This window comes from Peribacillus saganii (genome assembly GCF_003429095.1).
Lineage (GTDB): Bacteria > Bacillota > Bacilli > Bacillales > DSM-1321 > Peribacillus > Peribacillus saganii.
In genome coordinates, this window is record NZ_QVTE01000014.1 from 1 (window position 1) to 50,247 (window position 50,247).

At 38.9% G+C, this 50,247-nt stretch carries 55 protein-coding genes and 1 pseudogene; 34 read left to right on the forward strand and 22 right to left on the reverse strand.

Annotated elements, in window-relative coordinates:
- Window positions 1-157 precede the first annotated feature (157 nt).
- Entirely contained in the window at window positions 158-1,207 is a 1,050-nt protein-coding gene (locus D0469_RS05595) for a DUF1835 domain-containing protein (RefSeq protein WP_117325660.1), read from the forward strand.
- A gap of 115 nt (window positions 1,208-1,322) precedes the next feature.
- Here the strand turns inward: D0469_RS05595 and D0469_RS05600 are convergent, their stop codons facing one another.
- From D0469_RS05600 to D0469_RS05625, 7 genes are all read right to left on the reverse strand, one after another.
- Entirely contained in the window at window positions 1,323-1,922 is a 600-nt protein-coding gene (locus D0469_RS05600; RefSeq protein ID WP_158553357.1) for a WD40/YVTN/BNR-like repeat-containing protein, read from the reverse strand.
- 13 nt (window positions 1,923-1,935) lie between these two features.
- Window positions 1,936-2,253, reverse strand: coding sequence for a hypothetical protein (locus D0469_RS20825; RefSeq protein ID WP_142919162.1), 318 nt, complete (start codon window positions 2,251-2,253; stop codon window positions 1,936-1,938).
- A 19-nt stretch (window positions 2,254-2,272) separates the two neighbouring features.
- Window positions 2,273-2,830, reverse strand: coding sequence for a TVP38/TMEM64 family protein (locus tag D0469_RS05605; RefSeq protein ID WP_117325662.1), 558 nt, complete (start codon window positions 2,828-2,830; stop codon window positions 2,273-2,275).
- Window positions 2,827-3,513, reverse strand: a complete 687-nt coding sequence (locus D0469_RS05610; protein ID WP_117325663.1) for a response regulator transcription factor — start codon at window positions 3,511-3,513, stop codon at window positions 2,827-2,829. The genes D0469_RS05605 and D0469_RS05610 overlap by 4 nt, the downstream gene beginning before the upstream one ends.
- A 159-nt stretch (window positions 3,514-3,672) precedes the next feature.
- A complete protein-coding gene (gene spoIIP, locus D0469_RS05615; RefSeq protein ID WP_158553358.1) occupies window positions 3,673-4,662 on the reverse strand; it encodes a stage II sporulation protein P in 990 nt (329 codons plus the stop codon).
- Window positions 4,663-4,787: 125 nt separating this feature from the next.
- Window positions 4,788-5,117 carry a four-helix bundle copper-binding protein gene (locus D0469_RS05620; RefSeq protein ID WP_117325665.1) on the reverse strand — a complete coding sequence of 110 codons (330 nt, stop codon included), beginning with the start codon at window positions 5,115-5,117 and terminating at the stop codon, window positions 4,788-4,790.
- Between the two features lie 109 nt (window positions 5,118-5,226).
- Window positions 5,227-5,742 (reverse strand): hypothetical protein, encoded by a 516-nt coding sequence (locus tag D0469_RS05625; protein WP_117325666.1) that lies wholly within the window; start codon window positions 5,740-5,742, stop codon window positions 5,227-5,229.
- A gap of 76 nt (window positions 5,743-5,818) precedes the next feature.
- Here D0469_RS05625 and D0469_RS05630 point away from each other — a divergent pair, with 76 nt between their 5' ends.
- From D0469_RS05630 to D0469_RS05695, 13 genes and pseudogenes are all read left to right on the forward strand, one after another.
- A complete protein-coding gene (locus D0469_RS05630) occupies window positions 5,819-6,091 on the forward strand; it encodes a hypothetical protein (RefSeq protein WP_117325667.1) in 273 nt (90 codons plus the stop codon).
- Between the two features lie 168 nt (window positions 6,092-6,259).
- On the forward strand, window positions 6,260-6,691 hold the full coding sequence (locus tag D0469_RS05635; protein WP_117325668.1) for a cupredoxin domain-containing protein: 432 nt from the start codon (window positions 6,260-6,262) through the stop codon (window positions 6,689-6,691).
- A 371-nt stretch (window positions 6,692-7,062) separates the two neighbouring features.
- Entirely contained in the window at window positions 7,063-7,788 is a 726-nt protein-coding gene (locus tag D0469_RS05640) for a hypothetical protein (RefSeq protein WP_117325669.1), read from the forward strand.
- Window positions 7,789-8,164: 376 nt separating this feature from the next.
- Window positions 8,165-8,542, forward strand: a complete 378-nt coding sequence (locus D0469_RS05645) for a hypothetical protein (RefSeq protein WP_117325670.1) — start codon at window positions 8,165-8,167, stop codon at window positions 8,540-8,542.
- Window positions 8,543-9,000: 458 nt separating this feature from the next.
- On the forward strand, window positions 9,001-10,128 hold the full coding sequence (locus tag D0469_RS05650) for a nucleotidyltransferase domain-containing protein (protein WP_117325671.1): 1,128 nt from the start codon (window positions 9,001-9,003) through the stop codon (window positions 10,126-10,128).
- Window positions 10,118-10,564 carry a hypothetical protein gene (locus tag D0469_RS05655; protein ID WP_117325672.1) on the forward strand — a complete coding sequence of 149 codons (447 nt, stop codon included), beginning with the start codon at window positions 10,118-10,120 and terminating at the stop codon, window positions 10,562-10,564. The genes D0469_RS05650 and D0469_RS05655 overlap by 11 nt, the downstream gene beginning before the upstream one ends.
- On the forward strand, window positions 10,557-11,519 hold the full coding sequence (locus D0469_RS05660; protein ID WP_117325673.1) for a CBASS cGAMP-activated phospholipase: 963 nt from the start codon (window positions 10,557-10,559) through the stop codon (window positions 11,517-11,519). The genes D0469_RS05655 and D0469_RS05660 overlap by 8 nt, the downstream gene beginning before the upstream one ends.
- Window positions 11,520-11,623: 104 nt before the next feature.
- Entirely contained in the window at window positions 11,624-12,400 is a 777-nt protein-coding gene (locus D0469_RS05665; RefSeq protein WP_117325674.1) for a type II toxin-antitoxin system PemK/MazF family toxin, read from the forward strand.
- Window positions 12,401-12,864: 464 nt separating this feature from the next.
- Window positions 12,865-13,500, forward strand: a pseudogene (locus tag D0469_RS05675) (SpoVR family protein); the annotation flags it as partial.
- Window positions 13,501-13,859: 359 nt separating this feature from the next.
- Window positions 13,860-14,186 (forward strand): ArsR/SmtB family transcription factor, encoded by a 327-nt coding sequence (locus D0469_RS05680; protein WP_117325677.1) that lies wholly within the window; start codon window positions 13,860-13,862, stop codon window positions 14,184-14,186.
- 21 nt (window positions 14,187-14,207) lie between these two features.
- A complete protein-coding gene (locus D0469_RS05685) occupies window positions 14,208-15,506 on the forward strand; it encodes an arsenic transporter (protein WP_117325678.1) in 1,299 nt (432 codons plus the stop codon).
- A gap of 28 nt (window positions 15,507-15,534) precedes the next feature.
- Window positions 15,535-15,957, forward strand: coding sequence for an arsenate reductase (thioredoxin) (gene arsC, locus D0469_RS05690; RefSeq protein ID WP_117325679.1), 423 nt, complete (start codon window positions 15,535-15,537; stop codon window positions 15,955-15,957).
- Between the two features lie 54 nt (window positions 15,958-16,011).
- Window positions 16,012-16,437 carry a protein-tyrosine phosphatase family protein gene (locus D0469_RS05695; protein ID WP_117325680.1) on the forward strand — a complete coding sequence of 142 codons (426 nt, stop codon included), beginning with the start codon at window positions 16,012-16,014 and terminating at the stop codon, window positions 16,435-16,437.
- Window positions 16,438-16,881: 444 nt separating this feature from the next.
- Here D0469_RS05695 and D0469_RS05700 read toward each other — a convergent pair whose 3' ends face one another.
- The 3 genes from D0469_RS05700 to D0469_RS05710 form a co-directional block, all read right to left on the reverse strand.
- Window positions 16,882-17,535, reverse strand: coding sequence for a phosphatase PAP2 family protein (locus D0469_RS05700; RefSeq protein WP_117325681.1), 654 nt, complete (start codon window positions 17,533-17,535; stop codon window positions 16,882-16,884).
- 17 nt (window positions 17,536-17,552) lie between these two features.
- Window positions 17,553-18,746 carry a chromate transporter gene (locus tag D0469_RS05705; RefSeq protein ID WP_117325682.1) on the reverse strand — a complete coding sequence of 398 codons (1,194 nt, stop codon included), beginning with the start codon at window positions 18,744-18,746 and terminating at the stop codon, window positions 17,553-17,555.
- Between the two features lie 235 nt (window positions 18,747-18,981).
- Window positions 18,982-20,199, reverse strand: coding sequence for an MFS transporter (locus tag D0469_RS05710; protein WP_117325683.1), 1,218 nt, complete (start codon window positions 20,197-20,199; stop codon window positions 18,982-18,984).
- A 121-nt stretch (window positions 20,200-20,320) separates the two neighbouring features.
- On the opposite strand from D0469_RS05710, the gene D0469_RS20975 reads away from it, so the two are divergent.
- The 3 genes from D0469_RS20975 (at window position 20,321) to D0469_RS05720 (ending at window position 23,225) form a co-directional block, all read left to right on the forward strand.
- Complete coding sequence (locus D0469_RS20975; protein ID WP_158553360.1) at window positions 20,321-20,494, forward strand: hypothetical protein; 174 nt, start codon at window positions 20,321-20,323, stop codon at window positions 20,492-20,494.
- Window positions 20,495-21,124: 630 nt separating this feature from the next.
- Window positions 21,125-21,811 carry a response regulator transcription factor gene (locus D0469_RS05715; protein WP_117325684.1) on the forward strand — a complete coding sequence of 229 codons (687 nt, stop codon included), beginning with the start codon at window positions 21,125-21,127 and terminating at the stop codon, window positions 21,809-21,811.
- Window positions 21,801-23,225 (forward strand): HAMP domain-containing sensor histidine kinase, encoded by a 1,425-nt coding sequence (locus D0469_RS05720; RefSeq protein WP_233522954.1) that lies wholly within the window; start codon window positions 21,801-21,803, stop codon window positions 23,223-23,225. The genes D0469_RS05715 and D0469_RS05720 overlap by 11 nt, the downstream gene beginning before the upstream one ends.
- 492 nt (window positions 23,226-23,717) lie before the next feature.
- Here D0469_RS05720 and spx read toward each other — a convergent pair whose 3' ends face one another.
- Complete coding sequence (spx, locus tag D0469_RS05730; RefSeq protein WP_117325687.1) at window positions 23,718-24,113, reverse strand: transcriptional regulator Spx; 396 nt, start codon at window positions 24,111-24,113, stop codon at window positions 23,718-23,720.
- A 396-nt stretch (window positions 24,114-24,509) separates the two neighbouring features.
- On the opposite strand from spx, the gene modB reads away from it, so the two are divergent.
- The 3 genes from modB to D0469_RS05745 all read left to right on the forward strand — a co-directional run bounded on the left by modB (window position 24,510) and on the right by D0469_RS05745 (window position 26,942).
- Window positions 24,510-25,172, forward strand: a complete 663-nt coding sequence (modB, locus tag D0469_RS05735; protein WP_117325688.1) for a molybdate ABC transporter permease subunit — start codon at window positions 24,510-24,512, stop codon at window positions 25,170-25,172.
- Window positions 25,173-25,513: 341 nt separating this feature from the next.
- Window positions 25,514-26,479: a cation diffusion facilitator family transporter gene (locus D0469_RS05740; RefSeq protein WP_117325689.1), complete on the forward strand. Its 966-nt coding sequence runs from the start codon at window positions 25,514-25,516 to the stop codon at window positions 26,477-26,479.
- Between the two features lie 265 nt (window positions 26,480-26,744).
- The gene (locus D0469_RS05745; protein WP_028393295.1) at window positions 26,745-26,942 is read left to right on the forward strand and encodes a cold-shock protein; all 198 of its coding nucleotides are present in this window, start codon (window positions 26,745-26,747) and stop codon (window positions 26,940-26,942) included.
- A 219-nt stretch (window positions 26,943-27,161) separates the two neighbouring features.
- Here the strand turns inward: D0469_RS05745 and D0469_RS05750 are convergent, their stop codons facing one another.
- Together D0469_RS05750 and D0469_RS05755 are read right to left on the reverse strand one after the other, a co-directional pair.
- Entirely contained in the window at window positions 27,162-28,055 is an 894-nt protein-coding gene (locus tag D0469_RS05750; RefSeq protein WP_117325690.1) for a cation diffusion facilitator family transporter, read from the reverse strand.
- A 343-nt stretch (window positions 28,056-28,398) separates the two neighbouring features.
- On the reverse strand, window positions 28,399-28,611 hold the full coding sequence (locus tag D0469_RS05755) for a hypothetical protein (RefSeq protein WP_117325691.1): 213 nt from the start codon (window positions 28,609-28,611) through the stop codon (window positions 28,399-28,401).
- Between the two features lie 242 nt (window positions 28,612-28,853).
- Here D0469_RS05755 and D0469_RS05760 point away from each other — a divergent pair, with 242 nt between their 5' ends.
- Both D0469_RS05760 and ytvI read left to right on the forward strand, forming a co-directional pair.
- A complete protein-coding gene (locus tag D0469_RS05760) occupies window positions 28,854-29,534 on the forward strand; it encodes a TrkA C-terminal domain-containing protein (RefSeq protein WP_117325692.1) in 681 nt (226 codons plus the stop codon).
- Window positions 29,535-29,725: 191 nt separating this feature from the next.
- Window positions 29,726-30,757: a sporulation integral membrane protein YtvI gene (gene ytvI / locus D0469_RS05765; RefSeq protein ID WP_117325693.1), complete on the forward strand. Its 1,032-nt coding sequence runs from the start codon at window positions 29,726-29,728 to the stop codon at window positions 30,755-30,757.
- 89 nt (window positions 30,758-30,846) lie between these two features.
- Here the strand turns inward: ytvI and D0469_RS20980 are convergent, their stop codons facing one another.
- The gene (locus D0469_RS20980) at window positions 30,847-30,996 is read right to left on the reverse strand and encodes a hypothetical protein (RefSeq protein ID WP_158553361.1); all 150 of its coding nucleotides are present in this window, start codon (window positions 30,994-30,996) and stop codon (window positions 30,847-30,849) included.
- 152 nt (window positions 30,997-31,148) lie between these two features.
- On the opposite strand from D0469_RS20980, the gene D0469_RS05770 reads away from it, so the two are divergent.
- Window positions 31,149-31,478 (forward strand): YnfA family protein, encoded by a 330-nt coding sequence (locus tag D0469_RS05770; RefSeq protein WP_117325710.1) that lies wholly within the window; start codon window positions 31,149-31,151, stop codon window positions 31,476-31,478.
- Between the two features lie 265 nt (window positions 31,479-31,743).
- Here D0469_RS05770 and D0469_RS05775 read toward each other — a convergent pair whose 3' ends face one another.
- Window positions 31,744-33,105: a hemolysin family protein gene (locus D0469_RS05775; RefSeq protein WP_117325694.1), complete on the reverse strand. Its 1,362-nt coding sequence runs from the start codon at window positions 33,103-33,105 to the stop codon at window positions 31,744-31,746.
- A 127-nt stretch (window positions 33,106-33,232) separates the two neighbouring features.
- The gene (locus D0469_RS05780) at window positions 33,233-33,412 is read right to left on the reverse strand and encodes a hypothetical protein (protein WP_117325695.1); all 180 of its coding nucleotides are present in this window, start codon (window positions 33,410-33,412) and stop codon (window positions 33,233-33,235) included.
- A gap of 350 nt (window positions 33,413-33,762) precedes the next feature.
- On the opposite strand from D0469_RS05780, the gene D0469_RS22080 reads away from it, so the two are divergent.
- The 4 genes from D0469_RS22080 (at window position 33,763) to D0469_RS05800 (ending at window position 37,002) form a co-directional block, all read left to right on the forward strand.
- Window positions 33,763-33,924, forward strand: a complete 162-nt coding sequence (locus D0469_RS22080) for a hypothetical protein (protein ID WP_407675728.1) — start codon at window positions 33,763-33,765, stop codon at window positions 33,922-33,924.
- Window positions 33,925-34,301: 377 nt separating this feature from the next.
- Window positions 34,302-34,916 carry a DedA family protein gene (locus tag D0469_RS05790; RefSeq protein WP_117325697.1) on the forward strand — a complete coding sequence of 205 codons (615 nt, stop codon included), beginning with the start codon at window positions 34,302-34,304 and terminating at the stop codon, window positions 34,914-34,916.
- A 251-nt stretch (window positions 34,917-35,167) separates the two neighbouring features.
- Window positions 35,168-36,406, forward strand: a complete 1,239-nt coding sequence (locus D0469_RS05795; RefSeq protein ID WP_117325698.1) for a dicarboxylate/amino acid:cation symporter — start codon at window positions 35,168-35,170, stop codon at window positions 36,404-36,406.
- Window positions 36,407-36,654: 248 nt separating this feature from the next.
- Window positions 36,655-37,002: a DUF3243 domain-containing protein gene (locus tag D0469_RS05800; protein WP_117325699.1), complete on the forward strand. Its 348-nt coding sequence runs from the start codon at window positions 36,655-36,657 to the stop codon at window positions 37,000-37,002.
- An 88-nt stretch (window positions 37,003-37,090) separates the two neighbouring features.
- Here D0469_RS05800 and D0469_RS05805 read toward each other — a convergent pair whose 3' ends face one another.
- Window positions 37,091-37,612, reverse strand: coding sequence for a universal stress protein (locus tag D0469_RS05805; RefSeq protein WP_117325700.1), 522 nt, complete (start codon window positions 37,610-37,612; stop codon window positions 37,091-37,093).
- A 478-nt stretch (window positions 37,613-38,090) separates the two neighbouring features.
- On the opposite strand from D0469_RS05805, the gene D0469_RS20985 reads away from it, so the two are divergent.
- The 3 genes from D0469_RS20985 to D0469_RS05815 all read left to right on the forward strand — a co-directional run bounded on the left by D0469_RS20985 (window position 38,091) and on the right by D0469_RS05815 (window position 42,694).
- Window positions 38,091-38,267 carry a hypothetical protein gene (locus D0469_RS20985; RefSeq protein ID WP_158553362.1) on the forward strand — a complete coding sequence of 59 codons (177 nt, stop codon included), beginning with the start codon at window positions 38,091-38,093 and terminating at the stop codon, window positions 38,265-38,267.
- Between the two features lie 535 nt (window positions 38,268-38,802).
- On the forward strand, window positions 38,803-41,187 hold the full coding sequence (locus tag D0469_RS05810) for a transglycosylase domain-containing protein (protein WP_117325701.1): 2,385 nt from the start codon (window positions 38,803-38,805) through the stop codon (window positions 41,185-41,187).
- A 145-nt stretch (window positions 41,188-41,332) separates the two neighbouring features.
- Complete coding sequence (locus D0469_RS05815; protein WP_117325702.1) at window positions 41,333-42,694, forward strand: protease complex subunit PrcB family protein; 1,362 nt, start codon at window positions 41,333-41,335, stop codon at window positions 42,692-42,694.
- Between the two features lie 93 nt (window positions 42,695-42,787).
- On the opposite strand, the gene D0469_RS05820 is transcribed toward D0469_RS05815, so the two are convergent.
- From D0469_RS05820 to D0469_RS05835, 4 genes are all read right to left on the reverse strand, one after another.
- Window positions 42,788-43,210, reverse strand: a complete 423-nt coding sequence (locus D0469_RS05820) for a GtrA family protein (protein ID WP_233522952.1) — start codon at window positions 43,208-43,210, stop codon at window positions 42,788-42,790.
- Complete coding sequence (locus D0469_RS05825) at window positions 43,179-44,216, reverse strand: glycosyltransferase family 2 protein (RefSeq protein ID WP_117325703.1); 1,038 nt, start codon at window positions 44,214-44,216, stop codon at window positions 43,179-43,181. Before D0469_RS05825 ends, D0469_RS05820 begins: the two co-directional genes overlap by 32 nt.
- A 39-nt stretch (window positions 44,217-44,255) precedes the next feature.
- Window positions 44,256-45,935, reverse strand: coding sequence for a DUF6044 family protein (locus D0469_RS05830; protein WP_117325704.1), 1,680 nt, complete (start codon window positions 45,933-45,935; stop codon window positions 44,256-44,258).
- A 307-nt stretch (window positions 45,936-46,242) separates the two neighbouring features.
- Window positions 46,243-46,566, reverse strand: a complete 324-nt coding sequence (locus D0469_RS05835; RefSeq protein ID WP_117325705.1) for an HPr family phosphocarrier protein — start codon at window positions 46,564-46,566, stop codon at window positions 46,243-46,245.
- Between the two features lie 600 nt (window positions 46,567-47,166).
- Here D0469_RS05835 and sigY point away from each other — a divergent pair.
- The 3 genes from sigY to D0469_RS05850 are packed head-to-tail and all read left to right on the forward strand — an operon-like array spanning window position 47,167 to window position 48,216.
- Window positions 47,167-47,721, forward strand: coding sequence for an RNA polymerase sigma factor SigY (gene sigY, locus D0469_RS05840; RefSeq protein WP_117325706.1), 555 nt, complete (start codon window positions 47,167-47,169; stop codon window positions 47,719-47,721).
- Window positions 47,684-48,028, forward strand: a complete 345-nt coding sequence (locus tag D0469_RS05845) for a YxlC family protein (RefSeq protein ID WP_117325707.1) — start codon at window positions 47,684-47,686, stop codon at window positions 48,026-48,028. Before sigY ends, D0469_RS05845 begins: the two co-directional genes overlap by 38 nt.
- On the forward strand, window positions 48,025-48,216 hold the full coding sequence (locus D0469_RS05850; RefSeq protein WP_117325708.1) for a sigma-Y antisigma factor component: 192 nt from the start codon (window positions 48,025-48,027) through the stop codon (window positions 48,214-48,216). Before D0469_RS05845 ends, D0469_RS05850 begins: the two co-directional genes overlap by 4 nt.
- A gap of 383 nt (window positions 48,217-48,599) precedes the next feature.
- Here the strand turns inward: D0469_RS05850 and D0469_RS05855 are convergent, their stop codons facing one another.
- A complete protein-coding gene (locus D0469_RS05855; protein ID WP_233522953.1) occupies window positions 48,600-49,388 on the reverse strand; it encodes a divergent polysaccharide deacetylase family protein in 789 nt (262 codons plus the stop codon).
- A gap of 163 nt (window positions 49,389-49,551) precedes the next feature.
- Here D0469_RS05855 and D0469_RS05860 point away from each other — a divergent pair, with 163 nt between their 5' ends.
- Entirely contained in the window at window positions 49,552-49,743 is a 192-nt protein-coding gene (locus D0469_RS05860) for a CsbD family protein (RefSeq protein WP_117325709.1), read from the forward strand.
- Window positions 49,744-50,247: the final 504 nt, after the last annotated feature.

Below are 50,247 nucleotides of genomic sequence, written 5' to 3' on the forward strand. Positions count from 1 at the left end.
AGAAAACAGGAGAAAACGTGAGATTTTCCTTTCTTCATTGAGGGAGGTTAGTTAAACAAGGAATTAGTTACCAATACCCTGAATTCTGATATATTGAGATAATCAAAAGATATCTTGACTTGTAAGGTAAGGAATTATACTTATGGAGGATTCTTTTATGGAAATAGAGAAAATAAACAAGATCGTAAAGGAATTACGAGAGAGAGACGCAAAGTTGCTTCTTAGTCATATTTTAAAGGAAATACATTATTTGAACGAGCAAGAGTATTCTGAGGAACAGTTTATTAAAGCTATGAAAAACGCATACAAAGCGGTTTTCGAGACTACTGAACAGCAGCAAAATAAAATAGAAGGACCCATCAAGGTTGTTCATATTCTGTTCGGGGATTCTGCTGCGGGATGTTTTAGACAAGTATTAAAGCAACTGGGAGCGTATAAAGACGAAAAGGTCATTTGTATTCGAGAAATGTTCTCTATCGCTCCAATCTGGAAATTTAATGAAGAAGTTGGAAAGCAGTCCAGGTATAATTGGTTGCAAAATAACTTGTCTGATGAAGATGGAGAGTTCGATGAATTTAAGGAAAGCTTCAACAGAGCTGTTAATCAAATTATGTCTATTAAAGAAGATATTCCTATTTATTTGTGGGCTGCTGAAAATGCTGAGGAGCAGACGGGACTTCGTTTTGTCGTGGATCTTTTAAAGGAAAAAAATAATGATATTTTCGTTATGAACGCAACAAAGGGATTTATTGAACTATTTAGTAAAGGGAAACGGAAATATACGATTGCACATACTGGCGAATTATCTCCAGATAATCTCCGAGCGATTTACGAAAAACAACGACAGGACCATTCCCCTCTAACCCAACATGAAAGGAATCAATATGAAAAGGAATGGCTTTCTCTCACTAAAAAAATAGAAACATTAAGAATTTGGAGAAACGAAACTGTACAAAGTGTTCCTGAAAACTATTTTGACGACCTTATTATAAATAGAGCGAAAAAACTCCACGGTAAACGTAAAGCAAATGAATTTTTTAAATCATTAAGGTTAATTGGAGATGTCCTTGGTCATATACATTTAGACCAGTATATAAGCGATACTTTCATAAACTATCGGTTACAAAAAATGATTGAAAATGGAATTTTTGAAATGGAAGGCAGTCTTGGGGCAATGAGATTATATAGTGTCCGTTTGAAACAATAATGGTATTTGGAATGGGATGGTAAAGGAAAGATTGTGAAAAATTGTTCTTAAACAAACGGGTGCTTTTGCAATTTAAGATAGAATTAAAGACTGCCAAATAGCAGTCTTTTTTCGGTTAGTCGGTCAGATTATCCCAGGTTGTACCGTTGTCCTCTGTTTGAAGGACTTCATTATTGTGTGTAACAAGCGTAATTTCTTCCCTGTTTTTAGGGTTGGATGCGATAAACATAACTGGATTTTTATCATTAATTTCAGTTGGAATATCGATCTTTACGTCTTTTTGATTAGTTAAATCTTGTTTATGTAGCTCAATGGAACCTGACTTTAATGAAGAATACAGCAAAGAATTTTCCTGGAACTCTAACGCCGTAATTTGATTTTCGTTAGAAGAAAGCTTAAACGTCTCCCCGTAATCATCGGATAGGAATAAACCATTACTTGAAGCGATACCCACTATATTAGGTTTATCAGGATGCGCCGCAATCCCGTAAATGGAATCGCCCTCAAAACCTAACATCTTGCTTTCTCTCCAGCTCTTTCCTTCATCTTCGGTAAAAAATAGACCTGATGATTTAAGCTGTGAATTAGGCTGTTCATTCAGTGCATAAATAACCTTACTGTTATAACTGGCAGCTAAGTAATGAAAGTCTGTTTCGCCGTACAAGGTAAGCTTTTTAAATGATTTACCTTCATCTGTGCTTTTAATCAGACCCAATGGATTCTCTAAGTTAGAGCCTTGCTCCAGGGTGACCGCTGGAATAGAATCCTTCCTTTGTTGGCTGAAAACCCATATAATCGTGTTTTTCATTGCTTGATGTGTACCACTTCTCTTTCGAGTATTTTACCAAGCCAAAATGCGTTGCAAAGTAGATGTCATTTTGATTTCCAGCGTAGCCCATCCCGTGTAGATGTTCCAGCTCCACTTCCTTTGTTTCTTCGTACATTGGTGTGCTGTCAGATTTGTTTTGTGTTGCCTCTTCACCCGCGCACCCCGTTAGGAAAAGACTTACTAAAGCAGAAGTTAATAACCATTTTAAGAATTTCATTTTTACCTCCGAGGATTGTTTACTTCGACTGATTTCTTTTTCTTACGATATAAAAGATGATAAAGATAACAAAAGCTATAACAGCAAGTATAATATTTTCGCTCATTGTGGATTCCAGTACATGTTGGACTGAATAAGCTTCAATCAATAGCGCAGGAAGCTTCCCAAGGGAACTGGCAATAAAGCAAAGCGTTATGCTTGTCTTACTTAAAGCTGCCGCCAGGTTAATCATGCCAGAGGGAATAAAGGGAAGAATTCTCAGCATTAAAATGATGAAAAATGCATCTTTACCATGTGTGTGTTGAAGCTTCACGAGCCATTTATTTTTGTTTAATATTCTAGGATTTAACCGCTGAATGCCTTTTCGGTACAGCCAAAAACTGACCAAAGCTCCTATACACTCTCCAAGAAAAGAAATAACAAGTCCTGTCCCAAACCCAAATACTGTGATATTAGCAGCCGTGATGAAAACACTTGGGATAACTCCAGCGACACTTATGACAACATTGAGTAAAATGCTAATAAAAATGGCAAAGGGTCCGCTAGTAGTTAACCAATCAACAATGACCGAACTCATGATGACTCTTCAGAGCTCCATTTATAGCCAACACCCCAAACGGTTTTCAGGTGCTGATCAATTGGGAAGCCTGCATGGCGCAGTTTTTCCCTGATGTTTCTAATATGAGAATCAATGGTTCGATCTTCGGTTTCTGTGCTAACACTCCAAAGGGTTGATAAAAGAAATTCCCTTGAATAGACCTTGTTAGGCGATTGCAATAAAAGCCCCAGGAGAGAAAATGCCTTTGGTGTAAACGGAATAGGCTCGTCTTTATAAAAGGCTTCAAATGCCGATTCATCCAAAGATAGACCTTTGAACGAAAGATTATTTTTGGGGATATTATTAGTACGGCGTAAAAGTGCTTCCATTCTGGCAAGTAACACCTCCTCGTTAAAGGGTTTAGTCACATAATCGTCTGCTCCTTTTTTCAATCCCTTAACCATTTCCTCATCTGCGCTTCTTGCGGTCAGCATGATGATTGGAACACCCGAGAATTGCCTTATCCTTTCGCATGTTTCCCATCCATCCATTTCTGGCATCATGACATCAAGGATCACTAAGTCAGCCTCTTCTTTTCGTAAGAATGAAAGGGTATCCGAACCTGAATTCTTTTTAATGCACGAAAAGCCATGCGGTGCTAAATATAATTCTAATAGGTCGAGCATACGCATTTCATCATCCACTAACAGCACTTTCTTCATGAGTAATTCTCCTTAAATACAATGGTAAAACGGGTCCCGCGGTCAGCGTTTTCAAACCGTTATCACCTTTCTTGGTTATTGCTTAATTGTAACGAATAATTGTGGAGAAAGTTTGCAGAAGAAACGAATCAAAAAGATCGGGTGCACATTGCACCCGAATTAGTACTGACTTACCATATGGGCTAAAGCGTCAGCTGTACGGTACAGCTCGTCTAACTTGTTATCAACCCCGCCAATTTCAACAATGACACTTTTAGGCGATAGGTCTTGATTATAGACTCCATTCCCCTGGGTGTTATCCTTTAATAAGACTCCTTTTGACAGACCAGGATAATTTGCAACCAATAACCTATGAAGGGTATTAGCAAATTCCAAGTTAGCTTGATAGTTTGGATGACCAGTTCCAACAACAAATAAGATTTGCGCATAGGCTTTTCCGTTAATAACAGCAGTGGTATTTTCTTTTCGAAGTGCATCTCGATGGATATCAAAGAAAATTTCCGCGTGATGGTTCTTCTTTTTTTCCTCTAACACTAATTGTCTCGACATATCGTATGAATGACCAAAATCCAAATTCATCTCATTTAACATAGTGATGATATCAGCATCACTAACATTATTTCTTATTCCATAATGTTTAAGAGCTTTTCCTAAACGTTCACCAACTAAACTTACATTGAAGGCGGAATGATAAGCCATTTCAGGTTTAGTGGCATTAGAAAAGTACGGCAGAAAGGATTCACGGTTATGAGAAAAATAGATGAAAGCCTCTTTATTTCCAACGTTCTTTTTCGGGGATTTCATGTTGATGTTGGGCTCTTTCATTCTACTTCTAATATCTGTAATTTCTTTGTGTTTAAGGCTACTATCCTTTGAAATAGCGTATGGATCAGGGGTTACTTCAACACCTGCTTCTTCACTTGATTGGCTGGGTAATTCGATGTTAGCATTGCCTGTATCATTACGATTTACACTAGCATTCTTTTGTTCTAGTACATGCTTTGTGTTAGAAACTTCCCTGGGTTGAATATCTCTGTCCTTTGACATAAACAAAAATATAAACAGTAGCCAAAGGATAAATAAGATAATACAAAACAGTAATAATCGTATGATGATTTTCCGCTTACTTTTCTTTTCGTTGCTGTTCATAGTTTCCTCACAGTTTGTAAATTCTTCATCATTGTAATTTGTTACATTGGAACATACAAGAAATAATTCCCGATCATACAAAAAGGCTACTATCGTTATGAATAGTAGCCCTGATAGTTTCAATCTTAAGCAGCCATCTTGCGGCACATTTCTGCACATCTAAAGCATGACTCAGCACATTTTTGGCAATGATCGTGGTCATGTTTTTTGCATTCGTTCCCGCATGCTTCACAAATGTCTGCACACAGCTTGCAGATTTGTTTAGCAAATGGGCTATTTGTTTGCATGGCTTTTACGGCAAAAACACACATATCCGTACATTCTCTATCTAAGCGAATGCATTCTGCCATCATTTGTACATGGTCCTCTTTTAAACAGGCATCGAAGCAAACATTACAAGCTTCCATACATTCTAAACAAGCTCGGATACATTCTTCATATTGTTGCTGGGTCATTTAATATCCTCCTTATAAAGAGATTTCATTTTCCTTCTACCCAGACTGTTTTAAAAAAAACGGAATAAACAAAACTCCTTAGAATCTGCACATTTTAAATAAAGTTACATCACTTCATGGAATTGTGATCAAAACGATAAAATATAACCATATTTTGAACGTGCCAAAATTCGATGGACTGGTTCCGTTTTTTATCCACATAACCTAAGATGTTTACTCCCTGTTCTGAGCGTAAGTAGGAGTTTTTGCCGTATGCGGATTTGACTTTCTTAACGGAGTCTCCAACCTTTATTCCTTTTGAGGTAGCTACATCTCGACCAACAATGAACCGTACGATTTCCCCGTACTTATTTACTGCAATTTCAATATCGCTGTCTATTTTAAAATACTTATGATTTTCATTATTAGCGCTCTCAAGTAGCTCTTCTCCATATTTATCTAGAAATTTCTTATCGTTAATATTATCAAAGAGATTCATCCCGTTAATGTTTTCTCCCTTTAGTTCAGTACTCGCTGTAAATGTATGATGATATGAACGCGGTAAGTTATGTTTTATCAATAAGAAAAAAACACCAGTAAGTAGCAGTGAGAGGATGATTATAATAAGTCCTATTTTTTTAAGCATTTAAGTCCTCCAGAGATCGTTGTTAAAAGCATGTACCATTTTTATGCTGCATAAGAATGAACTAAGGGGTGATCTTATGAATAGTTTTTCTTACTACTTTTTAGGTACATTATTATTGCAAGCTATTTTAATTTGTTTAAAAGGTTCTAAATTTAAAAGTAAAATCCCTCACATGAGTGGGATGATATTATCTATGACTTTTTCGATGACCACAGGCTTAACAGCAGGTGTGCTATTTGGTTCAATGTATCAGGAGAGCCTGTTTTATTCAACTTTTTTATCTATGACATTGGGCATTACAGGAGGTGTGCTTATTGGTATCCGTTTCGGCTTTCTTTCGGCAATTTAAGGGATGATGAGTGGTTTAATGGCTGGGATGATGGGAGCAATGCTGGGTGAGATGATAAATCTAGCGCAATAAAATATCATTTTATGCATCCTTCTTACAATTTCTTTATCCCTATTAATTTTGTTCTACATTCAGACAACTGATTCATCTGGCAAGGAAACAATTAATTTGTTTTGGTTTGTTAAGCCATTGCTAGTTGTTGCAGCGTTTGGCTCATATTTGCTATTTGGATTTTCTTTAAGTAAAAACGTTAATGCAACAAAAGAAGAGATGAGCGGTCATGAGCATCATATGAAATCAAATAGCATCCAGATTGAGACCATCGGTACTAAGTACAAACCATCAAATATCACCGTTAAAAGTGGAGAGAATGTATCATTGATTCTAAATAACATGGATTCTGTTGAACATGATCTCGAAATAAAAGATGCAAGCATTAAAAGTGTAAAGACGAACTCACCATTACATGTACACGCGATGCCCAATAGCAAAAATACTATACAATTTACACCGCTAAAAGCTGGGATATACGAATTTTATTGCACAATTCCAGGACACAAGGAAGCGGGGATGATCGGTGTTATGAAAGTAACAAAGTAAAAGACAGTTTTTGAAGCAGGTTAGTCTCCCTGTTTCTAAATTTAAATGCTTCATTTTGCAACTATTATATATAAGACTTACTTGCTTCTTTAAAAAGTATAGGTTGTTTATCATAAATGAAACAAGGTATGGGAATTATTTACCGCGATTTAAAGGGATTTGTTTTTTCTTTTTCAATCATTGTTTAAAAAGGAGTCGGTTCTCTTGGAATAGTATTTCAAACCAGACGGTATTTGGTGATAGAGGTCAATCAGTTATTCAGCAATCATTATTTTTTTTGCTTAATGCAACGACCTAGAACCGTTATGACTTGTTCTACTTGTTCACATCTCTTCATAAGTTGGATTAGTAGCAAACAAGGAGGGGTTTGGATGTATATTCGTAAATTCGGGAATGGTTCTTCTCGCTCTGCTGTGGAATGGGTCAAGGCGAATCTTAAGTTTATAGGGAATATCACTAGCTTTGAAGTCTATCAATATGAAGATGATATGCCAATTAAGTATAAGAAAGTGCCTGATATTTATGTAATTAATGATAATAGAGAAGACACCGAGAAAAGCTATCATCTTATCCTACGCGATGACGATGCAGAAAGGGAAACATGGCTAGGGGGCTGTAATTGCGGTTATGGAGGAACAGGACCTAGTGCCACAAAAGAAATCCTTCAAATTGCAGGCATTAAGATGGACTATAATGTCATCTCAGAAGAAAGCATTGTCAAGAGATATAATTTAATCCCTCATCATGATTTAAACATCATTGTCTTAAAACCTCTTGATAGAATGCATTACCGAAAAGAGGAACGATTGGTAGTAAGGCTGCAATTTGAAGAAGCCCATGAAAAATGGGAAACCAAAAAGATGCTTGAAGTATTGGGGAATTTTCAGCCACTAAGAGGTGAAAGTACATCTATTCTAGAGGCGACTTATTTTGCTGAACTTCCTTATTCAACTGAGCATGAGTGGCATGAATATGCTACAAATAATGGGCTAGTGTTAAGTAAACCTTTTCAAGGCTTAGGTAATGATACCTTAACCAGTATTATTGAAAACATCGGATATAAATTCAATGTACGATTAGACATCAAAGAGCTGTAAGGAAAAGAGAAAATGACTAATAAAGAATAGAAAAGCCAGGAGGAGAACTTTGAAATAATTTGAGAGGCAACAAGCGAGGATATTGAAGTGACTCCCGAAACCTAGTTATGATAGCAAATTCTTTTTGATAATCCTGCTGAATTAAGCTGCCATAAGGCGGCTTTTTCTTGTTGCACTGACAGCATGTCAGTTGATGAAGAGTTAGAATCATATTCTTTTTATCCAGTTAAAGGTTCCTAATAAGTGTGTATTTATTTCTAATAATGTTATCCGTATGTTCAAGTATTGATTAGGACGTTTTTCATCTATACGGCGGTCAATACACAATGAATAATCGTAACCTTCATTCATATATATTCACAAAGGAGGAATATAGGTGAATGTTAATCCGATTGTCCAAAATCAATTTACCGATTTGATGAACGAAATGTATGATTTTGAACCCTATTTTGAGCTGCTTTTATCAAGAGAGTTCTTCAAATCTCGCGGCATACCAATAGTAAACGAATATCCTCTATTGGAAACTTCCATACGAAAATACAGAAAAGCATTACAAGCTTTAAAAAAGAAAAAATATGATAAAAAGATTATGCTAACCATTCTCGAAAATGAAACATTTACTCAGGATATCGGTTTAAACCATAATCCAAATAGCTATTATACAATTCATTGGGATATTACGAAATTAAAGAAACTAGTCCATTGCAGTGGAATATCCATTACTATCAGAAACTCCGCAAATCCTTATTGTTGATGGTAATTATCGCTCCATTCGAAAATACCTTCGGGGCGATGAAAATATTGATGTTTACTTTATTCCAGCTAATATTCATTTCCAGGCGATGCTAGATGATAATAGTAAAACCGCTTATAAAATTCATCATAATTGTTATCACATCGCTTTGTATAGCAGGAGAAATTGCAACCCAAAAAGAGCTGAAAAGAATCTTGTATCTAGTTTTAAAAAATAGCCGCAACTATGCGGCTATTTCCATGGGGTAAAATCGATTTGCTTTTTGCACGAGAGAACTAACTTGTTTCGGTCAATAAGATTCTTGGCGTTTGCAGAAAAAGGGAATAAATCTAATGACACAATATGTAGTATTTGTTTTAAAATATTTATCTATATATCGTATATTTATCTTGACCAAGCATTTTCAGTCAGGATATAATAACCTCTGGGAACACATATTCGATGTAAGGGGGAATTTTATGTTCGGAAGTTTTAGCAATCAGTTGGATGATTTATTGCAACGTGTGGGTCACAAGCTTCAAATCAGCAAAACCCAGAGAAATCTGGCAGAACAACGTTATAATGCCGTTGGTACCTGGCTATCAGAAGATGAAAAATTCTTCAAAGGAAAAGATGTGGAAATCTATCCTCAAGGATCTCTAGCCATCAGCACTACTGTAAAACCACTGCAAAAACAAGAGTATGATCTTGATCTTGTCTGTGAAATTAAAGAAAACTGGCAGGGAAAAGATCCGATCAAGCTTCTTGACTCCATTGAACGACGCCTCAAAGAAGACGACACCTACAAGAAAATGGTTGAAAGAAAAAATCGCTGCATCAGGCTAAATTACGCCAATGAATTCCACATGGATATATTGCCTGCTCATCCAACGGATAAGGGTAATAACACCAACGTGAAAGTTCCTGACAGAAAAGCGGAGGACTGGAAAGACAGCAACCCAATCGGATATAGAGAGTGGTTTAATGAGCGGGCTGAAAAGTACGATAAAATCCTTTTCGAGAAAAATGCAGAGGCGACCATCGAACCGCTGCCCGATGATGAAAATCCAAATCTCAAGCCACCATTAAAACGGGCTGTTCAGCTTATCAAACGCTACCGCGATGTATATTTTGAAAACCACCCAGATTCTGCACCAATTAGCATTGTTCTTACAACGCTTGCTGGCAATCATTACGCGGGGCATCTTTCCGTAAATAGCACCATCGAAGATATCCTGCAAAAAATACTCTTTGAAATTTCAAAAGAAGATCGCCTGAAAGTTTGCAATCCAAGCAATCCTAATGAGGATTTAAGCGAGCGGTGGAATGATAAACCTGAACTTTACACTTCATTTGTTACCTTTATCCTCGACTTCAAGCAAAAATGGGACGAGCTTAACAAGCTACAAGGTATTGCGGAAGTAGCAAAAGAGCTTAAAGCAATGTTTGGCGAGAATGTCATCACAGAAAGTTTAAAAGAACAAGGTGATATCATGGGAAAAAGCAGAACGGCAAATACGCTTGGCATTGCTTCATCAGGCATTCTTGTTGCAGCAGCAAAAGATCCAGTTATCCCAGTTAGGAAAAATACATTCTATGGCGAGTAAGAAGGTTTGGTTTGACAATAAACTGCCTTTATCAAAACATGTCATTGCAATGGAACAGTTATATCCAGGCTTTGTTGTAAGCTGGAAGAAAAATACCGTCATTTGGACAGGAGATCTCAGACCAACAGATATGAGCGCTACATACACCGTGCAGATTTCTTATTCAATTGATATGACGCAGCCAAAAGTCATCGTCCTCTCGCCAAAACTAAAACGGCGGGAGGGTGAAAAAATCCCGCATATCTATCCAGGAGAAAAACTTTGCCTGTTTCGACCAAGAAAGAAGGAGTGGACAAAGGAAATGTTCATCGCTGAAACAATCGTTCCTTGGACAAGTCTTTGGCTCTATTACTATGAGATGTGGCATGCAACAGGAGAGTGGCTTGGCGGAGGAGAACATATTCGGTTAAAAAAGGGGAAGAAGAAGCATGCGTAAAATTTTATCAATCGACGGCGGCGGTATTAAAGGTGTTTTTCCTGCATCATTCTTGGCAAGTATTGAGGATGCCATAGAAGAGAATATCGGAGATTACTTTGATCTGATCATTGGTACCTCAACGGGCGGCATTATAGCACTGGGCTTAGCAAGTGGCATGAGTGCAAAAGATGTGCTTGCTTTTTATGAAAACGATGGTCCAGCCATTTTTAAAGGTAATCGAATCTTAAAAGGTCTTCAGTGGTTTTCCTCTGCAAAGTACAGTGAAGAACCATTGGATAAGGCTCTAAAGAATTGTTTTGGTGAAAAGAAAATCGGCGAATGTTCTACACGTGTTGTCGTACCTTCCATGAACCTTGATACAGGAGAAGTGCATGTGTATAAGACAGCTCATCATGTGCGGTTTAAAAATGACTACAAGAAAAGCATCGTGGAAGCAGCTCGTGCTACATCTGCTGCCCCAACCTTTTTCCCCAGCATGATTGCAGAAAGCGGTACGGCTTTAATAGATGGAGGAATGTGGGCAAATAATCCAGTGGGTACTGCTGTTGTGGAAGCAATTGGCGTGCTTGGCTGGCAGCCAGGCGAATTTAAGGTACTAAGTATTGGTTGTACAAAAGAGCCTTTCTCTGCTGATGGAGCAAGAAAAAGTGCCAAAGGCGCAGGATATTGGGCACCGAAACTAGCCGATGCTTTTATGAGCGGGCAAACTTCGCAGTCCCTTGGAACTGCACAGCTTCTAGCAGGTCATGAAAATGTTTATCGGTACGGCGATAACGTCATGCCAAAAGACAGATATAAACTTGATGGTATTAAGGAGATAAAATCGTTAAAGGGTCTTGGAGAGACAGAAGCACGAAAGGTGCTTCATCAAATCGAAGATGTGTTCTTTAAAGAAAAAGCAGAATCCTTTGTTCCATTTCATCAACTCATAAAAGAAGTAGAAGCAGGCTAAAAAAACACAGAGATCTTCTCTCTGTGTTTTTTGTTATCCGTTGAGCAGGTAAAATGTTTAATGATGTCGAATTATTCGTTGATTAAAGCATATGGAGGAAAATTATGGCGAAAATTGATACGAAATCATTATTTTCTATTCTAAACGCAGTTGATGAAAATAACCCAAAGTTAGCTCACACGAACCTGACTATATTAAATGAACTGCAAAATATATTGGCTGATACGGGACAAGCAATACAACGTTTAACGGAAGAAGAAGCTATAAAGACAATTCTTTGGCAGGGGGTGCTAAATGAATTTGGCATTTACGGGGATAAAAAAGGTACTAATCGAGTTTTTTATAAAAAGAACAAAGCCACTGGTAAATCTGATCCTACTACCTTTGCATCCGAATCATTTAGTCGCGGAAAAGTCTTAAGTATCGATTTTGGAACAAGTAACTTAGATTATGAGTTCTCACTTACGCACACTGGAATTGTTCTTGCAGAATATAAAAATTTACTTGTGGTTGTTCCTGTCACTTCACAAAAAGACAAAACGCTTACTTCCCTGCCTAAAGAAATTCAAGATGTTTTAATACCCATTACAAAAAAAGAGTACCCGTTTTTTGAAAATGACTCTTTCGCTTTGTTGCATCACATAAGATCTATTTCCAAAAATAGAATAACAAAAGTAATTGGTAGTGTTGCCAAAACAGACATAATGGATCAAATTGAAGAAAAATTATATGAAAAACATAGTGTTTTTATCAAATCTACCAATGATAAGAAAATCAAATCATTAGAAGAGCAGGTTGGGTTTTATGAAGAAAAGCTAAGAAAATTTAGTGAAATTTCCGCTAAAATCCCGAAAGGAAAATGGAAATTAAAAAAGAATTAATAATAAAGAAATAGGTTGACAAAAAGTTTGATGTTGCGTATAATAAACTCAAATAATATGTAGCCATTAGGGCGTTGAAACAAACACATACATTATGCCCCTCTATGGAGGGATAACCCCCTTAGTAATTTTCTAAGGGGGTTTACATTTATAATAACACACAGAGATTTCGTTTCTGTGTGTTATTTTTATTACTGTAAAAAACCGTATCCGTCAGGTTTCGGGAGGAAGACCATTATTGGAAGTGTTAGCTGAACTATTCTTGGCGCCTTAATTTTAAGTGTCAAAATAATCAGTGAGAAAATGAAGATAAAACCAAACATGAAATCATTTCTATACACTAAATAATATGAATCAAGATAAAGATGCTGTATTACATCAACCATTACCATTGCAGAAACGGAATACTTGCTGTTCAACTCATAACTGCGTTTCTCCAAGGGTAAAAACAAAATCCTTAGAAGAACGAAGGCTGGGCTTCCTTTTGGCATCAGCGGATTTTAAGGGAAATGGAGCTAACCTCAAGCGAATCGATTGAATTCGCAAAGCTGAATGCAGGTGTCGTTCAGCCTTCGAAAACAAGCATCAATCCTTACTACCTCGGGTTAAAGGTATTTGAGGATATTGAGGAACGGTACAATAATCCGACAGAGGAGATGCAAAAGCGCGGTGTTACTCCTGGCTCCGGCAGGGAAAAGATGTTTGAGGTCCGCGAAATCGAGTCGGATATCTCCTTTTTGCGTAACTACTTAACAAAGGATCTGGTAATGCGTGAGGATATGTATCTGTTTCAGAAACAAGGCAAAGATTATAAAGTGGTAGATAAACAATGGGAACACGTGCGAGATCAGCTTGTCAGCATGAGGGTAAACGGTGGCTTCCCATATATTACAGTAAATGATGGCGACTATGTAAAAAATGGAGAGCTATACCTTAAGCATTGGTACGAGGATATCGAGCTTGACGTGAAGTATTTGGAGAAAGTGCTTCCATATATTCATCAGCTTTGGGGCAGGTCAATTCATATGGAAACCGTTATGGAAGGAAAAAATATTTTATATTCTTTTGATGGAAAAGGAATTCATAAGAAATATATATAAAAAATGTGAGGCTGTCCAAAATGAACTTTTGGTTAGCCTCTTTTTTCATAATAATATCTAATAAAAAGGCTATTAACAAAAACCTAAGTGTTGTTATGTTGTTAAGGTACATAGAACAAAAAACTAGAGTTATCAAAATGAAATAAGAAACCAAAGTTTTTGCTATTAGCGATAAGGGACTTGCTTATAAAACATCCTTTTATAATTCAGTTACAAGCCTTATTTTTAAACAGACACAACATAAAAAGAAGTCTAAGCATCCCTCTTGTAATAGCAAGTGTTTTCTTATACAATCATTTTTGTATTCATCTTATATAAGTAGATAATTATTTTATAATATACATATGGAGGTGTGTATTTTGCCGACAAAAGAAGTATTAGATATCGAGACTGCTGCAAGTCTCCTGAAGCTTTTAGGTGATAAGACTCGTTTAAAGATGGTTAAAATTATGGCTGAACATGAATGCTGTGTGTGTGAGCTAGTCGATTTATTTCATATGAGTCAACCAGCCATTAGCCAGCATGTACGGAAGTTAAAAGACAGTGGTCTAATAAAAGAAAGAAGAGGAGCACAGTGGATTTATTATTCGCTAAATCTTCAGTCACCTCATTATGAATTTGTATTGACTGTTATTAAGGATTTACCTAGTAAAGGATATAAAAAGGATCAAAAATGTTGCGATTAGCAACTAGGGGGAAAAACATCAGTGATTTCAGTTATTTTAGCTAGTGTTATCTTTTTAATTACACTGACGCTTATCATCTGGCAGCCAAAGGGCTTGTCTATTGGCTACTCAGCTTGTGGGGGTGCGGTACTTGCTTTGATTGTTGGAGTAGTTGATTTCGGCGATGTTTTAGAAGTGACACAGATTGTCTGGAATGCAACCTTTTCGTTCATTGCTATTATCATTATTTCTTTAATACTGGACGAAATTGGCTTTTTTGAATGGGCTGCTCTGCATATGGCAAGGGCGGCAAGAGGCAACGGCATCAAAATGTTTGTTTATATCTGTATCTTAGGTGCTCTTGTAGCGGCTTTGTTCGCAAACGACGGAGCTGCACTTATCCTAACTCCAATTGTTCTAGCTATGGTAAGAACTTTGAAATTTGAGGAAAAAATGGTTTTTCCTTTTATCATTGCCAGTGGGTTTATCGCTGATACCACTTCCTTGCCCCTAGTGGTAAGTAATCTGGTAAACATCGTATCAGCTGACTTTTTTGGAATTGGTTTTATCGAATTTGCATCAAGAATGATTGTTCCCAACTTCTTTTCTTTGATAGCCAGCGTTTTAGTTCTCTATCTTTATTTCAAAAAGAACATTCCGAGAAAATACGACCTGGAGCATTTAAAGAAACCAGTAGAAGCGATTCGTGATGAGAAGATGTTCCGTTTGTCATGGCTTGTGTTAGGTATTTTATTAGCGGGATACTTTATTAGTGAACTCTTTAATATTCCTGTATCCATTATTGCGGGAGTTGTAGCTGTTTTCTTTCTGTTTATGGGCAGACAAAGTCATGCTGTAAATACGAAGAACGTCATTAATGGAGCTCCTTGGGCCATCGTTTTCTTCTCCATTGGAATGTATGTAGTGGTTTACGGATTGAAAAATGCGGGATTAACCAACATCTTGGCTGATCTTATTCAAGTAACTGCTGATCAGGGTTTATTTGCTGCCACAATAGGGATGGGTTTCATGGCGGCAATCCTTTCATCCATTATGAACAATATGCCAACCGTTATGATTGATGCTCTTGCAATTTCTGACACGAATACAACAGGTACCATCAGAGAAGCACTAATATACGCAAATGTGATTGGATCTGATTTAGGTCCTAAGATTACACCAATTGGTTCACTTGCCACATTATTATGGCTGCATGTTTTATCATTAAAAGGTATCAAAATCTCGTGGGGAACTTATTTTAAAACAGGTATTGTGCTGACAATTCCTACATTGTTTATCACGTTGGCAGGTCTATATATATGGTTGTTAATTATTTACTAACATTAGTCCACTAAAGGAGAAATGCATCATGTCTAAAAAAACAATCTATTTCTTATGTACAGGAAATTCATGCAGAAGCCAAATGGCAGAAGGCTGGGCAAAAAAACATTTAAAAAGTGATGAATGGGAAGTAAAAAGTGCAGGTCTTGAAGCGCATGGACTAAACCCTAATGCAGTAAAAGCCATGAAAGAAGCAGGAATCAACATCTCAAATCAAACATCCGATGTAATTGATCCAGACATCCTAAACAACGCTGATCTAGTGGTTACACTTTGCGGTCATGCAGCAGATCACTGCCCTGTAACTCCAGCACATGTAAAACGCGAACACTGGGGATTTGATGATCCTGCTAAAGCTGAAGGTACTGAAGAAGAAAAGTGGGCATTTTTCCAGCGTGTTCGTGATGAAATAGGCGACCGCATCAAAACCTTTGCTGAAACAGGCAAATAATATTAATACCCAGGAGTTCATCTCTTGGCTATTTCTTTAAGGAGAGTGCAAAAAATGAGTAATAAAAACTACCATGAGTTAATAAAAAACCGTATTTTTATTGGTGGAGCCAATGATGCAAAAGATGTGTTGGAGAATGAAAAAGTAGATGTTATTTTAGATTTACGTGCAGAATCCCCAGGAGATACTGAATATGAGCGAGTTCATAGCCCAATCGTTGATGATGCAGAATTCCAAGATGAATCAATCAGGATGTCGATCGACCGAGTAGTGAAAGATTACAAAGATGGGAAAAATGTATATTTCCACTGTGCTGGCGGAAGTAATAGAACCGGTACAGTCGCAATTGGAACGCTTCTTGAAATAGGACAAGCTAAAACCATTGAGGAAGCAGAAGAAATAGCACAAGCAGCTCGACCGAAGATAAACGTGAAGCCTGAAATGAAAGCAGCATTAAAAAGACTTTATCCAAACGCCTGATAACACAAAAGACAGGAAAGTTGATAAAAAATAAGGGGGATGTATAGATGCTAATCACAGATAATGCTCGTAATAATTTGAAGGCATTATTTAAAGAGCAAAATGCAAAAAATATTCGTTTTTATTTTGCAGGCTATGGCTGAGGACAGCCAAAAGTAGGACTGGAGCTGGATGCACCAGAAAAAGACGATATCATCATCAATGTAAATGAAATAGAAGTGGCAATCGAGCCTATGATCGAACCCCACACAAAAGACCTTATTCTTGATGTAAGTGGGGATGGGGAAGGGTTCTCTCTTTTGGGGAATTCCGGGAATTGCTGCTAGATAAAATCAACACCACAGGCATTAGTCTACCTTCATAATTAATCAGGGATTTAAACAACTATTTCCCGAGTAAATTGGTTTAGGTAATGGAAAGACCCCTATTACACGGGGTCTTTATTCATGTCTTATTAGCTTTGTATCGCTGATAAAACCAAATTGCAAAGGTAAGCCAAAAGGAACTTATAAAATAACCAGCTATAACGTCGCTAGGATAATGCACGCCTAAATAAATACGACTAATTCCAATAAAAAAGATCATAATGATGCTTAAGATGATTAAGGTAGTCCGTCCGAAGCAGGTGGAAATATGCCGCCATAGAATAAATGTTAAAACGCCATATAAGGCAAAAGCCACTGTTGCGTGACCACTTGGAAAACTGTAATTTGCTGCCTCGATTAATCGATGCAGATCTGGCCGAGCCCTGCGAAACAATAGCTTTAATGATACAAAAAGAAGATTAGCTCCTGCAATCACCGCAACAAATAAAATCAGTTCAGAACGGTGTTTTAGTACTTTGTGGAGGATAAATAGCACTATAAGTGAAATTAACACTATTGGAATTGTTCCCCCTATGAACGTGAAAAATTTCATAATTGATGTCAAAATGGGAGTCTCAAAGCCCTGAACATACGTGATAATGGTACGGTCGAAGTCAACAATTGAATGTTTCCTAACCAGAATAGCCATAACTACAAAAAACATAAGGGATACGAGACTAATCATGAAAGCTATTAAAAGATGAACCTTTAAACTAAGAAAAACAAACCTCATATTATGAAAATCCTCACCTAAATTAACGACATAAGAGTTCCACCAATAGCTCCAGTTATTACAATAACCCAGGGTGGTAATTTCCAATAAACTAACATACTGAATAAGATTGCAGCAAAAGCAAAGTCCAATGAGCTGAGGATTGAACTGGTCCAAATAGGCTGATAGAATGCCGAAATTAATAATCCAACAACGGCTGCATTTACTCCCATTAGAGCTCCTTTTAACTTGGGATCACGGCGTAAGGTGTCCCAAAAAGGCAACGCGCCTACAATAAGGAGGAATGCTGGCAAAAATATAGCAATAGTGGCTAACAAACCACCCTGCCAACCATTCATAACGGTTCCTAAATAGGCCGCAAAGGTAAATAACGGACCGGGCACAGCTTGTGTCGCACCATAACCAGCTAAGAATGATTCTTTGTCTAACCATCCAGTTGGTACAAATTCACGTTCTAATAATGGCAAAACTACATGTCCACCACCAAATACTAACGAACCTGATCTGTAAAAACTGTCAAACATGGCAATCCAATGTAAATCAGTTAATTCCTTTAAAATAGGTAAAAGGATAAGCAGTCCCAAAAATACTGTTAAACAGAACACTGCGCAGCCGCGAGAAATAGGAAAATCCATTTTAGGCTGTTCTCTTTCACTGTGTTGTTTATACAGGAAAAATCCAAGAAGTGCTGAAATGAGGATTACTCCTACCTGAAAAAATGCGTCTTGCCATAGTAGCGTACCTACCATCGCAAATAACGCAATGGCTTTTCTTTTTAAATCTGGAGTCAGGTTTTTCCCCATTCCTAAAATAGCTTGGGCAACAACTGCTACTGCTACAATTTTTAATCCGTGTATCCAGCCAGTTTCACCTAGATCTAATCCATGAAGCAGTACAGCAAACAAGATAAGGAAAATAACGGAAGGAAGCGTAAATCCGATAAACGAAGTAATCCCTCCCAAGACTCCTGCTCTCATGACACCAATCCCGATTCCTACCTGGCTACTAGCTGGTCCTGGCAAAAACTGGCACAAAGCCACCAAATCAGCATAATTCTTTTCGTCTATCCACTTTCTTCTTCGAACATACTCTTCATGAAAATAGCCTAAATGGGCAATTGGTCCTCCAAACGAAGTTAGACCAAGCCTTGTTGAAACTAACAGAATTTCAATTAATGACTTATAACTTTTGTTTTTTTTGATTTGATGCACTAGATTAACCGCTCCTATTCCTTAATCTATATGAAGAGTCAACAATTGATTGGCTATATTTATTAAAACAAGAATAGCTATAAAAAACAAAAATGAATTCTTCCATTTCCTATCTTTGAGTACAATTAAACTACTACAGAATATGGGTATACACTAAAGTACTAACCATTTGCGATACGTTTGCTGGACCACTTTGGGAAATTTATAACAAATATATATAATAATCAGGCTGACTCTAAGATTGATTAGTGTCAGCCTTAGTTTTATTTTGTTTTTCTTCCATTTGAGTTCTGATGAAAATAAGCAAGTAACTTATGCTTAAGAGAAGAATAATTAGAACCACAACCCCAGCCCAGTGAAAATACGTCCAGAAGATACCTCCGAAAGAACCAATCAGGCTTGATCCTAAATAATAAAAAAGCAAATAGAGTGATGAAGCTTGGGCCTTATTAGTTTTCGCATCATTTCCTACCCAGGAACTGACAATTGAATGAGCAGCAAAAAAACCGAAGGTAAAAATGGCTAAAAAAACAATTTTTAAGATTAAATTTGGTACTAGAGTACCTAAGGCGCCTGCTCCCATTAGTCCAAGGGATAACATTAAAATGAATTGTTTTCCATGATGATCGGCCTTGCCTCCCATTAAAATGGAACTATAAGTGCCGGACAAATACACTATAAAAAGAAATCCAATAATTGTTTGGCTTAAATTGTAGGGTGGTTCCATTAACATAAAGCCGATGTAATTATATACGATAATAAAGCTTCCCATTATAAAAAATGGACAGATGATGAGCAGCATTAATTTTTTATCAGTAAGATGGGTTTTATACCCTGTAATAATCGGTTTCCATCGGAAAGCATTTTTAGTAAAATTCCGTTCTCCGGGAAGGATCATCCAAAAAAATATACTGAGAATCAGGGACAAAATGCCCATAAGCTCAAGAGAAATTCTCCAGTGGAATAGATCTGTGAATACACCTGTAAGGATTCTGCCGGTCATGCCACCAATAGCTGTTCCGCTAATATAAAGTCCCATGATTTGTCCGATCCCTTTTGGGTGAAACTCCTCCACTATATAAGTCATGGCTATTGCGGGAACACCCGCCATACTCAGCCCCAGCAATCCCCTGAGCATTGCAAGAGAGAAAAAGTTGGGTGTAATGGCACATAATACCCCAATTAGTGATGTCGATAATAATGAAAGAACCATAATCCTTTTTCTGCCAATGACATCGGAAAAAGCAGCAGCCACCAACAATGCTAAAGCAAGTGTTCCCGTAGTTAACGATAGGGTTAGGCTTGACGTTGAAGGGGACACATGAAACTCTTTGGAGATAATCGGCAATAGCGGCTGGGTAGTATAAAGGGTAGAAAAGGTCACAAAACCGCCTATAAATAAGGCCAGACTCGCTAGCTTGTACTCATTGGTTCCCTTTTGAATATACGTCATGGCTAATCCCCATTCTTTCTATTTTCTTTATTTTACCATTAAACAGTGAAAAGGTAGTAAACCCCGAATTTGGGTAAAAAACTACATAAGGGGGAAAATAACCTAAAAAGGAGGAAGGCAGATGGATAAAGAACAGGTAACAAGCAACCAGGAAAGCCATGACGTAAGCTCCGGCAGCAAAGGGCAATTAGTTAACAACAAAGAGCGCCACGAGCAGAATTTAGTATGCAGCGATGAGCTGTTCTACAATGATTTAAGGGCAATTGTAGATGACACTGTCCGCGAACATGATTAAATATTTAATTTATTGAATAAAAGAAATGATGCCTGCATTTTTTTAATGCTGAAGTAAATTATAAATTTCTAGAATTGTGGATATTAAAGCCTATCGCTAGCTTCGGCGCCCAGCAACTTTTTTCCGCAGGAAAATAAAGCCCTATCTCACAGGATGTGCTAGTGCCGATGCACAGGACAAGGAGAGCCTGAGCAGCGATTCATCGCACGAAACAAAGCGGGAACTTTGTGAGGATGTGGCACACCTTGCTGTGATTCGTCTGTCAGGGCCACTTGCGCTTTTTGTTTCGGAAAGTCCTTCACCTTGCTTTTAAAAGAACTGTCCATCAGTTTTAGCAGTTGAAACAATGGCCCGTACAACTGAAAGAAATGGTACGGGTCATCTGTTATCCTTTTTTGCTCCTGACTGTCCTCCTTTAAGGACCCACTAAACTATTGAACATACTCCTGACATATTACCATGATAGAATATACCCATAAGCTGTGCTGAATAGCTCTTAAAACGGGCTGAAAACAATTGAATACTTGTACGCTGTACCAATCTATTGAAAGAAGTACACAATAGAATGATTACAACATAGACGTTTGTTTTGGACTTGCAATACTCCAGCAATAGTAGGAGGGATTTTGTTTGAAAACTATTTTAGTGGTTGAAGATGAAGAACCGATTTCAATGGTGCTTAAGGTATATTTACAGCGGGAAGGCTATAAAGTTATTCAAGTATTTGACGGTGACGAGGCCGTTGAAATATTTGAGGAGCATATGCCTGATCTGATTCTGCTTGACGTAATGCTGCCGAATAAGGATGGCTGGGAGATTTTAAAGGAAATTCGTCAAAAGGCAGCTTGCCCGATTATTATGCTTACTGCGCTTGGTGATGTAAATTACAGGCTCGAAGGGTTTCATTCCGGTGCGGACGATTACATTGCGAAACCCTTCGTAGCTGAAGAGGTTGTCGCGCGCATTCAGGCTGTCCTGCGCAGGTCCCCCCGAATCCTTGATGAGGAAAACATAAAACAGTACGGGGCTCTAAGGATTTCTCTCGATTCATATATAGTACAAGTGAACGGTGAAGAAATAAATATCACTCCCCGCGACTTATCCCTGCTTATTTTTTTGGCAAAAAACCCAAACAGGATCTTTACACGAGAGCAGCTGATTGATCAAGTCTGGGGCATGGATTATGATGGCAGCGACCGGGCAGTGGACCTGGCAATTAAAAGGATCAGAAAGGCATTGTCCGATTGGCCCTCAAATGAAGGAGAAATAAAGACTCTTAGGGGAATGGGGTATCAGCTTTGTGTCTATGAAAACTGAGAAACGAACCACACTGCTGCGTTATTGGACAACAAGGTATGTGATAACATTTTTTGTGGGACTTTTATTCCTCTCGGCTTTATCAATGTGGTATATGCAGGAAAAAGAAATGGAGAACCGTCTGAATCTGCAAAAATATTTAGCGGATGAGACGGCAGACCGGGTTGTGGATGAAAATGGGAACATCGTAATTGGAGATGTCTTATCACAAATATTGGATGAGCGTGAAAAATTGCTTCTAACTAATGAAGAACCAATGATTTATATAACAACCGTAGATGGCGAAATTATTTTTACAAAACCAAAACTTTACTTAAAAACAGGAGATTCCCTGCCAAAACCCATCTTAAACAGCCAGGAAATTATCCAGCGCGTTACCTTATCAGATGGAAACCGTGTATATGTGGTCAAATCCCCTATTGAATCTGCAGGCCATCAAGGGGGATGGGTATTCATAGTACAGGAAGAACGGGCACTGAAAGAAGTGAAACAAGATCATGAGCTTTTGGGGATCATGATGTTTGGTCTTGGAATTTTAGGGTGGGCAGTTATTTATGCCCTATCCTTTAGGATTTCAAAACCTATACAGCATGTCGCCCGTGCGGCGGTCCAAATCCGCGAAGGAAATTATGATATTTCATTAAATCAAGACGCAAGAGAGCAAGAAATATACGAATTGATGAGCTCCTTTAAAGAAATGACCAACCGGTTAACCCAGCTCGAAAAGCTGCGGGCCCAGCTCTTCGCAGGAGTAACCCATGACTTAAAAACACCTGTTGCTTCAATCAGCGGGCTTGTCCAGGCGGTAAGGGATGAAGTGGTAACAGGTGAAGAAAGCAAGGAGTTTTTAGATATCACTCTAAAAGAGATTAAGCGGCTGCAGACGATGATTGAAGATCTTCTCGATTATAATGCGCTATCGGCAGGCGCATTTACTTTCAAGCTTGAGAAGAAGGATCTTAACATATTAGTGGCAGAAATCTCTGAGCAATGGCGGCTTACACAGGAGGAACAAAATTTCTCCCTTAAACTGATCCACGCGGAGGAAAAGTTGGTTAGCATGGTTGATCCCTATCGCTTGCAGGAAATTATCATTAACCTGTTAAATAATGCTAGACAATCCTTGCCATCGAAAGAGGGGAGCATTGTGATTGTGGTGTACAGGGGAGAGGACAGCCATAACTTCATTGAAATTTGCGACAATGGAAAAGGGATACCACAGCAGGAACAAAGCTTTGTGTTTGAGCCGTTTTATAGGGGAGAAAAGAAGAAGCTTAAGGTGCGCGGACTTGGCCTGGGACTTCCATTCAGCAGATTGTTGGCAAAAGCCCAAAATGGTGATATAAGCTTAAAGCAAAGTTCTGATAAAGGAACGATTTTCTCCATCAGTCTGCCATCGGTGACCAAAAATTGAATTATAAAAGGATAAAGATTGTCGGAAACATCACTACTTTATATTAATAATATACTCCAATAAATTAGTGGGATATTTGATTGAACGAATGAAAATCAATGAAATATAATGAGGACTACCAATATGGATGGCCTTTTTAAGGGCTGTCCTTTTTTGCTGCATAAGAAAAGTATAACTTTTTAACAAGTTCAGATGTCTAGCTCCAGCGCCCGGCAACTTTTTTTCCGCAGGAAAATAAAGCCCCGACGCACACAACGTGCTAGTACCTGCCTGGCCACAGGAAAAGGAATGTTTAGGCAACGATACATTGAACGAAACAAAGCTGAGGTTGTATGGGGGCGTGTAAATGCCGACGAAGCCATAGTGCGTGGTGACTTTAGCATTAATGCTTCTTTTAGTTCGCTAGCGTATTTGTGAAAATGGCATTTAAGTTCAGTCAAAAAAAAAGGAATATCACCAGATAATCGTTAGTGATATTCCTTTTCCCTTTTGTTAGTTAATCGCCGCAATTGCGCGCCAAAGACGAATGCTTCTAACTTGCCGGGGCAAAAAGCAGCCCAGTTCTTCTTCGTTATAACCGGCATGAATGTTTTTGTTGTCGAAGATAATCGGCCGGCGCAAAAGATCCGGATTGTCGCGGATAACTTCACAAAGTTCATTTAATGGCGTAGTATTCAAATTTATTTTAAGATTCTTGAATTTTTTAGAGCGGGTTGAGATTATTTCATCTGTACCGCCTTCTGTCATTTTTAAAAGATCTTTTACTTCTTCTACCGTTAGAGGCTGGGCATAGAGGTTTCGTTCTTTGAATGGAATATTGTTCCTGTTTAGCCAGGACTTTGCTTTCCTCGATGCCAGGCTGCTCGGTGTAGTATACAGGTTTACCATTTAAGAATCACTCCCTTATCTATTTTTAAGAAATTTATTTATAAGTTTATAACCTTACTTTAAACCTCCTTTGTGTCAGTTAAATGTCAGGATAAAATTCTTCTTGTTTTTTTCTAAATTATTTTCTTGTAACGTATATTGAGTTTTTACATTTCTTTTTTGCTTTGGAAAGCTATAATTAATTTGACGAGAAGAAATCAAATTTAGTTCCATCTATATTTTAAGAAAGAAAAGATCATTGAAGTGCGGTCAGTGTCTTAAAGATTCGCTGATTGGCCATTTTCCTCATCAAGCTATGCAAATAATAAAAGAATGTTTTTTCTGTCTATTTAATGCTGCAAGGGAACTCATAATAGATATTGTTTATAACTCTGGATGTAAAGGTTGGTTTTAAGAATGCAGGGGGATTTTTGGCCACCGGTTTTTTTATCGGTCCAGGTGGCGGCCGTATCAGCAATCTGTGTGTTTATTAGCGGTATTTTATTGGCAAAAGTAATGGCCCACCGGCGTTTTAGAGGGATGGTGCTGCTTGAAACGATTATGCTGCTGCCGCTTGTCCTTCCTCCATCTGTAGTAGGCTTTTTGCTTATTATCGCATTTGGGCGAAATAGTCCAGCTGGACGCGCTATTGAATGGATTTTCAGCCAGCCTGTCATTTTTACATGGTGGGCTGCAGTAATAGCCTCTACTGTAGTCGCTTTTCCGCTCATGTACCAATCATGCAAAACAGGCTTTGAATCGATTAGCCGGGATATAGAAAATGCGGCAAGGGTAGATGGGGCGAATGAATGGATGGTTTTCTTTCTGATAACGTTCCCGATGGCAGCAAAATCTATCATTTCCGGAGGGATTCTGGCGTTTGCAAGGGCGCTCGGAGAATTTGGAGCTACCTTGATGTTTGCAGGGAACATTCCTGGAAAGACTCAAACGATACCTACCGCCATTTATGTAGCGATTGATTCTGGCAATATGCAAAACGCCTGGCTTTGGGTCGGAACGATGGTGCTTATCTCCTTTATCATGCTGTTTTTCGTGCAGTTTATCACCAGAAAATCGTAAGGGTATTCTAAACTGACTTGTTGTTAAGCTCGTCTTTAGCGCCCAAAGTTGAGTTATGAACAGCAGTTTTATTAAAATAATCTTATTAAAAAAGACTAAAACATAAACAGCACTGCCATTCGGGCAGTGTTTTTTTGATTTGGTACAGGTCTGATGTTGATATGGCCTAGATTTCAATCCTGCCAGAAATTAGTCGACGTTCCTCTGCCAGGCCGTTTTCTGCTTTTGTTCTAGTAATATTACTTATAGCTTAAAGAATATTCGAAAATATCGTGTTTAATAACAGACTGTTTGTGAAATGTAAATAAAGAGCAAAAAAGTCTAAACATCCGAGGTGCATCATGGAGGTTGTTGAATTTTTCAAAAGAGGTAATAAATCATCGGGTATTGCGGCGCTTGGGAACGCATTTCTGGCATTGATAAAGGGTGTTGCAGCAGTAGTGAGCGGGAGCGGGGCAATGCTTGCAACAACCTTGCATTCGGTTGCTGATGCACTTAATCAAGGGTTTGTCTTTTTCGGAAGCGCTCTCGCAGAAAAAAAGCCGACAAAAAGGTTTCCATCAGGATTTGGGAGAGTGGTAAATCTATTTGTACTGCTGGCAGTAATTGTTATCTCTATTATGGCATATGAGACGATACACACAGGGTGGGATCTGATTCAGCATCCGAAGGCATCGGGGAATCTATGGCTAAATATTGCGATAATGGGATTAGCCATTTTGATTGATGGAGCAATCTTATTTAAAGCGATGAAGGAGATTGCCCATGAAACACGGGCAAAAGTTAAGGGACCAGGAATCATCCTCTATGCCTTTAAGAATGTCCGTCTAGCATCACCACCCACAAGATTGGTTTTTTACGAGGATATCATTGCAACATTTGGAGCGGCGCTCGCCCTTGTAGCCATTTTGCTTGCGCATACTACGGGAATGTATTTTCTGGATGGTGTTGGAACTGTCTTAATTGGGCTTCTGCTGGTAGGGATTGCGATAAAAATAGGATACGAGAATACAATTGGATTAATCGGAGTTGCAGCGCCAAGGGAAGTGGAAAAAAGGGTGGCTTCCATCATTTTCGAGAATCCTGCAGTTGTAGATATCAGGAATTTAAGGATTTTGCAAGAGGGACGAAGATATCATGTTGAAAGTTATATCGAACTTAAGGAGGGTCTCACGCTAGCTGATGCAGATGATATTAAATTTATGGTTAGGGACAAGCTGCTTGAAGATCCGGATATTGGTGATGTCGTTATCGGAATACTGGAAACAGATCATATCAGAAGTTGGAAGGAACCAATTGATAATTAAAACTAAACAGATTATTTTTATCTATTTATTTATAAGTTTCAATTCCACCTGACCGAGTATGATTCATTTGAGAATCGCAATTGCCGAGGGCGTTAATAAAAAGTTACACATCTGTTGACAGCTGTAATTTCAGATGGTAAACTATAGACAATTATTTTAGATCGGAATAACATTGATAGAAGGAAATTGGTTTCCTCTTGAAAAGATTATATCCAAGATCAAGAATAGTAATAAACAGGATTTTATCCAAACAGGAGGAAATACAATGGTACAAGGTAAAGTTAAATGGTTTAATGCAGAAAAAGGTTTCGGTTTCATCGAAGTAGAAGGACAAGACGATGTATTCGTACACTTCTCAGCTATCCAAGGCGAAGGCTTCAAGACTCTTGAAGAAGGCCAAGAAGTTTCTTTCGAAATCGAGCAAGGCGCTCGTGGACCACAAGCTGCTAACGTTCAAAAGTAATTGAACGAGGACTCCCTTTAAGGGAGTCTTTTTTTATGGCTTTAGGAGATATAAAATTATCGAGCTGTCGAGATGGTGTACCTAGAAGAACAACAGGTAAAGATATGTTTTCATCCCAAAAACAGAATTACTTACTGCTTGCCGGCTAGAGACATAAACAAACCTTGTCGCTACATTTGAAGAAACAAGGTTTTTATAGAAGATTTAACTGTTAGATTTTTAGACTTCTTTAAAATACGGATTTAAATGGATCAGGACTTCCTGAATATTGTCGTATTTCTTAATTAATGTCTTTTTTATCTCCCTCGATAGATCATGGCCCTGTTTAATTGTTTTATCATGGTCAATTGATATTCTTAAATCTACCAGGATATAGTGGCCATGTTCCCGGGCCCTGATTTTATCTATTCTTTTTACTTCAGGGAATTCCGAAATTACCGCTATATAATCATTTAATACTTCGTTGTCGATACTTCTTTCAAGCAGAATATGAAATGCCTCGGTTAGCATCTCCTTTGCAATTTTGAAAATTAAATACGCCACAAACAAACTCGCTATTTTATCACCGTATAGGAGAAAGGCAATGTCAAACTTATCACCTAATATAGAAAGGAGTACCCCTGCCGCCGCGGCTATAGAGGCAACTATATCTGCCTTATGATCCAGCGCGATGGCTTCAATTGCTTTGCTATTATGCGCAGTAGCAATCCTTAATGAATACCGATAGAGATATTCCTTAGATGCATATGAAATCACTGCTACCCACATAGCTAAAATACTCGGTGCTTCGACATGGTGAAAAAAGCCCATGATTGCTTCGTAAATGATATAAAAGGCTACTAAAAACAAAAGGATCCCGACTACCCCTGAAACAATTACCTCGGCTTTGCCATGACCATATGGATGATCTTCATCGGCAGGTTTATTGGCAAGTTTAATGACCAGCAGGACTATAACTGATGCAAACACGTCTGCGGCAGAGTGGATACCATCTGCAAAAACAGCATCACTGTTGCCGGCTGTGCCAATGACCATTTTTCCAATTGTTAAGATAATGTTGCTGATTACACTTATCCAAGCTACTTTTTTAGCGATTGATTCTCTGTTCTCCACTTAAGAAACACCTCTTTAAACACAATCTTTTGATATAGTAACAAACCAAGCTGCTGTAGGTCTAGAGAAACAGAATTGCCAAAGTCTATTAAAGTAACATGGGAAAAACTCTTTTATATTATTCCTAAAATGTTGAGTCTTACCAAAATTAATTATTGAAGCCGATTGCCTTTGGCTGCCGCTGCATGAAAAGCTATAGTATATAAAGAATCCAGTCAGGGAACAGATGACTACCGTTTTTGAACAAGGAAAGCAGTAAGAAAAACGTCCTTTAACTTCCTTTGCAGTGATTTTTAAAGCTTTCTCTCCATAAAAAAAGGGTGCATTTTGCACCCTTTATGAATTAACGATTTACCTTTTTATCGCTTGAGGATTGGTCTTTTACTTTTTCCCCATCCTTTTCTTCTTTATACTCTTCTCTAATATCCTCCAATGGCAGGTCGTCGATTGGCATTACGACTTGGTCTCTTTCAAGCTGCTCTTCCCAATTCTCCTTGAACGCTTTTGATTTATCATTCCGTTCTTCGAGAATTTTTTCCTTTTCGGAGTTTTTCATAAAATTCCCTCCCATTCTTTTTAAAGACTTTTCCCCACTAACACCATTTGAAACCTTGACAGCACTTAATCCCCAAAAGTTATTACAGAAATAAAGCCGGGTGTTTGGGATAAAACAATTAGCAATGCAGGAATAATTATAGATGGCAGGTTGATTGCTCGGATATAAATTGCAGTCAAATACCTGTGTTTTTACAAAAACCATGATGGGTAAAATTTTATGGAAAGGAGGAATTGAAAAGAATGGATTTTTTATTTATCCTCTTATATTTCCTGATTATCGCCCTTGTTATTGAAATTTCAGTCCGGCTATTTGTGTTAACAGGCATTGACACGAAGGTATCCAGGTTTCAAGTAATATCGATGCTGACGGGAACCGGCTTTACCACCGATGAATCTAAAGTGATTATTGATCACCCGATCCGACGGAATATTGGAACCTTTCTTATTCTATTTGGTGCCTTCTCATTAGCTGTTATCATTTCGTCCATTAGCAATCTGCTGGCAAGTGATTTACGAATTTTAGAGCTGTCGATTATTTCCGCGATTTTAATGATCGTTTTATTAGTATTAAGAACGGCAAACGTTAAAAAGAGGTTTGAAAATATACTTGAAAAAGAGATGGAAAATAACTATGCACTACACGAGCATCCGATTAAGGAAATTTTATATTTGGATGAAAATGACCTGGTAACCGATGTTGTAATTAAGGAAAATTCCCCGCACATTGGACTAAAAATTGAGGATATAATTACTTTCGAACAAGATATTCTCGTACTGTATTTAAAAAGGGGAGAAATAAATATCAGAAAGAAAGCTTCCCAGGAAGAAATAAAGGCGGGAGACCAAATTTTCCTATACGGAAATCAGCAGGAAATCGAAGAGATATTCCATCCGGAACTAGACGAAAAAGAAGAGAGTTAACTTGAGCAGGGACTTGATGAAATGAGGATGCCTTTAGTAGTAAAGAAGCGGTGTAACCTGTTATAATTATTTATAAATGGAGCCAGGTGAACTTTTACAGTTTTTTTGAATTAAATTAGTTTAATTTATAAAATTTAACTAAATGCCTTTTTCACAGGGGAGCTTGGTGAGTACAGGAAGGGAATTGAGATATGACGCTTCGCTGGTTTTGGATTACGATTACAATATTATTGATTCTTGTACTGCTGCCATATTCTTGGACGCTGGTTTTTGCATTCGTGACTGCGCTGCTTCTTGAACGGGTAGTGGGCTTTTTCGGAAGAAGCTTTAAAATGAATAGACTTTGGTCCGTGCTGCTTTCATTTTTATTGTATATAGGAGCGTTATCGGGCATTGTTTATATATTGGTTTCAGTTTTAATCAAGCAGGTTATTAATTTATCTGAAAAGTCTCCTGGACTGATGCGGGACCTGTATTATTCCGCTTTGCTGCCATTCATACGAAAGTGGGAATCGTATTCTAAAACTTTGCCAAATGAAGTGATAACTTCAGTCGAGGATGCATTGGAGAGAGGCTTGAAATCCCTGGAGATGTTCTTTCAGAACCTGATTGAAGCTACTGTACAGCTGGCTACGCTTGTACCTGGTTTTTTGATTGAATTCATTATCTATATGGTTTCACTCTTCCTATTTAGCTTGGAAATGCCGAAAATAAAGCAAAAGCTAAGTACATATTTAAGTAAATCAATATACCATAAATTTTCACTCGTGGTTAATGATCTCGGTCAGGCTGCTGTGGGCTTTCTTAAGGCACAGGTATTTCTAAGCTTAATTACATTTACTATGGCTTATCTGGGATTATGGATTTTGGATGTTCCTTATACTTTACTCCTGTCCATCTTAATTGTTATCGTGGATATCCTCCCAATCCTTGGAACAGGCTCTGTATTGGTTCCTTGGGCAGTCATCTCGGTGATGCAGGGTAACCAAAGCCTCGGAATAGGTTTAATAGTCCTTTTCGCCGTTATTACAATAGTCAGGAGAATTTTGGAGCCGAAGATATTTTCCGCAAACATGGGGGTCAGCCCATTAGCTGCTTTAATTAGCCTTTATCTTGGTTTTAAAGTGATGGGTTTTATTGGCTTATTCCTTGGTCCGGCCCTTGTCATTGTTTATGAAACGCTAAAACGGGCTGGTGTAATCCGGACAAAATCGTTAGAATAGTCCTCCAGCATATGATGGCCATGAGAAAAACCTTGCAAGTGTGCTGAGATAGGTCGCATTTGCAAGGTTTTTCAAGTTGATCCTCTTTCTTATTGGACACGATTTTCCTTTTGGAACTGGCTGATGTGCTTCGTTGTTCGTCCAGCTCCGTCACAATGCTGGCATGACCGAGAAAAGAACTGAAGATAAGGAACCTTTCCTTTGCCTTTACAATGGTTACAAATCTCTATTAATTTCATTGATGTCCCTCCTGAAGTGAATACTATTTTACAAGTCATATATAGTATGGTTAAGATGCAGTGGAAACATTCAGCAGTTGAAAAAAATATTCTGTTACAATATTATAATAATTTTCAGAATTTTTGTTCGTTACGTCTAGGGGGTGAAGAAAATCATACAAGCAGCAATATTGTTTTTACTGGCAGGAATCGCTGAAGTTGGTGGAGGTTTCCTTGTCTGGAAATGGCTCAGAGATGGCCTCTCAGCTTGGTATGGAGTAGCAGGATCCCTAATATTACTCATTTATGGAATTATACCCACTTTTCAAAGCTTCCCATCATTTGGGAGGGTATATGCAGCATATGGGGGTGTCTTTATCATTATTTCACTCTTGTGGGGCTGGGCAGCTGATAAAAAAGCACCGGATCTCTATGATTGGGTTGGAGCAGCAATTTGCCTAATTGGTGTTTCTGTTATTTTATGGGCACCTCGTTCATCGTAGCCAGATATGACCTATAGCCGTTCAATATACTTTTTTGAAATACAAAGGTCAGCCTCTTCTCAAAGGCTGACCTAAATTTATTAGTGAAAGGAGTATAAAATTTTTATAATAGGAACTAATATCTAGTCCCGGTGCCCAGAGGCTTTTCCCTGACGGAGTACAAGGATGCTATGGCATCGATGCATCTCACGATACAAAAGAGTGCTTGGTGAAGATGTACCAGTCCTTAGCAGATGTTCCTTTTGGCCAGGGGGCATGTGCCTATCTATGACACTATTTCTGTCTGCACCTTTGTTTTTTGTAAAGACAGTTCTGGCAATGCTGCTGGTTCTATTGCCTGCTTCGTAATTTCAATATATCGGATATGATGTTCTTCCATTTCTGAGATCCTAAAACAGTATAAGCCGTGATGCAGTGTGTCACCCTGCTCCACATCATAATTTTCAGAAAGGACCCAGCCGCCAATTGTATCGATAACCTCATCTTCAATTTCCAGTCCCAGCATATCGTTTATCTCACTCAATAAAACTTTCGAGTCTACAATAAAATGGTCATCTTTTATCTTTCGGACCATCGGGATTTCATCGAGGTCGAATTCGTCACGGATATCCCCAACAATCTCCTCAAGAATATCTTCAACAGTAACCAATCCGGAAGTGCCTCCATATTCATCCATAAGAATGGCCATGTGGATTCGTTCCTTTTGCATTTTGACGAGAAGGTCATGGATTGGAATGCTGTCAATGACACGGATGATAGGCCGGAGATAATCTTCCACTTTTTTCTTTGTGTCCTTTTTTTGTGAAATTATATCAGTAAACAGTTCCTTCACGTTAACCAATCCAATTACATGGTCTTTATCTCCATCAATGACAGGATATCTGGTGAATTTTTCCTCGGTCATCAGTGTAATGAATGACTCAATTGTATCGTCTTTTGATAGAGAAACAATTTCAGTGCGTGGAACCATAATTTCTTTCGCAATTCTATCATCAAATTCAAATATTTTATTAACGTATTTGAATTCAGACTGGTTTATCTCACCGTTTTTATAGCTTTCAGAAAGGATCATTCTCAATTCTTCTTCAGTATGAGCCAATTCATGCTCTGAAACAGGCTTAAGGCCAAACATCCTTGTGATAATTCTGGCTGATCCGTTTAATGTCCAGATAAACGGAAACATAAGCTTGTAAAAGAAAATAAGCGGCCTAGCTATAAGCAAAGTAACTGCTTCTGCTTTTTGGATGGCAAGTGTTTTTGGTGCAAGTTCGCCAATTACTACGTGCAGAAAAGTTATCAATGCAAAAGCAAACCCAAAAGAAAGAATCTGTGAAGCAGCAGCCGGAATATTCAAAGCATCCATAACTGGATGCATTATTCGCTCGAGTGTAGGTTCACCAAGCCAACCAAGCCCAAGGGCAGTTATTGTAATACCAAGTTGGCAGGCTGACAGATACTCATCCAGGCTGGCAACAACCTTCCTTGCTGCAATAGCGTTGCTGCTGCCTTCTTCAATCAGCTGGTCAATCCTAGTGGTCCTAACTTTCACGATTGCAAACTCCGAGGCTACAAAAAATCCAGTCAAAGCAATTAAAATGGCTATTAAAACCAAGTTTAATATGTCCAAATAGCTCCCTCAACCCGCTAAAAAAATTGCGGGTAAGGAGTCACCTCCCAAGGCGTCTTATTTTTAATATTGTAGGAGTCAGATAGTCTCCAAATCCTTTAATCTCTTTTCTAAAATAAATTACAGACTAGTTTGGATGGAGCAGCAGCCATAACCGCTTTTTTCTTTCCATCCGATAAAAATCATCAGCCGCAATGGCATAATCCTCTGCGTTTTTATGAAATCTCGTTTCAATACCCCATCCAATCACCTCGGTCTTTGTTAAAGTAAATACTTTAATTATAAAAAATGATATACCAGGCGTCAAATCAGCAGTTTTCCATAAATGGTTATTATTTCATTTATATGGGTGTTTATAACCTTATATTAGCGTTTTTTAAACATATTCTTCCGAATTCTCCATTATAGGGAAATAGTTACTTATTATTTTGTACTGCTATATAGTAAAATGATAAAGAAGCTGTATAAATACACCATGAAAAATGGAAGTCAGTTACTTGCTCCCTGATACGATTCCCTTGGGCTTTTATGTTTTATTTCCTGTAAAATCGGGAAAAAGTAGGAGTAGGTAACGTACATAATTGGAGCGGGCTGTCAGTATACAAAACCGTTTTTATAAAATCTCTTGGGGTGAGCATGGTGGATAGTCAAATAATTATGAAATTTAAAAGCAAAGGAATAAAGATTGAAAAAACAAAATCCAGACACGAGGTATTTTCTAATTTATTCCGGTCCAACCCATCCCTGCTTGGGTTTCAGGCCAATCCATTAACTGAAAAGCTGAGCGATTTAAAGGGTGAAGATGTAAAACTTACCTGAAATGTATTAGATTAAGGTAACTAAAGAGAGGTGCGGAAAGCGCCTTTTTTTGCGTGAGGAAATTACTAAATGCCCGAAGTGGATAATAAATATAGTGAGGTTATCTCTAGCTCCAGCGCGCTTTTTTCCGGAGGAAAATAATGCCTCGACGCACAGGACGTGCTAGTGCCGGCGTTGCAACAGGACGGAGGTTGAAATGCTCTTAGATTTCAACCCCTCCAGAAATTACTCGACGTTCCTTTGCTAAGACGCTTGCGCTTTTGTTCATGCATTAGAAGAGGTTGGAAAAATTAGAAATAATCTCATTGAAAAGGTAATATACTTGTACAAATTACAATTAGGCTAAAAGTGAGCCTATGGCGGATAGGGAGTTTGGTATGAAAGATCTGATAAACGAAATCTTTGTTATTTTATCTGATCTGGGCTATTTTGGAATTGCCCTTGGGTTAATGATCGAAGTTATTCCAAGTGAAATCGTTCTCGCATATGGAGGATACTTAATTTCTCTGGGAAAAGTCAGCTTTATAGGAGCCCTGCTGGCAGGAATCATAGGGGGAACTTTAGCCCAAATGTTCCTTTATTGGGCGGGCTATTATGGAGGGCGTCCGTTTCTGGATAAGTATGGGAAGTATATATTCATTAACTCCCGCCATCTTGATTTGGCAGAAGAATGGTTCCACAGATATGGGGCCGGTGTTATTTTCAGTGCACGATTTATCCCGGTGGCAAGGCATGCTATCTCAATACCAGCTGGAATCGCCAAAATGCCTGTGTTTACGTTTGTTGCTTATACGGCTGCTGCCATGGTACCCTGGACAATTTTCTTCTTATATCTAGGAACACTTCTTGGTTCAAACTGGGGAACAATAAAAGAAAAAGCTGCTCCGTTTATATCCTTTTTCATCCTGGCGGCAATTGCATGCGGAATTGTATATATGCTGTGGAAAAGAAAACAAGCACCGCCAATCTTATCTGTCCCGCGGAAGAAATAATATTTGTTGCAATGAGCTTAAAAGGCTATGCTATGATGGCCAAGCAATATTCTTATGTTATTAGAATAGTTTCGTGCAATTGTATAAACTTGATCCCGTGTTAACAAAAAACGCGGGTTTTTTAGTGCTGATTTATTCCAGATGAACACATTTAGTTCAATACCTAAGCGATCTCACAGCTATCTTGTTTAATCAAGCAAGTTAGAGGGGTATAACTACTTATAAGGCAGTTGGACTGGAGGAGGGAATGCATGAGACTTACGACAAAGATTATCATTGGCCTTATTGCCGGAGCTATCACCGGTTTATTATTGAATATTTTATCTCCTGATCTTTTCAAGATTTTAAATCAATATCTTTTTGTTCCGGCAGGAAAAATATTCATTAACTTGATTACCATGCTGGTAGTGCCAATTGTACTCTTTTCGATTATTTTAGGAACGGCAGGGCTAGGCGACCCTAAGAAGCTTGGCAGAATAGGATTAAAGACAATCGTTTATTTTTTATTCACAACAACGATTGCCATATTAATAGGGCTGGCCTTAGCTTTTCTGTTTGAACCTGGCAACAAGGGGGAATTCGACACTGCTAACACAGAATTCACAGCAGAGAAGGCACCTCCTGTAAGCGAGACACTCTTAAATATTATCCCAAGTAATCCGTTTGCTGCACTAACGGAAGGCAATATGCTTCAGGTTATCGCATTTGCCGTATTAATTGGCTTTGCACTTACAGCACTAGGCGACAAAACAAAAGGCATCTTAAACCTGGTAGACCAGGGAAATGAATTAATGATGTACCTGGTGAATCTTGTTATGAAGCTGGCGCCATATGGGACGTTCGCACTCATTGTTACAGCTGTTGGAAGTCAAGGGATTGATGCTGTAAAGGCTATGGGATTATATATGTTTGTGGTTATATTTGCACTAATTCTGCATGGACTGATTGTCTATGGTGGTTCAATTATGTTACTGGCACGCAAAAATCCCCTATGGTTTTTCAAGGGATTTGCCCCTGCAATGGGCGTCGCTTTCTCTACATCAAGCAGTAATGCGACCCTTCCAGTTTCAATGGAAGCAGCCCAAAAGAATCTTAAGGTACCCGAATCAATCAGCAGTTTTGTCCAGCCGCTTGGAGCGACCATCAATATGGATGGAACAGCGATAATGCAAGGGGTGGCAACGATATTTATTGCCCAGGTTTACGATGTGAACTTGACATTTCCTGAGATTGCAACAGTCGTGCTGACTGCTGTGCTGGCAAGTATTGGAACAGCTGGAGTTCCAGGGGTTGGCCTGATCATGCTCGCAATGGTGTTATCATCTGTACAGCTTCCGGTAGAAGGAATTGGGCTTATCCTGGGAATTGACAGACTGCTTGATATGGCAAGGACTGCTGTCAATATTACAGGTGATGCAGCCTGTGCGGTGATTGTTTCAGAGCAGGAGAAGAAAACACAAAGAAGGGCAGAAACTGTTGTAAAACGTTAATGAGAGACAAATACAAACAGGCGCCATAAACGGGATGCCGTTTGTATAAAGAAATTTCTCTGTTATATGTATATAGAAAATCTCCAATATTGGAATCTGCTGTCAGACTCTGTGCCGTAATGCTCCTTAATAATTACTAAAAAGAATATTTTATATTCCAAGCCTAAAGAAACTCTTCCTCCATGTTTAAGAATTGATACCTTTGGTTATCTATAAATTAACAAGGTTTCTTAAAAGGAGGAATTCCATTGTCAGAGCAAGGACATGTAGTTAAGAAAAACGGTGAAATGGATACAGGTATGGTAGATGATGCGATTAAGCGCATTCCCCCTGAACGTGTTGAAGACATCCTGGAGAGTTTCGGCCAGTTTAAATCGTATTTGAAGGTCCGTATGGATCTGGGGAAAAAAATCGGCTTAGATGAGGAGCAACTTACCAAAACAGCAGAAAAGATAAGTAATTATTTAGCTGAACATGTCGAGCCGAAAAATAGGGAAGAAAAGCTTTTGCAGGAATTGTGGAAAGTTGGTAACCAAGAAGAGCGGCATAAACTGGCACATTTGCTTGTTAAGCTTGTGGATAACGAAATGAGTTAATGGTTCAAACTGAGAAAAAAAAGCCTGGCGATTGTCTATTATTGACAATTCGGCCAGGCTTTTTAGATGGAACGAAGGAAATGAATCCTTATTTAGCAATCAGGACAGGACAATACGCTTCTTTTGCCACAGATGCACTCACAGATCCCAGAAATAGCTGCTTAAGGCCGCTTTTTCCGCTATTTCCTACGATAATTAAATCAGCACCTGTTTGTTGAGCGAAGCTGCAAATGCTTTCAACCGGATTTCCTTCAAGAATCTTGAAGCAGCCCTCCACATGGTTTGAAGATAGAATCTCCCTTGCTTTTGTTTCAGCCATTGACGAGCTGTTTCGGACGATACTATGGGTGGAATCAGTGGGAGCAAGATTGTTTCTTTCGATGGCTATAGGCTGGATTTGGCTTGGATCGACGTACAAAGCATCGTTTGAAAAACCAGCAATCCTAGCTTCTCCAATCGGCACATTTTCCACTTTCTCATTAAATACATGGACAACTGTCAGCCTGGTATCATTTAATGACTTAACAAGCCTGCAGGCCCAATTCAAAGCTTCCTTACCGCCTTCACTACCATCGTAGGCAGCGATAATATGCTTCAGGTCCCTAGTCATATTCTCATCTCCCCTTTAAAGTAATATTTCAAGCAGCTTCTCCCCTGCTGGACAGAAGTTACCCTTATCTGGCACTACCTCTTACGCACAGCAAATTTAGAATATATAGCTTCCACACACGGGATTTGCTAGTGCCGCACACTAAGTACCTTTGTCGTTTTCAGGATTTTTCCTAAATAAATTCAAAACCGAGCGGTGCTTTCCTAAGAATAATATTATTTTAGAGATTAATTTTAATTATATTGTTTTTACCCAAATTGTTGAGAATTATCCATAAGACAATATAATGAACTTTTTAAATCCGCGATTTTCTCTATAAAGAGGTATTTATGTCGAATCATTTAGATAAATAGGGCAGAAAGGTTCAGGAAAAAGATAGAAAATTGAAAAAATTTATTTAATTCATGACAATAGTCCAATGCGTATTGGAAAATTTTCCTTTAAAATAAAATAATAAAAGGAAATTGGGGTGATTTGGATGCATGTAGCTGATTCAGGAATGCACCCGACTATTAAACGTTGCCTCCAGCATTTAGAAGTTATTAAAACAGATGATAAGACACGGCAAATTGTCTATATGTATATGCAAAGTCTATATAAGGAATTAACCAAGCAGGAACCCCAACTTATCGAACAAAAGGTTATCAAAGGTTAATTTCAAACGGAAATTTTTCAAAATCTAATATGCATTTATGCTAGGCAATTTAGAGTCACCCTTCTTTCTTGGATAGAGCGGGTGCCTCTTTTTGTTGTTAAAAAATAGTTTTTTCTATTCTGAAGCCCACAGCAGGCAGAAACCTGGAGCACGCGAAAAGAAGTAGAACGATGTCTTGTTCAATGCCTAAAAAAATAGCCCCCATTCAATTTTAAATATTGCTTTGGCCGCTGTGTTTTTTTGTAATAAAGTCAATTTTATAGATCGAATTACTTAAGAAACGTGTGGGTATACAGTATTAGGCTGCAGTTGGTAAAAAGGTTTTTTTCTTAATCCATAGGAAGTGTTATGTACCATGCACCTGAATATTATCTCTACAGCTTAATCCCACAAACAGCCGAGGTTTTCGTCTGCAAAATATACTCATAAATAGAAGTGTTAATTTGTTTTTAACGGGGTATATAAAATACGTTGGGCCTTACATACTAGGTTTATTGGTTGCTTTTGCTAGAGAAAGACGAAATAGGGGGATCATATGGACGGGCTGTATCGCTTTTTTGCAAATCATATTAAGCCTATGAAATTATTTAAGACTGGAATTATATTGTTTTCAAGCTTTGCATTGTTTGCGGTAGCTTTTTTGAACTTTTTTGAACCAAAAACAGACATTAGCAATTTAAAGACTGGCCTGGAGAGACCAACGGAAATTTATGATGCGGAGGGAAAGCTGGCAAGCAAAATTTCAGCCAATAAAACAGAAGGGGTTCCGATCGAGGAAATTCCCAAAGAGGTAAAAAATGCTGTGCTTGCTATTGAAGATCACCGTTTTTATGAACATAACGGAGTAGACTACAAGGGTATTGCGAGAGCTTTTTATACCAATCTTAAAGCGGGTGAAATAGTTCAAGGCGGAAGTACCATTACCCAACAGCTTACCAAAACTGCCTTGCTCGACACTGATCGCACGTATAAGAGAAAGTTCGAAGAGTTCTTTCTGGCCCGGGAAGTTGAAAAAGAATTTTCCAAAGATGAGATTTTAGAAATGTACTTAAATCAAATTTACTTTGGCCATGGGTCCTGGGGAATCCAAAAGGCATCAAGGATTTATTTTGGAAAAGAAGTAACCGACCTTTCTATTTCTGAAGCAGCCATGTTAGCAGGATTGATAAAGGCACCGACGAATCTTGATCCTTTTAACCATTATGACAAGGCCGTACAGCGCAGAAATACAGTCCTGAGCAAAATGAAATCATATCAATTTATAACGAAAGAGGACTATGAAGCTGCAGCCATCGAAAAAATCACGCTGAACAAAGAAGAAAATGGGGATCCGTACAAGGGGAAGTTTCCTTACTATGTCGATCATGTTTTAACAGAGGCTTCAAAGGAATACAAAATTGAACTGGATGAACTGCTTACAGGAGGATATAAAGTCTACACTGCTCTTGACCAGAAGATGCAGCAGGCCACTGAAGAAGTATATAAAGAGGACTCCAATTTTCCCAAAGGTACTAATGACGAGAAAACGGTCCAAAGCGGCACAGTCCTGCTTGATCCGAAAACAGGCGGTATTAAGGCGTTGGTTGGAGGAAGGGGAGAGCATCAGCTGCTTGGTTATAACCGGGCAACCCAGCTTAAAGCTCCCCCGGGTTCGACGATGAAGCCACTCGCCGTTTTTACACCTGCTATTGAGGAAGGTTATGGACCTGGATCCATGCTAAAGGATGAAAAAATGGATTTCGGCGGATATGAACCTGAAAACATAAATGACCAGTACCGGGGCGAGGTGCCGCTATACGAGGCACTCATGAAATCATTAAACGTTCCCACTGTATGGCTGTTAAATGAAATAGGAATTCAAACAGGGATGGATGCTGCGGAAAGGTTCGGAATTCCACTGACAGAAAAGGATAGGAAGCTTGGTCTTGCACTGGGAGGGTTGGAAGATGGGGTTGCCCCTATTCACATGGCTGGAGCTTTTTCAGCATTTGCAAATAACGGGGAAAGGATCAATCCGCATGCCATTGTTAAAATTGTCGATTCTTCTGGGAATGAGGTTGCTGCCTGGAAGGAGAAGAAGGCTAAGGTAACCTCAAAGAGTGTTGCCAAAAAAATGATTACGATGCTTCTTGGCGTTGTTGAACAAGGGACCGGAAAAAACGCACAGGTTGAAGGATGGGAAATCGCCGGAAAGACAGGATCCACGCAGGTTCCCTTCGAGGGTTATGAGCAGGGAGTGAAGGACCAATGGTTTGTTGGGTTTACACCGACATTGGTAGGTGCGGTTTGGGCTGGTTATGATAAGACAGATAAAACAAGCTATCTGACCTCAACGAGCAGCACCGGAGCGGCGATATTGTTTCAAAGGATTATGGATAAAGCTCTGGAAGGCCAGAAGCCAGTATCGTTTGACGTTCCTGATATCGATACTGTAATAAAGGAACACGAAAAGGATGAGAAGAAACGTGAAAGAGAAGAATTCTGGAATGATCAAAAAGAGAAAGTGGAAAGGGGCTGGCAAAAGTTTAAAGGAAGCCTAAAAAAGGAAGATAGCCAAAAGCAAACAAATCCTGATCAGGAATCAGAAATTCCGGAAGGAAACAAACCAGCTGAAGAGGAGGGAAGCGTTTCGAATGAAAAAGCTCCGGTCACTGCTGAACCTGATGGGGGAACGACTGAGCCTGACTCAGAAGAAAAAGAAACAGTGAAGGAACCGATAGATGAACCAGTAAAGAAAGAAGAAAAGAAAGAAGTAAAGAAAGAACAAAAGCCTGAGCAGCAAGAGCCAAAGGGAAAAACCAAAACGGAACCGCCAACTCCTGAGCCGCCTCCCGCCGAACCTGAAGGAGAGCCCGAACAGCCTGAGCAGGATGGAGATACAGGGCAAACAGATGATGGTGAGGGAACCGCCCCAGAGTGATAATTTCCTTTGGAAGTAAGTTTCTCATTATAGCGTATGCAAGACGTCTGGAATAATTATTCGATCCAGGCGTTTTTTTGCAGCTAATTCTGTAACCTTACAGGCAAAAAATCGTCAAATAGATGAAGCGAAAGGAGGCAGAGTAATGAAAAAAATCATAGCAGGGTTCTTGTTCCTTCTGATAGCCAGTGTAACAACTGGTTTTGCGGAAGCAGCTATGCCGTTAAGCGGAGAAACAGTGCAGCATTTCCAGGAGGTTAAATCCGACACATTACATCCAGATGAACAGGCATTTATCGATTATGTTAAAAAGACGCCAGGAATCCATCAATACAGAAATCTTTATGTGGTTGCCCTCGGACCTCAGCCAAGTGCGGGATATGGCATTGACCTAACCAGGCAAGCACAGACATGGGAGCAGTACAATGTTTATTTTACCAAAACAGTCCCTCAGCCTGGCCAAATGTATGCTGAGGTTGTTACGTATCCGTATATTGCTGGAAGATGGGATGGAGTACCTTACAGCACTCTTAGCCTGCTCGATGAAAAGTCACAAAAACCATTTTTACAAGAAGTTAAATCGCCGTTTGTTTTTATGGAAGGAAGAAATATTACAGATTTGAAAAAAGGATGGACTGTTACATTCAACAACGGCTTTAATGAAAAGACAGCTCAAAATTTTATAGTAACAATTGAAAATGTTTCAAAAAACAAAATACATCCTTTTGCGCTGCATGTTCAGCTAAAAAGCAAGTCAATGAAAATAATTCCAAAATTTCCATATGAAAAAAATTCGTTATATCTTCTGAAAATTAAAGACACCCAGCGGGGAACAGAAACCATCATGCCTTTTAAAACCATTGAAGCATTAGATAAACTGACCCTAAGCTACGATTTTTCTACGGGTTTGCAGGGCTGGAGGGGAGATTTTACAGATCTTCCTGTTAAGTATGATAAAAATTCCTTTGAGTTAGAGTTTGGGCACAAGCCAATCCCATTAATAGATAAAAAGCTTGCGAAGGCTCTAATGCTTTCAGGTCATAATCGCAGTGACGATTTATTTATGTTTGCAAAGAAAAAAATCGGCCAGGAAGAAGGATTGCTTCCTAACACAAATTATGAGGTCCAAGTGGAACTGACCCTATATACAAATGCCGATCCGGGATTATCAGGCATAGGTGGAGCACCCGGTGAAAGTGTCTTTATAAAGGCTGGAGCAGCTACCGTCGAACCAAAGCCAATCGTGAGAAATACCGACCATAGACTGAATATTGACAAGGGAGAGCAAGCAGCCTCGGGTAAAAATGCAGTGGTAATCGGCAATGCAGCCAAGGAAAAAGAATCTCAAGCAATGTTTGATAAAAAAACGCTTAAGAGTTCCGAAATGATCATTGCGAAAACGGACAGCAAGGGAGAGCTTTGGCTAATGTTTGGATCAGATTCAGGATTTGAAGGAAAAAGTTCGTTATATTATGAAAAAGCAAGCTTTTCTTTAACAAAACAATAAATCAAGATGTAAGCTATAATACAGCAATAAAGGTTTATCCCAGCCAGGAATCCTAAACTGAAAATAGGCGCCCCTCAGGGGACGCCTGTATTTTTATTGCCTGAACACAAATATTTTCTGTCCTGCATAATTTGCGATGGTATAAAAGCCGGTTCCCATCAGTACAGCTAAGTTGGTTTTGGATAGCAATTGGAAGGCCTCGATATTCCTTTCCAGATAGTTTGCCATAGCTTCACTTATTGAGTAGGCACCAAAGTAGCAAATCAGTATAACAGCAATAAATTTCGGGATTCCTGATTTTACAGAAACAGAGCTATGAAAGGTAAAAGAACGGTTAAGGAAAAAGCTGACTGCTGCACCAATGCTGTTGCCGGTAAAAGTGGATAACCAGTAATTAAACCCGAATATATTTAAGAAAAGAAATACAGCAGATAACCCGACACAAGTATTAATTATCCCCACAAGCAAGAAGCGGACAAATGAATTAGTTGGTTTCAGGCATTTTTCGGCTATCAATGGCGAAAAGCTCCTCGTCAGCAAAAGTCAGATTTTTGCGGTGAAGCGGCATTGGAAACGAATAGGAATCAATATCGATAATAAACTTTGGACGGCGTTTAGATTCCTTGTATATTTTGCCGATATACTCACCAATTAAACCTATCGCAATAAGCTGCAGTCCGCCTATCAGCCAAATAGAAATGATTAATGAGGTCCAGCCCGTTGTTGTATTGCCAGAGAATTTTAGAGCCAGGAAATAGCCCCCTACAAGCATACTTACAAGAAAAGAAGCCAGCCCAAGCAAAAGTACAAACCTGATTGGGGTAACTGAGAAGGAAGTAATCCCGTCAAAGGCGAAAGCAAGCATTTTCTTTAATGGATATTTTGTTTCACCCGCCATCCTCTCCTTACGGTCATAATAAACGGTGTCAGCCTTAAAGCCAATTAAGGGAACGATGCCACGCAAAAACATGTTCACTTCATCAAAGCGCTCTAGCTCCTGAATGGCACGCTTACTCATCAAACGAAAATCGGCATGATTGTAAATGAGATTTACACCCATGTATTTCATCAGCTTGTAAAAGGCCTGGGCAGTTGTTTTCTTAAAAAGCGTATCGGTGTCGCGCTTGTCGCGTACCCCATAAACAATTTCGTTTCCTTCCACAAACTTTTGGATAAATACGGGTATCACATTAATATCATCCTGTAGATCTGCGTCAATGGAAATCACGCAATCAGAGCCTTCTTTGGCGGTGAAAAGCCCTGCCAGCAGAGCATTTTGGTGTCCGCTGTTCCGCGCCAGCTTCAAGCCTTTTACCCGATCGTTTTGTAGGCTCGACTTATAGATAATAGGCCATGTTTTATCCTTGCTGCCATCATCCACAAATAAAATTTTGCTTGAAACAGCGACAAGATTTTCCTTGATCATTTCTGCAACCAATTGATCGAGCTGTCGGATCGTTTCTGGCAATGTTTCTGCTTCGTTAAAGCAGGGAACTACTATTGTGAGTATAGGTTCAATCATTTTTGTATCCTCCTGGTGCAGTCGTCTGGCAATTTTAGCTTATAAAACTTTATATAAGTAAATTTTCCATGCAGCGGTTTTCGATGTGAAAACTTTTTCGAGCTTTATATTGTTCTCATCAGCATTTTCAATAGGCAGGGCAGCCAGGAAATAGGATCCTCCAAGCTGTTTAAAGGGTGCTGTGTTTAGCTGGAGATTTTTCAGTTTTTTCCTGGAAGTCTTTTTAACCATATAATGCTTTCCAAGCTCACTGGTGAAAATGTAACAGCGGCCGCCCCATTCATCGAAGTAGGTACGAATGGTTTTATTTTTTGCCAACTCTTGTTCAATTATTTTCCGAAATTCATATTTGTAGCTTAACGGATAGAAATTATTATAGGTATCAAGTGTATAAAAACCATTGTATTGCGCGACAGCAGGATGGATCCCAATACTTGCGACCCGATAATCCTTCTGCGGCATCCCGATATGTTCCTTAATATCTCTGAAAAGGTCCTCAGCATAAAACTCCTTTACAGTAGGTTTGTTGCGGTAAATAATTTCATCATTAAAAGCAAACAGGACAAAAATCTGTGCTGCAACAAAAAAAATAGCCAGCTGCTTGGGGCCGATTGCGTGTTCCCAGAGAATTTTCAAGGCAAGGGCAAAGCTCGCATAGATTATGAGAGGCCGCAGAAAATGGAACCTTGCAAAATTAAAGGTATCCAAAATATGAAACCGTTCTGTTAACGGAAGCCAGCCCTTATAAAACCAGAAGGCGTACCAAGCGGAGAGCAGGAAGTTAAGAATAAATAAGAAAACAAACGTTGTTTCGCTTCTCCATAGACGTTTTTTTATCACAGCATATAAGGCAAAAAAGAGTGCCAGAAGGATAAAGAGTCCATGGACGGTCATTACATGAGTATGGCCTAGAATAAAGTTCTTAAAAGTTAGCTGGATAGCACTCTCTAACGAAAGGCGGGCGTGAAAATATTCATCCCTGCTGGTAGGTTCTGCTGCAAATAGCAGTGAATAAACCAGTCGATATTCAACAATCAGAAAGACTATTCCCATGTAAATAATGGAAAGTAAAAATCTGAAATTCCAGCCTTTGCCGCGCAAAACGTCTGTCAGCCAGAATATACCCATTGCCGCAAGAAAAAAGAAAAAGCCAAGTACAATGCTGGAGTAAAATGGGAGCAGGGTTAGCACCAAATAATTTCTCCAAGAATGATTAGCTTTTCTGATATGTAAAAAAGCCCACAGTGCAAGCGGCATTCCAAGCGTGCTCAGCATACCGGAGGGCCAAAAGGGAGTAAGCGCAAAGGCCAATGCCGGCCAGACTCGGATCGCTGCCATTTCGCGTATCGGGATAAAGTGGTCTCTAAGCAAAAGGTACATTCCTATAAAAGCGACTACTCTTGTAAGTGCCTGGCTTAAGGCATATGCCGTCATCGGAGAAAAAAGGGCATATAGCCAAACAATGCCGGTCAATTCAGAACCGAATGCGTTTCGCGGCAGGCCGTTGATTATCTGAGGAACGGTTGATTCAAGCCCGCCTGCCAGCTGGCCGCTTTCAGCCAGCACTTTATACCAAGCAATATTTGAATCTAAATTGTCGTGAACCCGGATATGGGCGTTCTCGCCTAATAAAAGCAACGGAGAAAGATAGACAGCCAACAGAAGAAAAGCAAAGATTGCTTGTCTTTGCTCATTTTTTTGCAGAAACAATTCATCCACCCCGCTCGAAGAAATTCCAATACTTACTGATGACTATAATGTTTGCTTTAAAACAGAATATATTCTTAAAGTGGATTTTTTCATCCATTTAAACTATTTCTTGCAAAGGAAGCAAAAGGCCAAAACGGAAAAAACCATGTCCGGTACGGACATGGTTCATCTTTCCAGATAAAAGTATAACTTTTTTAAAGTACAGATGGCCTAAAGTCCCGCCTCATCGGAAAAGGCACTTTGTGAGGATGTGGGATTTTAGCTGTCCTTCAGTCTGGGCGCTTGAGCTATTCTTAATCTTATGAACTGCAAATGTTTAGATACGAACTGTATCAGTAGGGTTTACGAAATATGGCTGTCTAATTCCCGAAGGCTGGAAATGCCCATCGAAGTTTTCTTTTAGATCTTCCAGCTTTTGCTGTACCTCTTTTCCTTCAACAATAATTTTTATTAAGGAGTCTTCCTCAATTGTTAGCATGAAGGAAACTAGTTTAGAAAGTTTCTGTGCATCAATAATTTTGTGGTTGCACATGAAATAAATATTTCCTTCAAAGCCTTTAATGTTTTGATATACCGATAAAATGCCTTTCATAGTAAGACGTGATTGAACTTTTACATCTGATGATATGATTTCATACATTTAGATTTTCTCCCTTCGAGTATTATATATTAAGTAAATTTGTGTGATTGTTTGGTTAGTTGTTATTTACCCGGAGGGGAGAATTTGAAACATTGAACAGAAAGGTAATTTATTATATTGATAAAATAAAATTCTTGAAGAGGACTTAGTTCGCACTTTGGGGAATGACTGAAGAGGTAATTTGATTTGGGGCTTTTGACGTTACAGCATGCTTACGCTTATGAAAAATATGAAGTATAATTTCAGCTGCAGCAGATCCGACCTTACCTTGGTCTTTCTATGTATAACTTTGGCACTCCCTTTCATTGCCGCTCATAAATGTGGCTTTCGGAGGCTGTCTGATGGCAATCAGTGTGTTTTATTGAGTAGTTCTTCCAAGGTATCTTCATCAGCAAAACAGGAGAATCAATGATCGTAATGAACTTACCGGCTGATTTACTTGTCTGCTCAGATGAATGGCAGGTTTTATTTTTTCTAAAGATTTTCAGATAAAAGATGAACGTTAATTATGGCTTGATCGTCTTAAGTGTAAAAAGAAGCAAACGCCCCACAGCATTGGCGGGATCAAAAGCAAAGGAAGAGAGATAGGGAGGATCACATGTGGAAGAAAAGAGGCTGATTGAAAGCGCCAAACGGGGGGATGACCTCGCCTTTGCCCTGCTTTTTCAGGACAGCTACCAGCTGTTAGTCAAATATTTAATTAAGGTCACATTCAGTTATGAAACGGCGGAGGACCTCGCACAGGAAACGATGGCAAGAGCGTTGGAGAAAATACAGTTTTACAACGGATCTTCTAAATTCTCTACCTGGCTGATATCGATTGCCACAAATTTATTTATCGATATGACGAGGAAGCAAAAAAGAGAAAATCGCTACAAGGAACAAGAGCAGTCCATTCGTAAACTGAAATGGCAGCTGCAGACGTCTGATGAGGACTGGATCGACACGATAGAAGCTTTAGGAAAATTAACGGAAGAGATTCGGATTCCCATCATTTTAAAGCATTATTATGGATATTCATATGCTGAAATCGGCAAAATGCTGGACATTGCTGAAGGGACCGTAAAATCAAGGGTGCACAATGGAATCATTGCTGTAAGGAAGGAGCTGAGGCTTGATGAAGAAGATAGTAAACATCGAAGAAGCACAAAATAAAGAGTTTAAAAGTACTATTGTGAAAATAAAACTCGGTTTAGGCCATTTAGACGAAAACAGCAAAGTGTTTAATCCAGATTTATCAATGATTCAAGCGAAAATAGCCGAACAACGGGAATTGGCGGAAAGAAAATGGCGAAGGGATATTAAACTCTTTTGCCTTATTGCGGCCGTAATCCTGTCAGTTATGTTAATTGCTTTATACCAAAATCCAATTGTCTTCGCCGCTGTTCAAGGGATATCTGCAGCTTGCTTTATTGCGGTCACATTTTTCAAGTATATTAAACAGAAGGTGAAGGAAACATGACCGAGAACGAACTCATGATTCTTCCTTTAGTTGCTTTGATCTTACTGGCACAAAGCGTCTTTCTGTTCACAAATGCCAAAAAGCACGGCCACAACTATTGGCTCTGGGGTATTCTTGGCTTGGTGCAGGCTCCTGTTCCAACTATTATCTACTTGTTATTTGTACGAAAAGCCAGGAAGGATAATTAAGCTTAATAGGTTGTCGCATCAAGCTCCCGGTTTCTTTTATTTGGAATCGCTAACTGGCTGTTTTTTTATGTTGATATTAACACTGAACTTGTTCATGCAATTTTCACATTGCCGTCAAAGAATATTGCGTTTTACACTCAGAACGATGTGTCCTTCTATGTTAAATTCACAGTAGATGAATAATGAGGTTTACATAGGAGGAATATCACATGGAAGAGCTATCTGTTACTCTGGCAATCGCCAGCTTAATGACAATTGTATTTTATGTCGGTTATACAATTTACAACGCTTAGTCCGTCGATGTACTCGAGTAGAGACCTATTATAAGAAGGGATGAGACCCTGTTCAGCGCAAATGGCAGGGTCTCTTTTATATTTTAAATATCATTTTTTATTGATCTCAAAAAAATTGTCTGGATTTGTATCAGATAATAGGGTAGAAACAGGAACAATTTCTATATGACGCTTCTTATATTCATCCAGAGAATTGACTATTCCCAGATAACAGGCTTTTCCCTTCACACCGACATGTCCTATGGCGACGGCATTTCCTTTTCTTTCAGTAATGTTTGCCAGCTTCATCATCTGATTTGAAACATAAGGCACATTTGAAATATCATCAAGGAATATATCGCTTTTCAAGATTGGTACTCCTAATTCTTGTGCGATTTCAGGAAATTTTGTTTTCGGACTAGTGCCGCTATCTACAATAAATAAATCCTTCTTTTTAGCAACTTCAACGATTGCTCTGACGATTTCTTCATCCTCAACTACCAGTGAACCCATATGGTTGTTCAGCCCTTTTGCATAAGGTACACTATCAATTGCTTCCATTACCCGTTGTTTCACTTCCGCTGGGGAGAGGTCTGAAGTGATCGGTTTAGGGCCGAGCCAGGATCTTTTTCCTTTTTTCGGCTGCATTGGCAAATGGATGATAACCTCAAAGCCATTTTGATGTGCAAGCTTTGCGTGATTCACGGAATACTCTGTAAAAGGCATGACAGCAGCTGTAATTGGGATGTCGCCCTCCAAGAACTCTTTAACACCGCCATTTCCCCCTCCGAAATCATCAATGATAATTGCTGTTTTCAAGTCTTTGGATATGGCTTGAACTGAGGCTGAAGGAAACATAAAGAGTGATAATGGTACTAAGAACAACAGAACTTTATTCAAAAAACCCCCACCTTCTAGCAAGGTATACTTTTCATTAGATAGTTAGTTTTTGTTTAACAAAAACTAACTATTCAACAATCCTTCTTGGTCGCCGCTGAAGTGTTTATTGCAATTGGCTGAAGGGAAAAGAAGATTAACACTATAAGCAAAGGAGGCAGTTAAAATGAGTGGTTTATCAGATAAAGTCAAAGGGACCGTAAGTAAAGTCAAGGGTGAAGTGAAGGATCAATTTGGAAATGCATCAGGAAATAAAGGAATGCAGGCAGAAGGGCAAAGAGAGAAAATGAAAGGATCAATCCAAAAAACCATCGGGAATGTGAAGGATGCTTTTGATGCTGGAAAAAATAGGAACTAATAATTCAATTTTTATAATAAGACCCTGACATTTTCTGTTTAAAGGATAAGTCAGGGTCTTTCACTGATTTCTTTTTTAATAAATCGGGAAAAGTGTGGATAACTGATTTTAATTAAGGTGAAATAAGCAGTTTTTTACGAGTAATACTTTTTTAACAATAGTTGTCAGCTCCAGCGCCCAGCCCCTTTTTATCCGTAGAAAAATAGAGCTCCGACGCAGATGACATACCAGTGCCGATCGTCGCCACACGACATGGCGTTCTTAGTCGTACTCGAATGATTTGACCAAGTGCCGTTACAGCCCTGTGTTGCGATCAAGTGCCATCGCAACCATGGTCATAAGTAAATCATTTCGGAAGGCAAAAAGCGCCCTCTGTCAGCGCTTGTCTTTTTATGCTGTATTGTGCCAAAAGCTGTCACAACTCTGTCGGGGCTGACCAGGGCGCTTGCGCTTTTCTTATAAAGGAGCATTCCTGTTAGAAGGATTTTCGGGGACTTGAACAAA

Bases quoted from the DNA above. Each gene is read 5' to 3' on its own strand.
- D0469_RS05795 (WP_117325698.1), top strand. From the start codon at position 35,168: ATGAGACTTACGACAAAGATTATCATTGGCCTTATTGCCGGAGCTATC.
- D0469_RS05625 (WP_117325666.1), bottom strand. From the start codon at position 5,742: ATGCTTAAAAAAATAGGACTTATTATAATCATCCTCTCACTGCTACTT.
- D0469_RS05835 (WP_117325705.1), bottom strand. From the start codon at position 46,566: ATGTATGAAATCATATCATCAGATGTAAAAGTTCAATCACGTCTTACT.
- D0469_RS05700 (WP_117325681.1), bottom strand. From the start codon at position 17,535: ATGAGGTTTGTTTTTCTTAGTTTAAAGGTTCATCTTTTAATAGCTTTC.
- D0469_RS20975 (WP_158553360.1), top strand. From the start codon at position 20,321: ATGGATAAAGAACAGGTAACAAGCAACCAGGAAAGCCATGACGTAAGC.
- D0469_RS05810 (WP_117325701.1), top strand. From the start codon at position 38,803: ATGGACGGGCTGTATCGCTTTTTTGCAAATCATATTAAGCCTATGAAA.
- D0469_RS05740 (WP_117325689.1), top strand. From the start codon at position 25,514: ATGGAGGTTGTTGAATTTTTCAAAAGAGGTAATAAATCATCGGGTATT.
- D0469_RS05850 (WP_117325708.1), top strand. From the start codon at position 48,025: ATGACCGAGAACGAACTCATGATTCTTCCTTTAGTTGCTTTGATCTTA.
- D0469_RS05660 (WP_117325673.1), top strand. From the start codon at position 10,557: ATGCGTAAAATTTTATCAATCGACGGCGGCGGTATTAAAGGTGTTTTT.
- arsC (WP_117325679.1), top strand. From the start codon at position 15,535: ATGTCTAAAAAAACAATCTATTTCTTATGTACAGGAAATTCATGCAGA.
- D0469_RS05845 (WP_117325707.1), top strand. From the start codon at position 47,684: ATGAAGAAGATAGTAAACATCGAAGAAGCACAAAATAAAGAGTTTAAA.
- D0469_RS05640 (WP_117325669.1), top strand. From the start codon at position 7,063: ATGTATATTCGTAAATTCGGGAATGGTTCTTCTCGCTCTGCTGTGGAA.
- D0469_RS05720 (WP_233522954.1), top strand. From the start codon at position 21,801: ATGAAAACTGAGAAACGAACCACACTGCTGCGTTATTGGACAACAAGG.
- modB (WP_117325688.1), top strand. From the start codon at position 24,510: ATGCAGGGGGATTTTTGGCCACCGGTTTTTTTATCGGTCCAGGTGGCG.
- spx (WP_117325687.1), bottom strand. From the start codon at position 24,113: ATGGTAAACCTGTATACTACACCGAGCAGCCTGGCATCGAGGAAAGCA.
- D0469_RS05745 (WP_028393295.1), top strand. From the start codon at position 26,745: ATGGTACAAGGTAAAGTTAAATGGTTTAATGCAGAAAAAGGTTTCGGT.
- D0469_RS05710 (WP_117325683.1), bottom strand. From the start codon at position 20,199: ATGACGTATATTCAAAAGGGAACCAATGAGTACAAGCTAGCGAGTCTG.
- spoIIP (WP_158553358.1), bottom strand. From the start codon at position 4,662: ATGAACAGCAACGAAAAGAAAAGTAAGCGGAAAATCATCATACGATTA.
- D0469_RS05755 (WP_117325691.1), bottom strand. From the start codon at position 28,611: ATGAAAAACTCCGAAAAGGAAAAAATTCTCGAAGAACGGAATGATAAA.
- D0469_RS20985 (WP_158553362.1), top strand. From the start codon at position 38,091: ATGCATGTAGCTGATTCAGGAATGCACCCGACTATTAAACGTTGCCTC.
- D0469_RS20980 (WP_158553361.1), bottom strand. From the start codon at position 30,996: ATGAAATTAATAGAGATTTGTAACCATTGTAAAGGCAAAGGAAAGGTT.
- D0469_RS05665 (WP_117325674.1), top strand. From the start codon at position 11,624: ATGGCGAAAATTGATACGAAATCATTATTTTCTATTCTAAACGCAGTT.
- D0469_RS05595 (WP_117325660.1), top strand. From the start codon at position 158: ATGGAAATAGAGAAAATAAACAAGATCGTAAAGGAATTACGAGAGAGA.
- D0469_RS05610 (WP_117325663.1), bottom strand. From the start codon at position 3,513: ATGAAGAAAGTGCTGTTAGTGGATGATGAAATGCGTATGCTCGACCTA.
- D0469_RS05860 (WP_117325709.1), top strand. From the start codon at position 49,552: ATGAGTGGTTTATCAGATAAAGTCAAAGGGACCGTAAGTAAAGTCAAG.
- D0469_RS05815 (WP_117325702.1), top strand. From the start codon at position 41,333: ATGAAAAAAATCATAGCAGGGTTCTTGTTCCTTCTGATAGCCAGTGTA.
- D0469_RS05790 (WP_117325697.1), top strand. From the start codon at position 34,302: ATGAAAGATCTGATAAACGAAATCTTTGTTATTTTATCTGATCTGGGC.
- D0469_RS05605 (WP_117325662.1), bottom strand. From the start codon at position 2,830: ATGAGTTCGGTCATTGTTGATTGGTTAACTACTAGCGGACCCTTTGCC.
- D0469_RS20825 (WP_142919162.1), bottom strand. From the start codon at position 2,253: ATGAAATTCTTAAAATGGTTATTAACTTCTGCTTTAGTAAGTCTTTTC.
- D0469_RS05630 (WP_117325667.1), top strand. From the start codon at position 5,819: ATGAATAGTTTTTCTTACTACTTTTTAGGTACATTATTATTGCAAGCT.
- D0469_RS05655 (WP_117325672.1), top strand. From the start codon at position 10,118: ATGGCGAGTAAGAAGGTTTGGTTTGACAATAAACTGCCTTTATCAAAA.
- D0469_RS05695 (WP_117325680.1), top strand. From the start codon at position 16,012: ATGAGTAATAAAAACTACCATGAGTTAATAAAAAACCGTATTTTTATT.
- D0469_RS05825 (WP_117325703.1), bottom strand. From the start codon at position 44,216: ATGATTGAACCTATACTCACAATAGTAGTTCCCTGCTTTAACGAAGCA.
- D0469_RS05620 (WP_117325665.1), bottom strand. From the start codon at position 5,117: ATGACCCAGCAACAATATGAAGAATGTATCCGAGCTTGTTTAGAATGT.
- D0469_RS05650 (WP_117325671.1), top strand. From the start codon at position 9,001: ATGTTCGGAAGTTTTAGCAATCAGTTGGATGATTTATTGCAACGTGTG.
- D0469_RS05805 (WP_117325700.1), bottom strand. From the start codon at position 37,612: ATGACTAGGGACCTGAAGCATATTATCGCTGCCTACGATGGTAGTGAA.
- D0469_RS22080 (WP_407675728.1), top strand. From the start codon at position 33,763: ATGAAATTTAAAAGCAAAGGAATAAAGATTGAAAAAACAAAATCCAGA.
- ytvI (WP_117325693.1), top strand. From the start codon at position 29,726: ATGACGCTTCGCTGGTTTTGGATTACGATTACAATATTATTGATTCTT.
- D0469_RS05760 (WP_117325692.1), top strand. From the start codon at position 28,854: ATGGATTTTTTATTTATCCTCTTATATTTCCTGATTATCGCCCTTGTT.